Consider the following 55677-nt stretch of genomic DNA (forward strand, 5'->3'; position numbering starts at 1 on the left):
GTAAAATTGGGGTTGCAAGCCCATTTTATCCACATTTTGTCGGCTTGGGCCAATCAATTTCGGTCCAAAGCCATGAAACGCCGATTTGGCGTGGCTTGAACGAACGCATAATCAATGAATTAGGCACGCCTCAGGCGGCGATGCGGACTTATCGCCAGGTGGGGCGCAATCCCCAACGGACGACGCCCTGGGGCTGATTCAATTGGTCCGCTACCCATTCAATATTGTCGGATCGGCGCAGATGCGACGCCCAAAGTGGCTCGGGCCGCCATAACGGATCGAACAACATGTCGGCATCGGCCAACACAATCGCGGTGCCACGACCGATGCGGCAAAACGCCATGCTGTACCTTTGATCTGGCAGGCGGCCTGCCCCGCGGCAGTTGTGCGGCAGCACAGAAAAATGCCCGGAGGAATGCAATTCGATCCGCCTCCCAAGATTTTTCACTACGGCAACACCTGCACTTGTGCTGTCAGGGGCGGGGGCATCCAGGCGCAAACCCCAATGATCCAACAATGGTGTCAACAGGCTGGTGACTGGTGGATTGCGTGCATCCCCAAATGGATGTGGCGGCGGCCAACCGGACAAGGCGTCTGCCAGCATGACGGCCCGGCCCCCGCCGCGGACGAACCGGTCGATCTCGACAAGTGCCTCCGGCGGCAGCGCGGGTGGGTGCGCGAGCAGCAAACGATCGTTTGTGTTCAGCGACCCCGCCACCAAAGTATCGGCGAGAACCAATGGCCGCGAAACCCGTTTGCGCAAGGCGACCACCGCGGCGGAATCGACAAAGGCACCTTCCAACAGTTCACCGCCGGTCCAAGTCCGTAGCGGCAAACCTGAGAGCATGATGGTCTTGCCGGACTGCTTCGCCCATCGATCGGTATAGGCAGCGCCCAAGACAACATGTGCTCCCAGCCACCAGATTGCCGCCAACAGCACCATGATCGCTGCGCGCAGCCCAGCGCGACGGCGCACCAAAGCCCGCCAAAGCAATCTCATCGATGTCAGCCAGATCAGGCTTGCGAGGGCAAGCACCGCCAACTGCGGCCACTGAGTCATGGGCACACCACCCAACACCAGCCAGGCTAGGATAATCAGGGCTGCGGTCGGTAGCAGCACCGCCGCAAAAGCGCCGACTTGACGAAACCTGCTGGACAGGACCAGAGGGGCTGCGGCCAGTGGCAAGGTTGGTAGCAACAGAGCCGCATCGAGCCGCCCGAGCGCCGCGCCGCCGCCCAGCCAAAAGCCGAGCCCAACCGCCAGCAAAGCATAAAGAATGATACCGATCAGCCGCCAAGCCGGTACGGCGGGGGCGGAAACCTTCACCGCTGCGGCGGACGAGCCGGGGTGAGCGCTGGATCCGGGGCAAGATCGGGAACTGTTGTCCCGGCAGCAGGCGGCGGGGCAGCCTTGGGTTCTTCAGGCGCTTCGGTGTCGGGCTGCACGCCCAGCTCGACGAGCGGCTGGTCTGCCTTTACCTCTTCTTTTACTGCCGGATCGGATACGGCCGCTTTCTCGGACGTGCGGTCAGCGGTGCGATTGCCGATGATCTCCGCGAGCCCGACCAGCAGCAGCACCGCTACCACTCCGCCGACCCCCACCTGCAACCGGCGGACGGTGTCGCCCGTCCGGGGCGGTTGGATTTGCGGGGGCGTCGTCATGCCTTGTTCAACCCCTTCGCGGCCAGCCAGTCATTGTTGTACAGTGTCGAGAGGTAGCGAAAGCCGGTATCGCACAAAATGGTCGCAATGCGCTTCCCAGGACCCAAATCGCGCGCAAGCGCCATTGCCCCGGCCACATTGATGCCCGTTGACAGGCCGAGACATAGCCCCTCTTCGGCCAGCAACCGGCGCACGACAGCCAGCGCCTCGGCATCGGAAATGCGGTATTGCGTATCGATGGGAGCGCCATCCAGATTGGCAGTGATCCGGTTCTGGCCGATACCTTCAGCGACACTGCTGCCCTCCGCGCGCAGTTCACCGCAGCGGTAATAGTTATAAAGACCCGCCCCATGCGGGTCAGTTAGCGCAATGACGACGTTGGGATTGCGCGCTTTGAGCCCCATGCCGACGCCCGCCAACGTGCCGCCAGTGCCGACCGCGCATGTGAAACCATCAACCTGCCCGTCCATTTGCTGCCAGATTTCCTCGGCAGTACCAACGACGTGGGCCTTGCGGTTGGCGATATTGTCGAACTGGTTGGCCCAGACGGCATTTTCCGTTTCCTCGGCTATCCGGCGCGAGGTATGAACGAAATGGCCGGGATTGGCGAAGGGTGCAGGCGGCACCAGCACCAGTTCGGCCCCCAGCGCGCGCAGCGTGTCCATCTTTTCACGGCTTTGCGTGTCGGGCATCACGATAATCGTCTTGTACCCCAGCGCATTAGCCACCAGCGCAAGGCCGATACCGGTGTTGCCAGCCGTTCCTTCGACGATGGTGCCACCCGGCTTGAGCGCGCCGCGCTCTTCGGCGTCGCGAACAATATACAGCGCGGCGCGATCCTTGATCGATGCGCCGGGGTTGGCAAATTCGCATTTGGCCCAGATTTCGCAGCCCGTTTCCCGGCTTGGCCCGTTAAGGAGTACGAGCGGCGTGTTGCCGATCAGATCGAGCGCATTGCGACTTATCAACATGCTCCCTGTGTAGGCAGTGGAGGCCCTGCCCGCAAGTCCGCCACTCACCGAAGACCTGTTGCATTAGAGACTGTATATCATTACGGGGCTGCCATTCTCCTCACTCCCAAACAGGATTTTCGAAGATGAAGTCGCTTGCCTCGCTCCCCCTACTCACCCTTGGCCTTATCGCGGCGCCCGCCGCCGCAGCCCAGTCCAGCGCGCGCAGCGACGGCGATGATTTCCATACCGATCCCGAAATCATCATCACCGCGCCATATGTCCGCAGCCTCGACATTTTGGGAAATGTCTCGGTGGTCGAAGGCGACGAGCTGGCGCGCGATTTGCGCGGGCAGATTGGGGATTCGCTGACGCGTCAGGCCGGGGTATCGGCCACCAGTTTCGCTCCGGGGGCGTCGCGCCCGGTGCTGCGCGGATTCCAAGGGGAGCGTGTGCGCGTCTTGACCGATGGCATTGGTGCCATCGACGTATCGAATACCTCGGCCGATCATGCTGTTACCATTGACCCCTTGACCGTCGAGCGCGTCGAAATCTTGCGCGGGCCCGCCGTGTTGCTGTTTGGCAGCCAGGCCATTGGCGGCGCGATCAACGTGTTTGACAGGCGAATCCCGCGCGCTGTGCCCGCCGATCATGTCCATATCGATGCAATCGCCGGTTTTGGTACAGCGGCCGATGATCGTAGTGCCGGCGCGTCGATCGACATTGCCCTGACACCCAAACTCGTCGCACATCTGGATGGCAGCTGGCGCGAAACCGACGACCTGCGGATTGGCGGATTTACCCTGTCACCGCAACTGCGCGCCGATGTGCTGGCGCTGGCCGACGAGGAAGAAGGCGAAGGCGAGCTGGAGGAGGCCGCAGAACTTCGTGAAACGGCCGCCCAGCGTGGACGCGTTGGCAACACAGCTAGCCGCACATGGACGGCCGCAGGCGGCCTTGCGTTTATCGACGAGGGCGGCCAGCTGGGCATTTCGCTGAGCCATTTCGACAGCCGCTATGGGGTGCCAACGCGCCCTGGTGTCGCGCATGCACATGATGGCGGCGAAGAGGAAGAAGGCGAAGAACTGGTCAGCATCGGCCTGGAACAATGGCGCGTTGATGTGCGCGGCGAGGTCGAGCTGGGCGACGGGTTTTTCGAAAAGCTGCGCATCCGCGGCGGTTTTGCCGATTATGAGCATACGGAATTTGAAGGCGACGAAGTTGGTACCCGTTTTACCAATCAGGGAATTGAGGCGCGCGCTGAGCTGGCGCAGGCTGATCGCGGCGGTTGGCGCGGCGCGTCGGGGCTACAATATTTTTCGCGCGATTTCGACGCCATCGGGGCAGAAGCCTTTGTGCCGCCCAATCTGACCGAGCAGTTCGCCATATTCACGCTGCAGGAATGGACTTTGGGTGCATTGGGAATCGAGGCTGCGGCCCGTTATGAGGCGACGTCCGTCGAGGCCAACACGATTGGCATCCGGCGTAGTTTCGGGGCTTTCTCAGGGGCACTGGGAGCGAGCTATGACCTTGGCGAGCGTTCCAAAATTACCCTGTCTGTGTCACGTGCCGAGCGCGCACCGTCAGGGGAGGAACTCTTCTCTGACGGGCCCCATATCGCGACACAGGCCTTTGAAATCGGCGACCCGGACTTTGACAAGGAAGAAAGCTGGGGTGCGGAAGCCTCACTCAAGCTGCGCGGTGACCAGTTCAATTTTTCTCTGACTGGCTATTACAATTGGTTCGACGGCTTCATCTTTGCCGATGCCACCGGCGGTGAAGCAGATGATTTGCCCGTCTTTCAATATCGTCAGCAGGACGCCCGCGTATGGGGGTTCGAGGCAGAAGCCAGCGCCCGCGTTGCGCAGTTTGCGGGCTTCAACCTGAACGCCGATGTCGTCGCCGACATGACGCGCGCAAAAATCCGTGGCGGTGATTTCCTGCCCCGCATTCCCGCGTTGCGGGTGTTGGGCGGTCTTGAACTCCAGGGTGAGCAGCTCGATTTGCGCGGCGAAGTCGAATGGACCGACGACCAGAACCGCGTTGCGGCGTTTGAGAGTGCAACCCAAGGCTTCACGCTGGTCAATGCGTCAATCGCTTGGCGCCCGCTGACGAACCGTGACAATCTCACATTGACGCTTTCGGCGAACAACATCTTTGACGTGAATGCCCGACGGCACGCCAGCTTCACCAAGGATTTTGTGCCGCTGGTGGGCCGCGATATCCGCGTATCGGCGCGGGTCAGTTTCTAGAAACGAAATGGCAGGCGATCAGGGCAATTTTCCGATCGCCTGCCAGTAAATGGCGGTGGCGGCAGCATAGGCTCCAACATGTTCCCATGCCTGCTGCGGCACTTTGTCCAAGTCCACCTTGGCATCCAGAAAGCCGGTGATGATGGCTTCAATCTGGGCCTCGCTGATGTCTTCTTCCAGCGTCGGATTGGTGCGGCCCGGGCCGAAATCGAGCGCCTTGTCGATTACCGTGTTGGCCAGACCCGCCTTGGCCAGCTCAGGGATCAACCAGCCGCGCGAGATTTCAGAGAGGACGATGTCGAAATAGGCCAGATTTTGCGCCTCGTCATAGCCAGCTTCCTTGGCGCAAGCCGCGACCGCGTCGTTGAGCGTGCCTTCCAACCGTTTGCGCGCAGCATCGTCGCCCTGCGTCATCGCAATGGCGAGCTCCGTCCGATACTCCGGCGTGGTCCGGTTCACGGCACAGGACGGGTCGGCAGCGAGCAAGGGCAAGGGCGCGAACGCCGTCACCGCAGCGGCCAACAAACGATGCTTCAACTTCATTCGGGCAATTCCTTTGGGCCGAAAGATCACAGCATGGCCATCCCGCCATTAACATGCAATGTCTGGCCGGTGACGTAACCGGCCTCGCGGCTGGCCAGATAGACCACCGCAGCACCAATATCGCCCCCCTCCCCCATTCGGCCCATCGGGATGCGTGCGTTGAGAGCGTCTTTTTGCGCATCGGGCAAGGCGTCGGTCATCGCCGAGGTGATAAAGCCCGGCGCCACGCAGTTGACCGTAATTCCCCGGCTGGCCAGTTCCTGCGCGATCGCTTTGGACATGCCAACCAGTCCCGCCTTGGACGCCGCATAATTGGCCTGCCCCGGATTGCCCGTTGCGCCGACAACGCTGGTGATCGAGATGATGCGGCCAAAGCGCGCCTTCATCATCGGCTTGGCGGCGGCACGGGCAAGGCGAAATGCGGCTTCCAGATTGACACGGATGACGTCATGCCATTCGTCATCCTTCATCCGCATGAGCAGATTGTCGCGCGTCACCCCGGCATTATTGACAAGAATGTCGAGGTGACCGCCCAACGCATCAACCGCAGCAGGCACCAGCGCATCTACCGCTGCGCCATCGGACAGGTTGCAGGGCAGCGCAACATGTTCACCGCCAAGGCTGTCACGAAAGGCTGCCAGCTTTTCGCCGTTGGAGCCGGATACCGCAAGGCGCGCGCCCTGCGCCGCGAGTGCGTGGGCAATGGCACTGCCAATTCCCCCTGAAGCGCCGGTAACAAGAGCGGTCATGCCAGTGAGGTCAAACATTTACATTCCTTTTTACGCTCTGACGAAAAATGGCGGAAAACGGGGTAACTTCACACTGGATTGCAGGTCAGTGCCGAAGATCCCGCTGCGCTAAAGGTACAATAGATACCGTCAAACGCAGCGAAACTGTATCCTTTGTATCTTTGGTGAATTTGACCGAACGCACGCCTCCCCCATAGTCGTGCCATAGCTGACGTTACGTCACGATTGCCGCTGTAGGAAAGCGGCTTTTCAGGCTGCTTATTGCTGGTTGGCGTCTTGATTGGGGCAGTCACGCCGCTTTTCGCATTCAATCAACACGCCCAGCGCCTCGGCTTCTTCATAGCGACCGTTGCTGATATAATATTCGGCCAAATCGTAGCGCGCCTCTTCGTCGCCATTGGCGACGCGGCGCTGAAGTTCGGCGACATTGGCATCATCATTGGTGAAGTTGCTGCCCGACACCTTGTCATCGGCGCGATAGATGACGTCATTGCATGCCGTCAGGCCGCAAAGGGCGATAGCAAAGAAAATCGGTAACCGACGCCGGTTCATTGTGCCCCTTTTGGTGCGGCTGCGCCTCGCCACGATCACAATGCCTTGAGCAGCGTTTCGATGTCATCCATCGTAACGATGCTCCTGGTTTCAACCTCCCCCACTGCGCTGCGTTTCACCATCGGGCCCAGCACCTTACCCCCGAATTCGATGAACTGTTCGACGCCAGCAGCCTCCATCGCCGCGACACTTTCGCGCCAGCGAACCCGGCCGCACACTTGCTCGACGAGCCGGCGTGTAATGTCCGCGGGTTCGCTGACCGGCGCGGCCGTGACATTGGCAAAAACGGGAACCACTGGCGCGCCGGGCGGATGCTCGGCCAGCGCTGCAGCCATGGCATCGGCGGCGGGCTGCATCAGCGGGCAATGGAAAGGTGCGCTGACCGGCAACGCGATCCCGCGTTTGAAGCCATGTTCCTTGGCTGCCGCAATGGCCCGCTCTATCGCACTGGCGTCGCCAGAGATTACCACTTGCGTGGGATCATTGTCGTTGGCGACGGAGCATACCTCACCGGCGGCCGAAGCATCTGCGAGCGCTTGCGCAGCGTCGAGCCCGCCACCAAGCAGCGCCGCCATCGCGCCAACACCGACGGGAACGGCCGCCTGCATCGCCTGCCCGCGCCGTTTGAGTAACCGTGCGGTGGTGGCCAGATCAAATGCGCCCGCCGCGCACAGCGCGCTATATTCGCCCAGACTATGCCCCGCGACGAAGCTGGCTTTACTGGCCAAGGTCACGCCGCCCTCCACCTCCAACACCCGCAGCGTTGCGATAGCGTTGGCCATGATCGCGGGCTGGGCATTTTCCGTGAGCGTAAGTTGATCGTCAGGTCCCTCGCTCATCAAACGAAAGAGATGCTGCCCAAGGGCATCGTCAACCTCCTGAAACACCGCGCGCGCGGCGGGCGAGGCATCGGCAAGCGACTTGCCCATGCCCACGCTTTGACTGCCCTGTCCCGGAAAAATAAATGCACGCATGCTTGGCGACCCCATAAATTTTGTGCCCGCCCCTTAGCGCGCATCAGCCGCCATGCAAGCCGAAGGGCACAATCTTGTTGTCCGCGTCATGGCCGATGTCGGCGCGGCCCAGCCAGGCAATGCCATTTTTGCTGCACCAATGCTGCGCAATATCCGCAGGCTCCATGCCGAATGGACGGTCATTCTCGGGAACCGCGCTGACGCGGCCCAACCGCAGCCCGGCGAGGCCGCGCGAGGCCAATACGGTCGTGACATGGAACATCGCGCGGTCGAAGGCATAGAGATGTTCGCTGACTTCCTCGACCATCAGGACATGGCCCGCAAGATCGGGTTCAAGCGGCGTGCCGAGCAGCATCGACAGCGTTATCAGGTTGAAGGCGGCAACGCGTTCACCGGGCTGGATGCTGGCATCGACCAGCCCCGGATCGCGGCTTACCAGCCAGTCGAGCGCGCGGGTGACGGCGGCATCGCCCCCTTCGCGGCGGATGTCGGCGAGCAACGGCCCGTGGGCGACATGGTCGAAACCGTCACGATAAAGCGCGGCAAGGATATTGCCCTGATCGCTGAAACCCAAAAATGCTTTGCCGCGCGCCACGGGCTGCATCGCGGCAACGGCATCTTCGGCAATGCGGCAGGCGCCATAGCCGCCGCGCGCAAACCAGATGGCGTCGATGTCAGGCCGGTTCGCCATTGCGACCAGAGCGTCGCGGCGCAGATCATCGGATCCAGCAAAATGCCCATGGGTTGCAAAACATTGGTCGGCGATGACCAGCTCGACGCCCGGATGCGTCAGGCGAGCAAGCGCGGTCACAGCCTCTGCATCGTCGGCCGTTATCGGGGCGGCAGGGGCGACTATTCCAATTCGCACGCCGTTCATCCCCCTTTGCTTGCCAAGCTGCACTGCCCGCCATATCGCCCGCCGCATGAGCGATGACAAATCCTATTTCTTTTGTGGCATCGGCGGATCGGGCATGCTGCCGCTGGCACTGATCGCAAAGGCGCGCGGCGCGCAGGTGGCGGGGTCAGACCGCAGCCGCGATCAGGGCCGGTCGGCCGAGAAATTCGCCTGGATCGAGGCGCAGGGCATCGCCCTGCACCCACAGGACGGCAGCGGCATCGCCGAAGGGCAGCTGTTTGTCGCCTCGGCGGCGGTCGAAGATAGCGTGCCCGATGCCGCTGCCGCCGCCGCATGGGGCCTGACGCGGATGACCCGTGCGCAGCTTAACGCCAGTTTCTTCAACGCCGCAACGCGCGGCATCGGCATTGGCGGGACCAGCGGCAAATCGACCGTGACGGCGATGGTGGCGTGGCTGCTGCACAGCGCGGGACTTGCCCCGACGGTGATGAACGGCGCGGTGATGCGCAATTTTGCCAGCGATGCCGACCCCTTCACCAGCGCGTTGATCGGCGGCGCGGCCAATTATGTCAGCGAGGTCGATGAAAGCGACGGGTCGATTGCGCTCTACCGGCCCGACATTGCCGTAGTGACCAACATCAGCCTGGATCACAAATCCCTCGACGAACTCCACATGCTGTTCGGCGATTTTGCCGCCCGCGCCCGCACGGCGATCGTGAACGCCGATGATCCTGAAAGCGCGCCGCTCATCACTGACAAGAACGTCACTTTCGGCTTTGCCGACACAGCAACGCTGCGCGCCAGCGACTATACCGCGCTGCCAAACGGCTGCCGCTTCACGCTCCACGCCGATGGCAACAGCTGCGACGTCCGGCTGAAGATGCCGGGACGGCACAATGTCGCCAATGCGCTGGCGGCACTGGCGGTGGCGCGCGCGCTGGGTTTGCCGATGGGCGATGCGGTTGCCGCGCTGGCGGACTTCGCCGGGATCGCGCGGCGCTATGAAGTGATCGGCACTGCGAACGGCATCACGATAATCGACGATTTCGCGCACAATCCCGACAAGGTCGCCGCGACGCTGGCCGCCGCCGCCGAGCTGCCGGGCCGCGCGCTGATCTTCTTCCAGCCGCACGGCTATGGCCCGCTCAAACAGATGGGCAAGGAATTGGCAGCCAGTTTCGCCGCCGGGATGCGCGCGGACGACCGGCTGTGGGTTTGCGACCCTGTTTATTTTGGTGGCACGGTGGACCGCAGCGTCGGCAGTGCAGCGTTTGTCGCGGACATTGGGGCGCAGGCGACCTATCTGCCAACACGCGAGGCGTGCGGTGCAGCGATGCTGGCAGAAGCACGGGATGGCGACCGCATTTTCGTGCTGGGTGCGCGCGATGATACGCTGACCGACTTTGCCAAGGAACTGTTAAGCGGTTTGGCGTGATTTGCTCAGCTTTCGCTTGCGTTTCGGCCAAGAATCGCTAATGGCCCCCGCTTCGGGGCGCAGCCTTTGCTGTCGCCCCGTTTGCTTTGCACCAATTTCGCAAGGCTTTGACGACAGCCGGAGGGGGACTGCGATTGGCGCAGAACCAGCGATCGGCCAAATATAAGGAAGCGCGACCATGCCGTTTTACGAGCATGTCTTTATCGCGCGTCAGGATCTGTCGCAGACACAGGTCGACGCGCTGGCGGAAACCGCCACCAAAGTGGTCACCGACGATTTCGGTGGCAAGGTCCACAAGACCGAGACCTGGGGCCTGAAGCAGCTGGCCTATAAGATGGAAAAGAACCGCAAGGGCCATTACGCGATGCTCGCCATCGAAGCCCCCGGTGCTGCCGTCGCCGAACTCGAGCGTCAGGCCGCCATCAGCGAAGACATCATCCGCTGGCTCACCATCCGCGTCGACGAACTGGAAGCCGGTCCGTCGGTGATGATGCGCAAGGGCAGCGATCGTGGTGGGCGCGGCCGTGGCCGTGACCGCGACGGCGAAGAATAAGGATAGCAGCACATGGCACGACCATTTTTCCGCCGCCGCAAGACCTGCCCCTTCAGCGCGAAGGATGCACCGGCAATTGATTATAAAGACGTCCGCCTGCTCCAGGGTTACCTGTCGGAGCGCGGCAAGATCGTCCCGTCGCGGATAACCGCGGTTTCCACCAAGAAGCAGCGCGAGCTGGCCCGTGCGATCAAGCGCGCGCGCCACATCGGCCTGCTGCCCTATGTCGTTCAGTAAGGAGTAGAGTCGATGGAAGTCATTCTGCTCGAACGCGTCGAAAAGCTGGGCGGTATCGGCGATGTCGTCACCGTGAAGAACGGTTTCGCACGCAATTACCTGCTGCCCAACAACAAGGCGCTGCGCGCCAATGAGCGCAACCGCGCGCTGTTCGAAACCAACCGCGCCAAGATCGAGGCCGACAACGCCGAACGCCGCACCGCGGCGCAGGCGCGTGCCGGCGACGTCGAAGGCAAGGAAGTCGTGCTGATCCGTCAGGCGTCGAACACTGGCCAGCTCTATGGCTCGGTTTCGGTGCGCGACATCGTCGATGCGCTGGCCGCCGATGGCGTGACTGGCGTCACCAAGGCGATGGTTGAACTCGACAAACCGATCAAGGCGCTGGGCATGTCGGACGTGCGCGTCCGCCTGCACCCCGAAGTGGTGGTGACGGTGACCGTCAACGTCGCCCGCTCGCCGGAAGAAGCCGACCTGCAGAAGCAGGGCATCGACGTCATCCAGGCGATGTTTGAGGAAGACCAGGCGGAAGCTGCGGCGAACGCGCTGGAACCCGACAGCGAAGATGAGGGTGCGGACGAAGCGGCCGACGCCGCCCCGGCCAAGGACGAAGCCGAAGCCTGATTCAGGCCAGGCTACCGAAGGAAATGGGGCTCCTGATCACGCGATCGGGGGCCCCTTTTCTTTAAATCTGGACGCTTCCCTCGACGACGGTCACACAATCCCCGCCAACGAAAATGTCGCCGCCATCAAACCGGATGTTGATCACGCCGTCCCGGCCAATTTCGCGGCCCTGGCTCGCGCGATAGTCCGCACCGCCCGTCCCTGACCAACGGCGATAGGCGGCGACCGCACCATTCCCGCTGCCGCACACCGGGTCTTCGGCAATGCCATCAGCTGCGGCAAAGCTGCGCACGACAGCATCGCCATTCGCCAGCCGCGCAAAAACGGTTTGCCCGGTGGTGCCATGCGCGCGGTCATAGGCGGCGAGCGCGGTCAGGTCGGGCGTCAGACCGCGCACCGCCGCCTCGTCCGCCAGCTCTATGATCACCCAGCGCGGTCCAACATTGACGATCTGCGGCGGCCCAAGAGGAAGCGTCCCAAGCGCCGCGCCGAGTGCATCGGCGCTCGGTGCGGAGTCAATTTGCGGCGGCGGCAGGCGGAATTCGAGGCCCGCACCGCCCACTCCGATTTCAACCAGCCCTACCGCGCATTGCTGGACGAGTTTGCCTCCGCGCGGTGCCGCCAGCCCCGCCGCGATTACCGCATGCGCGCTGCCCAGCGTCGGATGCCCGGCAAAAGGGAGCTCGCTCTTGGGTGTGAAAATGCGCAGGCGATAGTCCGCCGCCGGGTCTGTCGCCGGAAGCACAAAAGTCGTTTCGGACAGGTTGGTCCAATTGGCGAACTGCTGCATGGCAGCGTCCGACAGCCCCATCCCATCAAGCACCACCGCGACCGGGTTGCCCATTAACGGGACCGCTGTGAAAACATCCACCTGCATGAAGGCGCGGTTCATTCGGCTAGTCTCCGCAATAGAAAAGGGCGACCCCGCAAGGCCGCCCTTTTGTTATGCAAATTATGTCCGTTAGGCGATCAGAATTCAGCCTTAACCCGCACACCATAAAAACGCGGTGGCGACGGATATACAGCAAAGCTCGATCCCTGCTCCGGAATCGGGAACGCGGTGATGTTGTAATAGGTGTTGAAGAGGTTCTCGACATAGGCCTCGATCGAGTAACGCTCGTTAAAGGTCAAACCGACGCGAGCATTGACGATCTCGTGCCCATCATTGGCAACGAACGGCCGGGCGATTGGGGCGTTGAGCGGCACCGAATCACCCTGCATACGAAAGTCGACATGGAGCAGGCCGTCGACCGAGCTGCTCAGCTGCGGAGTCCAGGTCATCGCCCCAGTCACCACATGGCGCGGCGAATTGGTCAGCGGCCGCCCATTGTCGCTGCCGGCTGCTGGGTCGGAAACCTCGGTGTCGAGCAACGTATAGGCGAGCGAGACGATCAACTCACGGACCGGGCGGATCTGCGTTTCAACTTCAACGCCCTGCGAGCGCAAGTTTGCGAAGTTGCGGACGACGAATTGCGTCCCAGCGAATTGCAGGTTCTGATAGCCCTTCACATCCGAGCGGAAGGCCGCCAGGTTGAACTGGATTTCACGGGTGAAATTGGTCTTGATGCCGACTTCATAGGCATCAACCGTTTCATTACCGAACTCCAGATCGGTCAGTTGCGCGCCGTTACCGCCCAATACGCGGGTGTCAAAGCCCGACCGGTCGAGATTGTATCCGCCCGACTTGTAACCGCGGTCATAGCCAGCATAGGCCAGAATGTCCCCGCTCAGCTTGGCTGCCAAGCGTACCGTCCCGGTGAATTCGTTTTCGGTACGGCTGTCGCTATAGCTGCCGTTGAATTCGCTGTTCACGGTGGGATTGCAGGTCGTCAAATGGGCGAGCCCGAGCAGACCGGCGCTATTCAAAGCCGAAACATAAGGCGCGTTGGCGGGGTTGAGGAAGAAGCTACACGCCGGCACCGCGGAATTGAGGTTGGCCGTAATGTCCTTCGTTTCGCGGTTGTAACGCAAACCCAGCGTCAGATCGACCGCATCGGTGATGTTGATGATGTTGTGGGTGAAGATGGCAAATGCGTCCGTCTTGACCCGATAGTTATCAGCAATTTGACCGGCGCCGACAGGCGTCGCAGGCAGCGGGCTGTTAAACAGCGCGAAAAGCGCTGGATTGCCAGCAGCAGCGGCGGCCAGCGCCGGAGTGGTCGCCAGCGCCACCTGGCCAAACAGCGGCACGCCCGGCCCGAGGCGCCCGAACAACTGCAGGCCGGTCGGCAACGCTGCTGACCGTGTCAATCCATTGACGACGCTGTCGACAAAGATGTCAGCCTGAGCACCAAATCGAACCGTGTCAGTCAGCGTCAGAGTTTCGTTGAGGTAAAAGCCCCCGACCAACCAGTCGAGCTTGCCGTCGAAGGCTTCACCCTGAACGCGGAGTTCCTGAGTAAAGTCTTTGACGCCGGTACGATAATTGTCACGATAGGCCCGGTCGAGGCCCGTGAAATCGATGTCCTGATTACGGCGCGCATCCCAATCCCGATAGGCGGTGATCGAGGTCAGCGTGATGTCACCCAGTTCGAAATCAAACTGGCCCGACACACCCCATTCGCTAACCTGTTCCAGATAGTCGCGGCCCTGCGAAACTGCCATGGCGCGGCTGCCGCGAGTATAGGGGAGCGGAAAGCCTACGCGTCCAACGGCACCACCGGTGGCCGGGTTGGCTGACAATGCAAGTACCGCACCCGAAGCGATCCGCCCGATGGCCGTGTCAGTGTTCGTGATCGGCAGGGTCAGGCCCGATCCAGTATTGATCGCGCCGCAGCACACTTCGTCGGTCTCGGCAAAATCCGCGATCAAGCGGAATTTGACATTCTCGCCTTCCCATAGAGCCTGGCCACGCGCCCAATAGCGATCGACGTTGTTGATGTCGTTCCCACTGTTCACATCGGTGATATAACCGTCGCGGCGGCGATAGCCGCCATCCAGCCGCAACGCCAAATCTTCGCTGACCGGTCCGGTAATGCCCGCCGACAGGCTGAACGCATCATAATTGCCGTATTCAGCGCGCACATAGCCGCCAAGATCGGAGGAAGGGCCCTGCGTAATAATCGATAACGCGCCCGCAGAGGTATTGCGCCCGAACAACGTGCCCTGAGGTCCGCGCAGAACTTCGACCCGGTCGATAGGGGGAAGCTCGGCCAGGGCAACACCGGCACGACTCCGGAACACGCCGTCGACGAACACACCAACGGCAGGTTCGAATCCCGGATTATCACCAGCCGTGCCGATACCGCGGATACGGATGACCACGCCGGTCGCCGACGATTGACCAGTTGTGGTCTGCAACGATGGCGTGAGCTGTCGGATACCACGAATGTCGGTGATGCCAGCGTTCTCAAGCGCGGAGCCGCCAACCACGGAAACTGCGATCGGCACATCCTGCGACAGTTCGGCGCGGCGGGTTGCCGTCACGATGATGGCATCACCGTAATCTTCTTCGACCGCCACTTCCTCTACCGGAGCTGCTTCAGCATCCTGCGCCATAACGGCAACCGGAAACAACGTGCTGCCCAAAATGGTAGCACCGCACAAAAACTTTCCAACCTCTCGCATTATTCTCTCCATGTCTTGAACCAGAAGGGATTGTTGTATTTTATTGTTGTTGTCGCCTGCCCCTGCGCGAAGCTACGGCGAAGGTCAACGGACCTGCGCGAGGACCGTTCGGTTGAGGGCGCCAAATAGCAACCGAGCAACATATTTGTCGCGCAGCAAGAATGTCTCTGCCCGCGATTAGTAGCCCATCAAGCTCAGCACCTCCTTTCGGCTGCGCTGGTCGTCGAGGAAGCAACCGAGCAGGCGACTGGTGACCATGCCAACGCCAGGCGTGCGCACGCCCCGCCCCGTCATGCACCCGTGCTGCGCGTCGATCACCACCGCGACCCCATGCGGGTGCAAATTGTCCCAAATGCATTTGGCGACTTCGGCGGTCAGCCGTTCCTGCACCTGCAACCGCCGCGCATAACCATTCAAGACGCGGGCCAGCTTGGAAATTCCAACCACGCGGTCGCGCGGCATATACGCAATCGAGGCTTTTCCGGTAATCGGTGCCATATGATGTTCGCAGTGTGACTGGAACGGAATATCCTTCAGCAGGACCAGCTCATCATAGCCTCCGACCTCTTCAAAGGTGCGTGAAAGATGGATGGCTGGATCCTCGGCATAGCCAGAGCAATACTCGCGCCAGGCCCTGGCCACGCGCTTGGGGGTATCCAGCAGGCCTTCACGATCAGGATTATCGCCCGACCATTCGATTAGTGTTCGGACCGCCGCCGCCACTGCGTCGGGAACAATAATCTTGCCGTCATTGTCATGGCTGTCGCAGCCCATTTCGCTGTCCCTTTATGTGTCAAAATCCCGCCTCTGGTTGTCGCATTGGCGATTTGGAGGCGCGGAGCAAGTCCTTAATCGGTACAGCTGATCACAGCACAATCAAGTTGACGCTGCGGCAAAGCGGGCCCGAGCGGATAGTACCGCGATTTCGTTGCATTGGGTGCAAATGGACTTGACGCATCCGTCAACTGGGCGCAACTTTTGCGTAGATAGAGCCTGCCACGAGCGGGCCGTTGCTGGGAGTGCCGGTGGTCCCCGACGCCGGCGGGATAGGGAACAGGCTGCATTTGCCGGCCATGGCGGTCGTTGCGCGCTGCCACCCCTTCCGCACAGAGCCGTGCAAAGCGGTCTGGTCTTCCAAGCGTCTCTCCCATTGAGTTTTGGGCTTCGCGGCCGCGATTACAGCGGCCCGGATTTGGGAGGACGGACATGAAATTTAAAGCATTGCTGGGCACGTCGATGATGGCGTTGTGCCTGACTTCCCCTGCTTTCGCGCAGGACGCCGAAGAAACCGAGACCGATGCATTCGGCGGCGAAATCGTCGTTACGGCGCAGCGCCAATCGGAACGCCTGCAGGACGTGCCCATCGCCGTGTCGGCCTTCAGCGCGGAATCGCTGGAAGCGCAGCAAATCGAGAACCCGGCGGACCTGCAACTGACGTTGCCCAATATCACTTTCACCAAAACCAATTTCACCTCGTCCAGCTTTACGATCCGCGGCATCGGCGACTTGTGCGTCGGGGTCAGCTGCGACAGCGCCACCGCCATCCACTTGAACGGATCGCCGCTGGTCGGGACGCGCTTGTTTGAAACCGAATTTTTCGACCTTGAACGCATCGAAGTGCTGCGCGGGCCGCAGGGCACGCTGTTCGGCCGCAACGCAACATCGGGCGTGGTCAACGTCATCACCGCCAAGCCCAAACTGGGTGAATTTGCCGGTAGCGCCGAAGGCGAATACGGCAATTTCAACAGCATCAAGGCCAAGGGGATGATCAACATCCCGCTGGGCGATACGCTGGCTGTTCGCGCGGCGGGCTTTTACCTGAAACGCGACGGTTACACCGAAAATCTGTTCGACGGCAGCGACATTGACGGTCGCGATATGTATGCGGTGCGCGGCTCGATCCGCTGGCAGCCAAGCGACAGCACCACGCTGGATATCCTCGGATATTATTTCCGCGAGGATAGTGATCGCATGCGCATCCAGAAACAATATTGCCAGCGCGACCCAACCGGCGTTCTGGGGTGCCTTAACAACCGGCGTGATCCCGGTGTTACCAATGGGAATTCGACGTTTGTCGGCGTGCTGACCAGCGCCGAATTCTTTGCCATCCGCGGATTGCCGACGTCACTGGCGCTCGGCAGCCTGTATGGCCCGGATTCGCTGGCGGGTTTCGTCAGCCCCGCCGATCCGCGTGTGGTCAATACTGACTTCACGCCCGAATATTTCTCTGACGAATTGCAGATCGAGGGACGGCTGGAGCAGAATCTGGGCGCGATCAACGTGTCGCTGGCTGGTATCTATCAGAAAGCCCGCGTCGACAGTCGCCAGGATTACAACCTGTCGGTGCAGAACCGTTCCTTCTTCACGCCTGCGCTGACCAACTTGCAAGCGCTGGCGACAGGCGCTGGCGGGCCAGCGCTGGCCGCCTATTTAAACCCGATCCGGGCGGCGCTGATCCCAGGCGGGCCGACGGGCAACCTTTGCACCTCGGACACCGACCCGACTGGGCTTGGTTCCTATGGCGGCAACAGCATCTGCAGCCCGACGGCACAGGATTTTGACCGGTCGAACCAGAAAAGCACCAGCTGGTCAGGCGAACTGATCGTCAGCACCGATTTTGACGGGCCGCTGAATTTCGTCGTCGGCGGCATCTATGGCGAACTCAGCCTGTCTGAGAACAGCTATTATGTGAACAGCTTCGGCATCGACTATCTAACCGGTATCCTGGGCACCTTTACCGCGCTCGGCAACCCGCCCGCAGCGGGCGGTCCGCTGCCGGCATCCTATCTGGGCACGCCATTCTTCCGCAACAATACCGACCAGCTCGATGTGCGGTCCTATGGCCTGTTCGGCGAGGCATATTGGGAACTGTCCGATGGCATCAAGCTGACGGTGGGCGCGCGTTACACCAACGACAAGAAATCGGTGCGCGCGCGATCAACGCTGGCCAGCTTCCTGGTGCCATTCACCCAGACCGGCAATGTCTTCAATTCACCCTTTGTCGGGTCGTTTGATGCCGATCCTGGCTTGGCAGGCAACCAGCTGTTCCAGGAACGCGAAGTCGGTTTTGACGAAGTTACCGGTCGTGCGGTGCTCGACTGGCAGATCACGCCCGATAATCTGCTCTATTTCTCTTATTCGCGCGGATATAAGTCGGGCGGGATCAACCCGCCGCTGCAACCGATCTTTGCGGTCGATGAAAGCTTTGTCCCCGAACTGGTCGATAGCTTTGAAATCGGCAGCAAGAACCGGTTTGGCGATCTGCAGCTAAACCTGACCGGTTTCTATTACAAATATAAAGACTTGCAGCTTAGCCGCATCGTTGCACGCACCTCGGTCAACGACAACGTCGATGCCGAAATCTATGGTCTGGAAGCCGAAGCGGTAATCACGCCCTCACCCAACTGGGTGATCAACATGGGCGCGTCCTATCTGCACACCAAAGTGTCGAGCGACAAATTCCTTGGCAATCCGCGCGATCCGTCGGGCGGGCGTTCGGACACGGTGATCATCAAGGATATCACCAACGGTGCCAATTGCGCCGTGGTGCCAACCACGGCCGGCAATGCGGCGGGAGCCGCAGGGTTTGTAACCGCTATCAACGCCAGCCTGGGCCTGCGCGCCCCGACCAGCTTTGGCCCGAACAGCGGCATCAACTCGCCAGGCGCTTTCGGCATCTGTTCGGTGTTGCAGGCGCAGGCCGCCGGTGCGGTTGGCACTGCATTCGGCGGCATCACCATCGAAAATGCCGGGGTGCCGGTGAACATCCGCGGCAATGAACTGCCGCAGGCGCCGAATTACAAGTTCAGCGTCGGCGTCCAGTACACCGCCGATATCGGCACCGACATGACCCTCGTCCCGCGCTTTGACCTTGCCTATACCGGCGACAGCTATGGCAATATCTTCAATGGGCGGATCAACGAGATCAACGGCTATGCGCAGGCCAATGCGCAAATCCAGTTGAATGGCGGCGACAACCGCTGGTTTGTGAAGGCGTTCATCCAGAACATCTTTGACAGCCAGTCGGTCACCGGCCTCTACGTCACCGACCAGTCGTCGGGTCTGTTCACCAACGTCTTCACGCTTGACCCGCGCCGCTATGGCATTGGCGCCGGGATCAAATTCTGACGCGGCGAAGAAATTGAAATCAGGGTTGAAAGGCCCCGGTCATTCGCAAGGATGGCCGGGGTTTTTCATTGCAAAGGTGGGGAATAATGGTGCCCGGGGACGGGATCGAACCGCCGACACTGCGATTTTCAGTCGCATGCTCTACCAACTGAGCTACCCGGGCACGGGCCGCTGCCAACCCAGTGGGCGGCGAAACGAAGCGCGGCTATAGGGATGCGGTTTCGTGCTGTCCAGCGCCTTTGTGACGGTCTGGTAACGCATTATTCGCCCCCATCACCGCCCCCGGCAATGCCGTCATCAAGCCCGCCGTCGGGTGGATCATTGACCGGCACGCGATAGTCTTCGCCGAACCATTTGATAAGGTCGCGGTCGCGGCAGCCGCGGCTGCAAAAGGGGCGAAATTCTGGGTCGCGTGGCTTGCCGCACGACGGGCAGCGTGCATTACTATTGGGCATGGCCGCATCCTTTGAGGCTGTTGTCGGTAGCAAGGGCAACGGCGCGGCCCGTGCGCTGTTCCAGCGCGGTCAGCCAGTGCGGACGAGCGGCGAGCAGGTCAATAACAGCGGTGCGCGCGCTGAGCGTCAGCACCCCGGCCCCGACCGCGCGTTCCGCATGGCGCAGCAGCGCGAGCGCGTCACTGAGCGCCGGTTCATACTGCACCCGTTCGAGCAGCGACGGCCGCTCGCGGCGGCGGACGATCTGGACAAAGCCAAAGCCGTTCATGGCGGTTTTTTCCCAGGTGCCGGTGAGGCCGGTTTCCAGCAGCGCATCCATGCGCTGGCGGGCGGCGCGGCTGGCCAGCGTGGGAAAGTCGATTCCAATCGAACCCGTTATCCCCAGCGCGGTGATCGCCGCCAGCGCCGCGTGCGCCCCGGCTTCGGCGAGCGCTTCGGGGGCGAGCTCGCCGTCGATGTCGATCAGTGTCATCGCCGGGGTGAGCGCGATGGCGAGCGCGCCGCCCGGAAACGGCCAGTCACCCGAACGCGCGGTATCCAAGAGTTCGCTCCACCCCGCAGCCTCGAGCGCATCAGGCGTGGACGCTGGGCGACGCTCGCAAATGGGATGGCCGGTGGCGGCGAGGCGCGCGCGCAGGCTGGGCGCGGGGCGCGGGGCGGCGTCGCTGACGATGGCCTGCCCGGGCTTGGCGCGCGCTGCCTCACGCAATGCCGTGCGGGTGACTTCAATGGTCACCTCGGCGCCCTCGGTCAGCGTGGCGGGCGCTCCGGCCAGCCACAATTCGCTGCCGTCCGCAATGCGCACGCGGGCGCGGCGGCGGGGACGGTCGTGCGCGATCAGCCGCGCGGGCAGGACCGCGCCGACGCCGGGCCCCTCATCGTCACGCTCAACTTCGGCGGCGATGATGCCGTCGTGCTCAACCAGCACGGCGCGGCGCTCGCCGATGCCGTCTTCATACAGCCATTCAGCCATGGTGCGCGATGATACCCGCCGCCGCCAGCAACGCGGCGGTTTCGGCAAGCGGCAGCCCGACGACGCCCGAATGGCTGCCTGCCAGCCAGCGCACGAACATCGCGGCGCGGCCCTGGACGGCATAGCCCCCCGCCTTGCCCTCGCCTTCGCCATGCGCGGCATAGGCGGCGATCTCTTGCGCGTGCAGGCGTTTGAAGGTGAGGATGGTTTCGGACAGGCGGGTGCGCAGCCGCCCTTCGCTATCCACCATGGCGATGGCCGAAAACACGCGGTGGCGGCGCCCCGACAACAGGGTTAGGCACTGCGCGACCTCAGCCGCGTCTGCGGCGCGGGGCAGGATGCGGCGGCCGAGCGCGACGACGGTGTCGCCCGCCAGCACCACTTCACCGTCGGCACGGGAGACGGCAGCAGCCTTTTCGGTTGCCATGCGCAGCGCGTAATCGCGGGGGAGTTCGCCCTTGCGCGGAGTCTCGTCAATGTCGGGCGAAGCGATGCGCGCGGGCGTGACGCCAATCTGGGCAAGCAGTTCGCGGCGGCGCGGCGAGGAGGAGGCAAGGACGAGCAGCGGCGCGGCGCGCATGTCCATGGTCACTTGAAGCGATAGGTGATCCGACCCTTGGTCAGGTCATAGGGGGTCAGCTCGACAAGCACTTCGTCGCCAACGAGCACGCGAATGCGGTTTTTGCGCATCTTCCCGGCGGTATGGCCCAGGATTTCATGGTCATTTTCCAGCTTCACGCGAAACATCGCGTTGGGCAGCAGCTCGACCACCTGGCCGCGCATTTCCAGTAATTCTTCTTTCGCCATGCGAGTGTCACAAATCCATAAGTTTGATGCGATGCGCGCCCATAGCGGCATTTGCAACAGATGGGAAGCGGAGGCTACGCGCCCAACCGCCGCACCGCTCGCCACAGCAGCGACCTTGCCCGCGCCTGCCCCGGCCATCGTGGTGGCATAGGTGCGCTTATCCCCCACCGGCGCAGCCATTTGTTCGCCGCATGGGCTTCGGCTTCGCGGTAGCTCCATGTCGAGCGCCAAGTGATGCTGAGTGACAGCGCGGGGGCATCGGCGACTTCCACATAATGCGGGGCCATCACCGGCATGTGCACTGCATCGCCAGGGCCCAGGGGGACGCTCAGTTGCTGGCCCTGGAAAGCTTCGTCCCACGGCAGGTTGCGGTGGCCGCCGCCGTGGTAGCGTTCATGTTCGGCCGCGGGGGCGAAGCGCTCGTCGCCGGCCGGCCAGACGTGCATTACCTTGTTGCCCCAGATGTTGAGCAGGATGTTGTGCTCAGGATCGAAATGGAAGGGCGTGATCGCGCGCGGCGAGGAGATGAAGATAAAGCCCTGCGGGGTGAGCATTGGGCCTGTGCGCGGCTCGACGGTGGCAGCGAGTTCGCCGAGCAGGTCCATCAGGAGCGCGCGGTAAGGGGGCATGGCCTCGATGTTTTTGAGCACCGCCCAGCTTTTGTTCTGTGCGATGGTGCGGATGGTTTCGCCGATGCCAAGGGCGCTGTGCGGAATATCCTCTGGCGCGATACCGATGGGGAGCGCGCCCGGGTTATATTCGACGCTGTCCGGGCCGAGCGCCTCGGCAAGACTTGCAAGCGCATCGAGAGTGAGCAGCGGGTGGATTTCGAGATTGTGACGCAGCGGTCCCGGCGTTTCGGGATAAAGCGCGGCGAAGGCGGCGCGCGCGCTATCGTCGAAAATCGTGCGGGTGATGGGGGTGTGTTTGGTCATGCGGGTTCCTCCGCTGCCGGGCGAAGCCGCCGCCATGCCGCCTCGGCGCGGGTCAGCGCGGCGTATTGCAGGCGCTGCGCCCGCCCACCGATGGCGGCATTGACCCAGACAAGGCTGCGGCGCTCACGCCAGAGACTGTCGATCATCGGGTGCCCGGGGGCGGCGCAGCTGTCGATCCATTGAAGGTCGGCGCATGCCAGCAGATCAAGGTTCGCCTGTTGCAGCAGCACGCCGGGGGAGAAACGCGCAAGTCCCTCGGCATAAGCGGTTTTGAACGAAAAGCCGCCGGGCGGGCAGAGGAAATTGACGAGCATCGCGATGGGCGCGCCGTTTTGGGCGAGCATGCGCATGTCGAGACGCTTTGCGCTTGCCGCACCCGCGACAATGGTGCGCGCCCACGCTGCGGTTGCTGGATCGCTGGCGAGCGCGCTGCCCGCCTGCCCCTTCCAGCCCGCCAGCTCGAGCGCGAAGAAGGCATCGAGCCATGGGCTGGTCGGTTCACCCGCTTGCCAATGGCGAAACTCCAGCGGGCCCATTTCGGCAAGGCGCGCCGATTGGCGACGCAATTCCTTGCGTTTCTTGGGACGGACCGCGGCCTCCCAATAGGCTTGTGGTGCGAGGTCGCTGTCCAGCAGCGCGCGGGTTTCGCGGTGGACGGGCGCAGTACTGGTCTGGCCGCGCAGGGCGATCGCTTCGAGCAAGGCGCAGTGCAGCGGGCCATTCTCGGTAAGGCGCTGGAGCTGCAGCAGCGCGCCGCCGTGCGCGTCAGCATCGCACCAGCCCAGCAGCGCCTGCCAAAAGGGCAGCTCCGCACCAGCGCGAACCAGCGGCGCGCCGTGGAAATGATTGGGGTGCGCCCAAGTGACGCTGTGGCGAAGCGGAAGCGGACCGTAGCGGCTGGCGGTCGCCAGCGGAATTAGGCCGATCAGCTCGCCAGCTGCTTCGACCGCGACCAGCCGAGCGGCGCGCTGCGGGTCGAGCAGTTGCAGCGCGGGGGCGAGGCACCAGCGTTCGGCAAAAGCATTGGGTTCGCTGGCGTTGGTGGCGAGCGCATCCCATTGCGCGGCAAATTCGGCAGTGAGCGCCAACGGATCGACGACACCCGCGCCAAGCGGGCCATGCTCGCTGGGGCGGATGGCGCGGTAGTGAATCATCCGCTGCAGGGTAGCGGTGGGTGGTTAAGATCGGGTGGGTTTGCAGCCGATAAGCCCCTCCCCTGAAGGGGAGAGCGTTTCGCTACAGCCCAAACACCTTCGCCATAGCCTTTTCCAGCATCAGCATTTGCCAGATGGTGCGGCCATGGTCGCGGCGGCCCGACTGGTGTGCGGCGACGAGGCGGCCGACCTCGGCCATATTGAACCAGCCCGACCGGGCGAGCGTGGATGAAGCGGCGAGCGCGCGCGCCGTTTCCGCGAGTGGCCCGCGAAACCAGGCCGAAATCGGCGTGACGAACCCCATCTTTGGCCGATACAGAATTTCGCGCGGCAAATAGGGTTCCATGGCACGCTTGATAATCGCTTTGCCCTGCCCGCCTGACACGCGCATCGACGCCGGCAGGCTGGCCGCAAATTCGACAAGGCGATAGTCGAGCAGCGGTTCACGCACTTCCAGGCTGACCGCCATGCTCATCCGGTCGGTCTTGGTCAGGATATCGCCGGGCAGCCAGATTTTGAGGTCGGCATATTGCGCGCGGTCGAGCGGCTCGCGGGCTGGTGCCTCCGCCATCGCCTGCCAGTAACGCGCCTCGCCGCGATGGTCGCCCAGTGCGGTACGTGCCGCGTCATTGAACAGCCGCGCGCGCTGAATGGGCGCAGTGACGCCGACCGCTTCGGCATAAGCGGTGGCACCGTCGCGCGCCAAGCTGGCGAGCGTGGCGCGGGCGCGCAAGGGGCGCGGGGCCCAGTCCAGTTGCGGCCAAACGCGCGCCAGCGGACCTAGCAGGCTGCGGCGCAGCGCGGCGGGGATGAAACCGCGCAGCCGTTCTTCCTGATGCTGGAAAACATGGCGGCGGTAACCGGCGAAAGCCTCGTCCGCGCCATCGCCGGACAATGCCACCGTCACCTCTTCGCGCGCAAGTTCGCAGACCCGAAATGTCGGGAGTGCGCTGGCGTCGGCAAAGGGTTCGTCGAAATGGTCGGCGATCCGGTCGATCAGCGAAAAATCGTCCGCCGCAACGATGCGGCTGCGGTGGTCGGTGGCAAAACGGTCGGCGATTTGCCGTGCATAGACGGTTTCGTCGAGCGAAGCCTGGTCAAAGCCAATGGTGCAGGTTTTGACCGCCTTGCTGCTCGCCTCGGCCATCAGCGCGACGACGCTGCTGCTGTCGACCCCGCCCGAGAGGAAAGCCCCCAACGGCACATCGGCAACCATGCGGTCGCGCACCGCGGCACGCATCAGGTGGACAAGTTGTTCGGCGCATTCGCCCTCGCTGGCCTTGACCCTGCGCGAGAAATCGGGCCGCCACCAGCAGGTCGGCGGCGACACCGGCTTGCCCCGTTCGATAAGCATATAATGGCCCGCTGCCAGCTTTTCGACGCCCGCAAGGATGCTGGTGTCGTCGGGGACATAGCCAAGCGCCAGGAAATCCTCGACCGCGCTCAGCCGGGCTTCGCGGCGCAGCAGCGGGTGCGCAAGCAGGCCCTTGAGTTCGCTGGCAAAGGCAAGCGCGCCGTCGCTAAGCTGTGCCAGATGCAGCGGTTTGACGCCGAGCCGGTCACGGGCGAGGAACAGGCAGCCGCGCCTGGCATCGTGAATGGCAAAGGCAAACATGCCGTTGAGGCGCGCGAGGCACCCCTCGCCCCATTGCCGCCAAGCCGCGATGATGACTTCGGTGTCGCCGTCGGTGCGGAAGTGATAGCCGCGCCCTTCAAGTTCGCGCCTGAGTTCCTGGAAGTTATAGATCTCACCGTTGAAGCTGATGGTGACCGCTTCATCGTCACTGTGCATCGGCTGCGGGCTGCCGTCGATGTCGATGACCGAGAGGCGGAGGTGGCCCAGGCCAACGCCGGGCGCTGTCCAAACGCCCGACCCGTCGGGGCCGCGATGGCCCATAGGGGCAAGCATCGCGCGGACGCGTGCCGGATCGACCGGTTTAGCCGTTTCGTGATGATAAAGACCTGCAATGCCGCACATGACATGGGCCCTAACCGCTTTCGCGGCCGTGGTCAGCCATTTCGGATGAGCCGTTCGATATTGATGGCAGGATCATTGGCGGGCCGGTCGAACCAACGATGGGCGACCAGCATCACTGCAATCAGCGTGACCGCAAAGAAAACCCATCCATAAATAAGGTGATCGACACCGGTGGCATAGGCATGGCCCCAGTTTTCCGCGATCACGATAGTGCCAAAAGCGCGCAGGGCGTTGGCAAGGATGGTGGTCAGCAGCGCGCTGGCGACAAAGACGATGCGCCGCTTCCAGCTTTTGAAACACAGGTGCGCGGCGAGCATGGCGAAGGCCGCCATCGCGACCAGAAACATGACGCCCGAACAGGCCTCGGCCACCACAAACATGCCACTGGGGGTGGTAATGTAAAGGCCATCGAGCGTCGCCGGGATACCTGAAAGTGCGAGCAGCGGCATCGTCAGCTGCGCCGTGATATGCTGGAACAACGGCACGACTTCGTCACCAAATGGCACCAGCAACCAAGTATAGGCGAGTGGAAAGGCCAGTGCACGAACGAGCACGGGTCCGAGCGCCACTAGCACGGTGGCTTGCAGCAAAAGCACGACGCCGAGATGGCGGAGCAAAGCAATGTCAGTCGCCTGCCCGGCCGCCCAAACACCAAGCGCCCCGAGCAGCGCCAGCCCGCCCGGCAACCAGAGTGTTGGCGTCAATGTCGCGACAAGTCTGGCGCGTTCAGCGACCAGCCAAACGAGTATCGCCGGTATGAGCAAAATATGGTTGTAGGTGGAGCTGGTCCACCAGATGCTGACCATATGCGCAATGTCGCGCGCGAACAGCGCGGCAATGGTCACCCACAACAGTGCAAGCGACACAAGGGGGCGGTGCCAGGGGCGGGCCAGCGTCATGACGGCAATCCCAAGTGCCGCGCGAGCGGGGCAAGCATCGCTTCCCAGCCATAGCGATCAATCATGCGCTGGCGCGCTGCTTCGCCCATGGCAGCAGCAGTCGCAGGGTTTGCGAACAGCTCGAGCACCTCTCGCGCCATATTTGCTTCCATCGCCAAGGGATCGGCAATGCGCAAATGCTCGCCATGAGCAGCGTCGATGCCCTCGGCAGCGGCGGGGGTTGTGACCACCGGCCGCGCCATTGCCATTGCCTCGAGCAGCTTGTTCTGCACGCCGCGCGCCATCAACAGCGGCGCGACCACCACATCGGCGGCGGCCAGCCACGGGCGCACATCGGGCACTTCGCCCGTCACCTCGATGCCGGGCCAGCCTGACATTTCTGTCACCTCGGGCGTCGGGGTGCGGCCCACAACCGCAAAACGGGTGGCCGGGTAGAGCTTGCGGACGATGGGGAAAACATGTTGCCCGAACCAGCGCACAGCATCGATATTGGGCCGATAATCCATCTGGCCGGTAAAGACGATCAGGCGGCCTTTGCCTTTTCTCAGGCGGACAAAGTCAGCGTCAGGCGCAAAGCGGGCGGTGTCGATACCGTTTTCCAGCGCATGGACCCGATCGGCGCCAAGGCCGCTGCGGGCGCGGAACAGCGCCGCTTCAGCCGTGCTGACGAAGAGGTTGGCATCGGCGCGTCGAGCGATCTTGGCTTCATAGGCAGCAAGCACACGCGCCTCACGGGCGTAAACCCAGCGGGTCGCTGGATTGGCCTCGCCCTCAGCGTAATGATGGAACTTTGCCGAATCGACGTCGACGAAATCCATTACGACGCGCCCAGCAAAGTGATCGCGCGGAGGGATAAACTGGCCCATCTGGCCCGAAAAGCCGACGATATGGGTGATATTGCCGTGCCTCAACAGATTGCCAACGTGCCGGGCAAGGCCCGCATGACCGAAGGCGGTAACACTTGCGGGTGCACGGCGGACGAGCGATTGCAACAGCGCGGCGGGGCGGCTGCGCGTCCGCACTGCGAGGTTGAGGCTGACGGTCAACGGGGCGAGTTTGGTGCGCGCGGTGTCGGCGTCGGCCTCGCTGTCGCACAGCGCAGCAACATGCACCGGGGCCAACTTCGTCAGCGCTTCGAACATATGCCAGCTGCGGATCCGGTCGCCGCGGTCGGGTGGCCACGGCGCGCGGTGGGCGAGGAACAGGATTTCGGTCATTGTTCGCGACTCAACCGAAGCCCTGAGCCTGTCGAAGGGCGCGGCGCGTGGATGCACCGACAGTGCTGTCCTGCGCCACGTGCTTCGACAAGCTCAGCACTGCGGTGTTCTGGCGAGCCGGTTCGCATTCTACCCCAGTCCGCGCGAAATATGCGGGCCCACAGCGTTGGCGAGCCATAGCGGCAGGCGTTTCCACAATTCGACGCGGCGCTGATATTGTGCGCTCGCCGGATTGGTGTTCCGCGCAGTCTGACCCGCTGCGAGCCACCGCGCATAGACCAGCGGATGTGGTTCAAAGCCCCAATTCTTTTTGTAGGCAAAGGGTCCCGTGCCGACTTTCGACCGCCCGAAATCGAAGCGGGTGCAGCCGCGAGCGCGGGCATGCCGCATCAGCGCGAAATAGAGGAGTTCGTTGGCGCGGGCCTTGCGCGCTTCGGCCAGCCCTCCACCCCAATAGGGCATCACGGTGCCGCGCCAGTAAAGGCTGAGGACGCTCGCAATTGGGCGGCCATTCGCTCGAACGGTCAGAACGTCAGCCGCCCCTCCGAAACGCGCGAGCACTTCGGCAAACAGCGCGCGCGGGAAGACGGGGGTGCCAAGGTTGCGGACACTGGTGGCATAGACCCGGTAATGGTCGCGCTGTTCCACCTCTCCGCTGCCGGTGCTGACGGTCAGCGCGCTATCGAGCGCCTTGCGCACCTCGGCGCGCTGTTTGCGTGGGATGGCGAGCAGCTCGGCGGCGTCATCGGCGGCAAGGTTGCGGGCGAAGCCGGCGTAGGCACCGTCTTCTCCCAACCACTGCGGCGCTACAGGGATGGGTCCACCGCGCAGCTCGATGGTAGGCACGCCGAGCTGGCTGGCGAGACCGACGGCGGCATGCGCAAGTGCTGCGGCGCTGGCTTCGTCCTTGGCGAGGATTCCGCCGCTAACCCCGAACGCGCTACCGACCAACGCCTGCCCGAACAGCGGCGATTTGACATGATGTAGCGGCAGGATTCCGGTGATTTGCCCTGCCCCATCACGTGCCGCCAACGCATGCGCGCGGTGGCCGGTGGCGGCGCACACGGCTTCGCTCCAAGCCCGACTGTGAAAGGGGGTGGCGGCGGGTGATGCCGCGACGAATGTGTCCCACGCGCACGCATCGGTGAGCGGGGCGACGGTCAATGCGGGCCGTGGATGGTACGGCGCATTCATGCCGCCTCACGCCACGCGGTGGCGCGCTCCGCCAGCTCCGGGACGATGGCATCAACGCGGTCCCATTGGAAATCACCCAGCATCCGTTGCAGTTTGCCAGCCATGGCCGACAAGCCAGTGTAGTGGCGCAGTTTCGACCTTAGCGGAGCGCCCGCGACGCGCGGCTGGCTAGGGTCAATCTCCCAAGGGTGGAAATAGAGGATGGCTGGGTGACCTTCCCCGTTAATCTGCTCGATTGCCCAGCGGGTGACGCCATAGGGCAGGATGCGCATGAAGCCGCCGCCGGCTGCCACGCTGCGCCCGGCAAAGCGCGCGGTGGTGACCGGCCATTCGATCAGATCACTGTCGGCGAGCGGCCGCCACGCATGGCGCGGGCTGGCGGGCCAGCCATAATGATCGTGCACCACCGGCGCGACGCTCGATGAATAGGCAAAGCCCTGTTCGGCCAGGATGGCGTGCGCCCAGGGCGTGCGCGGGTCGATCGAGAAGCTGGGGGCACGATAGCCGGTGACTGCGGTGCCGCCCGCATCCTCTAGGATCGCACGGCTGTGCTTCAAATCGGCGGCGAACTGGTTGGCGGTCAGGGTGAAGACACGGGCATGGTCATAGCCATGGCTGGCGAGCTCATGCCCCGCCGCAACGATGCGCCGGATCAGCGCCGGATACCGCTCGGCCACCCAGCCCAGCGTAAAGAAGGTGCCTTTGACCCCGGCGGCATCGAACAGCGCCAGTACGGCATCACAATTGCGTTCAACACGGCAGTCGAGCTTTGACCAGTCGGCACGGTCAATCGTGGTTTCAAAGGCACCGACCTGAAACCAATCCTCAATATCAACCGACAGCCCATTGATTATCATGAGGCATATCCCGCTCAGGCGGCCCAATTGTTCATTTGTGGCGCGCCTGCAGGATCGCGTTCGACCCATTCGATCAGCAGGTCGAGCACGCGGCGCAGGACTTCGTCATGGTCGCTGATCTGGGATTCCAGCGCGGCGATACGCGCTTCCAGCGCGGCTATATTTGGCCCGGGCGCGCCGGGTGCCACCTCTGGTGCGGGCGGCCAGCTCAGCTTTTCTGCTGACGCCGGTTCGGGCGCGCGCGCAGTCAGCACCAGTTCGGGTTCAGCCTGTGCAACAGGCGCGGGTGCGCGTGCAGCAGCCACGGGCTGATTAAAGCCGCCGTCCGCCGACATTTCGGCGACCACTGCGCGCACATGCGCGCCGGTGATGCGGCTGAGCTTTTCCAGCGCGCCCAACAGCAATACCCGGCTGACCAACACATTCAGGCGGCGCGGCACACCGTCGCTATGTTCATACAGCAAGGAAATGGCATCGGGCGCGAAAGTCGGGTTGCCCGACCAGCCAACTTTGCCAAGCCGGTGCAGGATATAGGGCTCGACCTCTTCAGGCTCCATCGGGTCGAGATGGTGGGTTGCAATCACGCGCTGGCGCAGTTGTTCCAGCGTCGCCGACTGGAACAACGTGGCACGAAACTCGGGCTGGCCGAGCAAAAAGATCTGGAGCAGCGAATGGCCGCCCAGCTGGAAATTGGACAGCATGCGCAGCTCTTCAAGGGCCACGACCGGCAAATTCTGCCCCTCGTCAACAATCAGCAACGTACGGCGCCCGGCGCGCGCCTCTTCGCGCAGGAATTGTTCGATGAAGCTCAAGAGCTCGGCCTTGCCCAGCCCTTCCCAGTCGAGGCCGAATTGTTCGGCGATAAGCTGGAGCAACGCCTCACCGCTGACCGCGGTCGAGACCAGCTTCGCGGCGGTCAATCGATTGGGATCGATGTTGTTCATCAAATGGCCGACCAACGTGGTTTTGCCCGCGCCAATGTCACCGGTAATCACGATGAAACCTTCGCCCTGCGCCAGACCATAGCCCAGATAGGACATGGCTTTGCGATGCGTTGCGCTTTCAAAATAGAAATGCGGATCGGGGGTCAGCTGAAACGGGCGTCCCTTAAGGCCATAATATTGATCGTACATTTGTTTATCCCCGCCTTCCGGTCAGAAATTGTAACGCAGGCCCAGCAGCGCCGAACCGATGAGTTCGCTGTTGAAGCCATCCTGATCAAAGCTGCTGAGCGTGGCAGCCGCCGTGCCCGTGAGCTGGCGCCAGAAACGATGGGTATAGGTGACCCCCGCCCCCATCGCCGTGACATCGCCCGCGCCGGGCGCGCCATTATCGAAGTAGTTGAACGTGACGGTACCGGTCAGGTCGCTATCGCGATCCAGCTGGCGCGCGGCCGAGACGAAGGCATAATAATTTTCGTCGGTTATGCCATTGAAGGGGGCCAGCACCGAACTCGCCGGAACCAGCAATTTGCGCCGGTCATAGCCGCCACCGACACCCAAATTCCATCCCGCCGCAGTGCGCGACAGCAGCGCCTGCACGCCCCGGCTGCGGAATTGTGTTGCCGTGGCGCTGCCGAGCGCAGGGCTTAGACAGCCCGAACCCTGATTGCCGAACACACAGGTACCAATGCCGCCATCCAGCGGATTGCGGACGAATTCGAATTGTGTCGGCAAGTCCGAAAGCCCGTTCGACAGCGAGCGGCCAAAGCTGGAAATGCCGTCATAGACGCCGACCTGCAACAGCATGGCGTGGTTGGGGCGATAGCTGAATGAACCGGTGAAGATGGTGTCACCATAGCGCCGCCCGACTTTTGCCGTCAGCGAAGTGCGGCGGCTCGGCTGCCACATCACGCCGACGTCCCAGATCAGGCCGTCGATGTCATAGGCCAGTTGGCGCGGGCTGGTGGGGTCGGTGACAAGGCGGCCATTGACGGTGCGCACGGGCACTCCGCCCGCGTCGAGCAGCGGCTCGCGCTGGCTTATTTCAATATCCTCATAGCCGACCCCGCCGAGCAGCGCGACGCTGGGTGAAATCGGCACGGTCACATCGGCGCGGACATATTTGCCGTCGAAGCGCTGGTCGAGCTGGCTTGCCTCTTCGCGTTCCCATCCGCCCGACACCTGCCAGCCAAAGGGCAGGTCACCGGGCCGCTGGCCGACACTGGCCCAGGCGGCGTGGTTGGTTGAATCGTCAAACACGTCGGCGGCCAGCGTGCCGGGAGCAAGGATGGCGGCGCTTTCGATATCAACCTTGCTATAGCCAAAGCGATAGCCCGCGCCGACATCCAGATTGGCAATGCGCGTCGCAAAAGTCGGACCCGCATAGACACTGTAGACATTGGCCACATTGCTGCGATTGCCGGTGATGACATTGTTGGCGGCGCCCGCCCCATCGGCGCGCGTCCGGCTGGCGAGTGCGCCGGCCTCCAAATTGAATCCGCGGGCCACTTCCAAGCGTCCGCGAGCGAGGCCCGATATCACGTCCTGATCGGCCAGCCCGTCCGACAGGCCGAAACGGCGTTCATATCGGATGCTGGCGGCGAGTTCGGCGCGGCGCGTGGTGATGCTCGCATCGACCCCGGCAGCGACGGTGGAATAAGTCAACACATCGCCGCCGTTTTTGAGGTCGGCGGTCAGGATCGCCCCAACTTCCAGATAGGGCTGGACTTCGGTGCGCGTTTGGCGCGGACGGCGCGCTTCGGCAGGAGCGGCGGCGGCGGGCTTTGCATCGCTGGCTTCAGGCGCGGGGCCGCCAAAATCCTGCGCCTGCGCCGGGACCGCCGCAATCAGCATGGCGAGAATGAGCCCAGTGCGGATCATGCGCCGCTTCCTTGGCCATAATAGGTGCCGAAGCGGCGGCCACCGGGGGAAAATTTGACACCATTGAGCAGCAGCTGGATGTGCGGGCAGGCGCTGACCAGCCCGACCGCATCGCGCAGCGACGGTTCCAGCGTTTCATCGGCGCGTACCACCATCACCAGCTGGCCCACATGTCCTGCCAGCACGGCGGCGGGCGACGCGGCGAGGATCGGCGGCGAATCGATCAGGATGATGCGGCCCGGCGCACCCGCCTCGAGCCGCGACAACAACGCCTCTGTCCGCGACGAGGCGAGCAACTCGCTGTCACCGTTGGTCGATTGGCCTGAGGGCATGACCTTGAGACGCGGCAGATCGGTCTGGATCAGGCAGTCACCGACCGGCAGGCGCGGATCGGCCAGCGCGTCCATCAAACCAGGGCCATCTTCAAGGCCGAGTGTGCGGACGATGCTCGGCTTCGCCATATCGCCGTCGATCAGCACCACGTCATGATCGGCCTCGGCCGCGAGGCTGAGCGCCAGATTGATAGCGCTGAAGGTCTTGCCTTCGCCGGGGTTGGCCGAGGCAATCAGGATACGGTGCCCGCGCGGCAGCATGGGGCGCCCGGGCGCGCCGGTGATGCCGCGGATCAGCTCGCGTTTGATGATGCGATATTCCTCGGCGATGCCGCTGACCGCACTGCCGGGGACAATCATCCCCATCGTGGCCAACGCGTCAGCATTGATGGTGCCGTTGCGGGCGGGTGTGATGGCTGGCTCGGCGCGCGGGGTTGCGGCCGGCGCAGCCGGGGCCGCAGGCGCAACCTCGGCGAGCGGTGCCTGCACCCGCGCGCGGCGCATGCGTTTGCCGGGTTCCGGCGGCAACCCCGTCAGGTCGATTGCCGGAGCGCTGGCCAGCGGATCGGTGCCAAAGAAATCAGCGGCGCGCTCCAGCGAAGAGGCGGATTTCTTGATGGGACGGTGCTCGGTCATGGCTGCCTCCTCCGCCTCACGCGACCATGCCGCGCTGGACAAACTCAACGACCAGCAAGAGCGCGAAGAGAGCGAGCAGCGCGACGCCGCCGCCGCCTAGCCAGACCAGTTTCTGTTTGCGGTCGGTGCGGCGCGCCGGGGTGACAACTTCGGTAATCGAACCGATCACCGGTAGCCCGCTCGCGCGCGCGAGCTTGCCAACCGTCGCATAGGTGGGGCGAACCTGCGCCAGGCCAAAGGCCGTGCCGATGCCGCCGCCAATGCCCGCGATCAACACCAGTGCCAGGAATAGCGGGCGATTGGGCGCGACGGGTGCACGCGGCTTGCTCGGCGGATCGGTCAGTTCGACACGGAGCGCATAAGATTCGGTGTCCACTTGACCGCGCAGCCGCACCTGCTCGCGCTGGGCCAGCAGCCGGTCATATTGGTCCTTCTGCACCCGGTAATCGCCGTTCAGCCGTTCATATTCGGACGCGATGCCGGGTTCGGCAATCCGCTTGGCGGTGATTTGGGCGATCTCGCCATTCAGCTGTGCCTTGCGCGCGGCGAGCGCGCTGACGGTTGCTTGGCGTTCGGCGCGCACCGCCGCGAGCGACGTATAAGCCGGATTGGGCGCAGTACCGCCTGCGTTCGGTCCTTCGCGCGCCGCCTGCGCCGCAAGGGCGTCAATCTGGGCTTTAAGCGCCAGAACATCGGGATGCGCATCGGTAAGCCCGCGCGCGCGTAGCGACGCCAGTTCGGCGCGCGCACCCGCCAATTGCTGACGCGCGACCCCGCCGCCGGTTGCATTGAGGCCCGGCGCAGCAACGGTAGCGGGAACGCCCGCAAGCTGGCCATTGGCTGCCGCCAGTCCACCCTGTGCTGCTGCCAGTTGCCCTTCGACCTGCGTCAGTTCGCTGCGGAGCTGTTCGAGCCGCATCGCCGGCGAACCGCTGCCGCCCGGAATCATGCCGATATTGGCCGCTTCAAACGCGGCGCGCTTGGCCTCGGCCTGGCGCAACGCCTGTTCGCGGCTCGCCAGCTGGCCATCGAGGAATTTCAGGCTGTCGCGCGCGTTCATCTGGCCGCCGCGCAATTGTTCCTCGCGGAACACGGTGATCAGGCTATCGAGCACGGCGCTGGCCAATTTGGCATTGTCGGCGTCGGACAGGCTGCCCACGCCAACTGTCGAGATTAATTCAAAGATATTATCCTGTTGGGCAATAACCTTGATATTATTTTGCAGCATCGCCACGACATCTTGCTTGTCGCGGTCGCTGGCATTGGCCGCGATCAGGCCGGTCGCCACTGCGACCCGCTCCATGTTGCGCGTGCCGGTGAGCGTTTGGCGAATCTGGTCGATCTGTTGCTGGTTCGACAGGCCGCCGCTGGCCGACGCATCGGGCAGGATGTCGTTGATCTGAACGACAATGCGAGCCCGCGATTCATAGCTGTTGGGGATCATCGCGATCATCAGCCAGCCAAGCAGGCAAATCCCCCACGCGACCGCCAACACCAGCCAGCGGCGCGTCCACACGCTGTGCAGGGCAATCCGGAATTCGTCGTACAGGCCGTTCATTTTGTGCTTTCAGCGCGCGGCAAGCGGGTCAAAACATGCTTTCGGGGATGATGATGACATCGCCTGGCTGGAGCCGGACGTTGGCCTTGATATCGCCGCGTTTGATGAGATCGCCCAGGCGCAGCGCATATTCGCTCTGTTTGCCGGTGCCCGGTTCGTAACGCACCAGCCGCGCCTTGTTGCCCGCCGCATATTCGGACAGGCCGCCAACAGCGATCATCGCGTCGAGCACGGTCATGTTGGCGCGGAACGGAATGGAGGCGGGTTTTTCGGTTGCGCCGACCACGCGCACCTGCTGCGAGAAGGTGCTGTTAAAGCTGGTTACGATCACGCTGACGATGGGATCGTTGATATATTGGCTGAGCTGAAGCTTGATATCCTGCTGCAGCATCGTCGGCGTTTTGCCCACGGCGGGCAGATCGGTGATCAGCGGGGTGGTGATGCGCCCATCGGGCCGTACCTGCACCGTCCCGCCCAGTTCGGGATTGCGCCACACAAAGATCTTAAGCTCGTCGAGCGGGCCGATGACATATTCATCGCCGGGCCCTTCCTGCCCGTCCACAAAATTGGCAGCGGGCAGTTGCGCGCTACCACCCGGGCCGCCGGCGCAAGCCGTGAGCATGATGGCGGCCAGACCGCTTGCCAGCATCGTGCGCGCCAGTGCCAAAAATCCCGTCATATCGCTTCACCCTTCCACCACGCGGCCCCGTTCGAGCGGGCCGCGCAGAGTCACTGCTTCAGCATCCAGCCATGGCGAAGATTGGTGAACAGAGGGTTAGGATTGCTGGTCCGCTGGCAATAAAATTGGCTGAAATGTGCGGAAATTAACGCTTGTCAGACCAGCCGTTCCAAAGCGGGACCGTGCCCCAGAAAAGATGAAGGACTGGCGCTCGCGCCATAAGCCCCGGCCATGAAAATCGCCACCAGGTCTCCGATTTCGGCGTGTGGCAGATGCAGCTGATCACCGAGCCGGTCGAGCGGCGTGCACAGACAGCCGACCACCGTCGCGACCTCGCTGGGGGCGCGGTCAAACCGGTTGGCGATGGCGAGCGGATAATTGCGGCGCACCACTGTGCCGAAATTTCCGCTGGCCGCGAGTTGATGATGAAGGCCGCCATCGGTGACCAGAAATGTTTCGCCATGGCTGATCTTGCGGTCGATGATCCGGCACAGATAAACTCCGGCTTCGGCCACCAGCCAACGCCCTAACTCGATGGCAAAGCGGGTGGAACCAAGGCTGTCTGGCCGTTGGCCGAGCGTGTCGGCAAGCGCCGCGCCAATGGCCGCCACATCAAGTGCGGTGTCGCCGGGAAAATATGGCACGCCAAAACCCCCGCCCAGATTGACGAGCGGCGGCACGGCGCCCACGGCATCGGCCAGCGCGGCCGCCAGCGCCACGGTTTGCGCCTGCGCAGTGATGATGGCTTCCGCATCAAGTGCCTGTGAACCGGCGAAAATATGGAAACCTTGCCAATCGACACCCTGATTAATGAGCTGCTTTACCAGCGCCGGCACCGCATCGGCATCGATCCCGAAGGCTTTGGCGCCGCCGCCCATTTTCATGCCTGACCCTTTGAGGTCAAAGCTGGGGTTAACGCGCACAGCGAGGCGTGGACGGACCCCGAGCTGGTGTCCGATGTAGAGCGCACGCGCCGCCTCACTCGCCGATTCAAGGTTGATCGTCACGCCCGCCATAATCGCCGCGCGCAATTCGCGGTCGCGCTTGCCGGGGCCAGCAAAGCTGATGTGCTGGGGCACCATCCCGGCGGCAATAGCCATATGCATTTCGCCGCCCGAAGCAATGTCGATACCATCGACCAGCTCGGCCAAATGCGCCAGCAGCGGTGCAAAGGGGTTGGCCTTCATCGCATAATGGATGCTGAGCCCCGGCGGCATCGCGGCGCGCAGAGCCGCAACCCGCGCGCTCAGCATTGCCCGGTCATAAACGAACAATGGCGTGTCGCCCTCCACCGCGACCAGCCGGTCGGCACGCTGACCACCGATCAGCAACATGCCGTCGGCATCGGCGCGAAAGCCCGCAGGAATAGCCCCCATCTGCTTCATACGGCCGCTTCCTGTTGCCAGTTCGCAGCGATGGCGACCCGGTCCAGCTTGCCGTTGGCGTTGCGCGGCAGGTCGCACCGCCAGACGATAGCGCGCGGCTGCATGAAATTGGGTAGGGCCGTGCGGAGTGCAGCGGCGAGCGCGCCATCCTGCGTGCCATCGCCGCGTGCCACCAGGATGATCGCTGCACCAAGTCGGTCGTCGGCAATGCCGAACGCGACGGCTTCATTGGCGAAACCCGAAGCGATGACGGCATCTTCGATCTCGCTGGGGCTGACGCGGTTGCCCGCCGTCTTGATCATCGCATCGTCGCGGCCGATAAAATAGAGCAGGCCCTTGGTATCGCGGTGCACGGTGTCGCCCGACCATACCGCAGTGCCGCCATAGCGCGACGCGGGCGGTGCGGGCTTGAAGCGCATCGCGGTTCGCTCGCTGTCCTGCCAATAGCCCTGCGCCACCAGTGGGCCGCAATGGACGAGTTCGCCCGGCTCACCTGCATCACACAGACTGCCGTCGGGGCGGCACACCAGAATTTCGGCATGCGGAATGGCGCGGCCCATCGACGTGGGGTGGGCCGCAACCAGTTCGGGCGGCAGAAATGTCGAACGAAAGGCCTCGGTCAGTCCGTACATCGGCCAAATCGCCGCCGCTGGAAAAGTCTGGCGCAGCTGGTCGATGAGTGCGGGTGTAAGCGCGCCGCCGCTGTTGGTCAGTCGTTTGAGGTGCCGCGCGCTGTCCGGTGGCCAATCGCCCTCCACCAGTTGCACCCAAAGGGGCGGGACCCCGGCAAGCGTGGTGGCGCGAAAACGCACCACGGCGCGGACGACGTCGCGCACGGTCAGGTAATCGAGCGGTACGACGCTTGCCCCGGCATGCCATGCGGAAAGCAGCTGGTTCTGGCCATAGTCGAAGGCGAATGGCAGCAGCGCCAGCACGCGGTCGGCGGGCGTCAGGTGCAAGTAACTTGCAACGCTTTCCGCGCCCAACCACAAATTGGCATGGCTGAGCATCACGCCTTTGGGCCGCCCGGTCGAGCCGCTGGTATAGAGGATCGCGGCCAGGTCGTCAGGCGCGGCATCCGAGGGGGGCAGTATTTCGCCAAAGTCATCAATAGCATTTTCGGCGGTTGCCAGATCGATGACGGCGCAGCTCGGCCGCAGGGTCAATGTCGCCGCGCGCGCCGCGTTGGTCAGCAGCAGCGCCGCACCGCTGTCGTCCAAAATATGGTCGGCCTGCGCGCCTTTGAGCAACGGGTTAATCGGTACATGCACCAGGCCGGCGCGCGCAGCGGCGAGCGGAAGCAGGCACGCCAAACGGCTTTTTGCGGTCCAACTGGCGACGCGAGCGCCCCTTGCGGGCACCTGACCGGCCAGCCATGCCGCGAGACGTCCGACCCCGGCCTCCAGCGCCGTAAAGTCCATCACCATGTCACCCATCAGCAGCGCGGGTGCATTGGGCACGCCGCACAGCGCCAGATGGTCAAGCGGGTGGGACGGTGGCGGCGCGGTCATCGGCTGTTAGGAACCTGCATGATAAGCCTGCGCTTATGGGCTGGAACGGTGAAGATCACACTAACGCGCAGGTCGCAGCGGCGCCAAACACGGTGCCGCTGGGGGTCGCCGGCCCGTTCGACCGTGCCGACTGGTTCGACCGCCTCGCGGCCATGCATTTCAAGGGCTTGCCTCGCGTGGATGCCTATGGACGGTCCGAAAATGCGGCGGCGTGGTTGCCGCTGATTGAGACGCGCCCCGGTGCGCGGGCGAGCCTGGCCAACTGGTATAGCTTCGTACATCGTCCGCAATTCAGCGGTGCACGCGACGCCACCGCCCAGACGCTGGCTCTTACCGACCTGTGCGCCGGACTGCGGCGTAGCGCCGCGCGCCTCACGCTCTATCCTGTCCCCGAAGTCGATGGCTCGCTCGCCATGTTACGCGCCGCACTGACAGGCGCTGGCTGGTGGGTGAGCGCGCGCCCGGCAGGCGACAACCACTGGCTTGATCTGGACGGACAGAGCCATGACGACTGGTGGGCGGCACGTCCCGGCGAGCTGCGTAGCACCGTCACGCGTAAGGCCAAAAAGGGATTGGTCGATATCACCATCACCGACCGCTTCGACGCTGCGGTTTGGGCCGATTATCAGCGCATCTATGCCGCCAGCTGGAAGCCCGAGGAAGGCAATGCCGCCTTGCTGCGCGCCTTTGCCGAGGCGGAGGGCGCGGCAGGACGGCTGCGGCTTGGCCTCGCCCGGATTGGCGGCGCGCCGGTGGCGGCCCAGCTGTGGACGGTCGAAAATTTCGGTGCCTATATCCACAAGCTGGCGCATGTCACCGACAGCGCTCAAGCGTCGCCTGGCACATTGTTGACCGCCGCATTGTTTCGCCGCGTGATTGAGGAAGATCAGGTCCGCCGCGTGGATTTCGGCACTGGCAACGATCGCTACAAGCGCGACTGGATGAATCGCCACAGCAAATTGTGGCGGATCAAGGCTTTCAATCCCTCGCGCCCCGCCGCATGGGGACCGGCGATTAAGACCACCCTTGCCGATTGGCGGCTGCACCGGAATGATGACTGATATGGACCAGACCGAAACCACCCTGCGTGCTATCATGGCCGATGTATTGGGGCTCGGCACCGCGCGTGCCGCCGCGCTCACCGAGAACAGCGAATTGTTCGGGGCGCTGCCCGAGTTCGATTCGATGGCCGTTGCCATCGTGCTCACCGAGCTGGAAGACCGGCTGGACATCATCATCGATGATGACGAGGTCGATGGCGAATTGTTCGCAACCTTTGGCAGCCTGCTGACATTCTGCCGCGCCAAACAGGCTGCCTGAGCTGCGTGATGGCGATGGTACTGCGCCATGGTCCGCAAGGCGACGGTCCCCGCGTGCTGATCGTGCCGCCGCTGTTCGAAGAGGCCAACCGCATGCGCCGCACAGTGGTGCTAGCGATGCGCGCGTTGGCCGGCTTGGGCATCGCGTCGCTGCTGCCAGACTTGCCCGGGCAAAATGAGAGCCTGATCGCGACCGAGGCCACCGACCTGAACCTGTGGCGCAGCGCCTTGACAGACATTGCCGCGGCCGAATCTGGCCCGGTCATGATGGCAAGCATCCGCGGCGGCGCGCTGATCGATGACGCCGCTGCAGCATCGGGATGGTGGCGGCTGGCGCCGGTGTCCGGTGCCACCCTGCTGCGAACCATGCTGCGCGCAAGGATTGCCAGCGACCGCGAGCGCGGGATAACCAGCAACGCCGATGCGCTGATGTCGGCGGCGCAGCGATCGCCCCTGCTACTTGCCGGGAATCTGCTTTCGCCAAACATGATCGCCCAGCTGCAAGCCGCCGAGCCGGCTGAACCCGAAGCATTATGCACGGTCATGCTGGGCGACGGACCCCAGAATGTCGCCGGAACCGCACTGTGGCTGCGCGCCGAACCCGGCGAGGACCCGGCCATGGCGGCCGCGATGGCAGAAAGCATCTTTGGCTGGATGAGCGCGTGCGGAATGCACTGAGCTTCCCATGCGGTGACGCGGCGCTTGCCGCGACGCTCGACGCTGCCCCCGGGGCGAGCGGGCTGCTCATCGTGTCAGGCGGCAATGAAATCCGCTGCGGCGCGCATCGCGGCATGGCGATGCTGGCTGCGCGGATCGCTGCGGCAGGCCACCCGGTGTTGCGGTTCGACCGGCGCGGGATTGGCGACAGCGAGGGCGAGAATGGCGGCTTCGAAAGCAGCCGTGCCGACATCATCGCAGCGCTGGCCGCCTTTCGCCGCGCCTGTCCCGAAATGAAACAGGTTGTCGCGTTCGGCAATTGCGACGCGGCAAGTGCGTTGCTGCTGCACCAGCCGCTTGATGTCGATGCACTCGTGCTGGCCAACCCCTGGACAATCGAGGACGCGGGCCAGAGCTCCGCTGCCCTGCCCCCGACCAGCGCGATCCGCGCACGCTATTGGCAGCGACTGAAAGATCCGGCGAGTTTGGGGCGGCTGCTGCGCGGCGAGCTTGATTTGGCTAAACTGGGGCGGGGTATCGCGGCGCTCGCGCCGCACGCTGCCCCCTCCGCCAGCAAGCTCGGCCAGCGCGTTGTTGCGGCGATTGCTGCTGCGCCGGTGCCCATCACCATCCTGCTTGCTACGGGGGATCGCACTGCCCAAACCTTTGCAGAGCTGTGGCGCAACGAACCACCACCGGCAGGAGTCCGCGTTGCCAAGCTTGACAGCACAAGTCACAGCTTTGCAGGTGACGACGGTGATTGGCTGGCTGCTCAATTGCTGGGCGTGTTGGGCAAACAAACCTAGCCGCGCGGCGCAAGCCCCTCGATCAACCGCCGGAACCCTTGCGTCAAGGTATCGACATCGACCCCCGGTTCGCCGCGGGCGAGTGCGAACCCAGCATTGTTCATGGCCCCCATCACCAACACGGCCAGCGGCATCGTCGGAAAATCGATAATCCGGCCCTTGTCCTTTAGCATGGAAAGGCCGCCCGCGACGGTCTGTAGCCCCATGCGCGAATCTATCTCGCGCCACTGTTCGGCCCCCAGCACCACTGGCCCGTCAACCGTGACGATGCGGTGGAAGTCGGGCTTTTTCGCAAAGCCGAGGGCCACGCCAAACGAGGCGACCATGGCATCGAGCGGATCGCTGCTTTTGGCGTTGCGGAAACTGGCCATGGCGGCATCGTTTAATTCACCGACCAGCTGTTCAAACACGGCAAGGAAAAGACCCGCCTTTGATCCGAAGTGATGGAACAGCGCGCCAACGGTGACCCCGGCGTCGGCCGCGATGTCGCGCGCCGCGGCCCTACCATAGCCATCGGCCGCGAATCTGCGCCGCGCCGCATCCAAAATCCGGGTGCGGGTTGCCGCAGCATCCGCCGCGCTTCGCCGCGCCATCAGCACCTCCTCGAGCACCCGGTTGGCCCGGGTCGAAACAGCTTAGTATCAGTTGCTTGACGCAGTGCCAACGATTGATACATAACGTTGGTATGTAAAACCCGCGACTCGGACGGCAGTCAGGTCTTGCCCGACTGGGGCGCGCGGTTTTGCTGGCCTGGCGAGCAATGCGACCCGGTCGTCAGGCCATCGGCCCCTGTCACACCGTAAGGCGTGGCGGGGGCTTTTTTTCTGCTTCAGTCCGGCCGAAACGAGCGGCACCGGCCCACGTCGACGTTAGTGGAACACATTAACCCGCGTGAAATTCCGCCTCGGCGAGGAAGCGTTCGGCGTCGAGCGCGGCCATACAGCCCATGCCTGCCGCCGTTACGGCCTGGCGATAGATATGATCGGCAACATCGCCCGCCGCGAACACGCCGGGAATATTGGTGCGCGCACTGCCCGGCTCGACCAGCAGATAGCCGCCGTCATCGAGCGGGAGTTTGCCCGCGAACAGCTCGGTCGATGGCTTGTGGCCGATTGCTACAAAGGCACCGTCGGTGGCAATATGGCTCGCCGCACCCGTTACCGTGTCAGTGAGGTCAACGCCGATCAGCCCTGCCGCGCCGTCGCCACCGACAAATCGGTCGACCTTCTTGTTCCACAACACCGAAATTTTGGGGTTGGCAAAGAGGCGGTCAGCGAGGATTTTCTCCGAGCGCAGACTATCGCGCCGGTGGATCAGCGTCACATCGTCGCTGTGGTTGGTCAGGTAAAGCGCCTCTTCAACCGCGGTATTGCCGCCGCCGATGACCACTACCTTCTTGCCGCGAAAGAAAAAGCCGTCGCACGTCGCACAGGCCGACACGCCCTTGCCGCCCAGTTCAGCCTCGCCCGGCACGCCCAGCCATTTGGCCTGCGCGCCAGTCGCGATGATCAGCGTGTCGCCGACATAGACATCGCCGCTGTCGCCAGTGGCGCGAAACGGCCGCTGGGTCAGGTCGACATCGACCACCGTGTCCCAGATGGTGCGCGTGCCGACATGTTCGGCCTGCGCCTGCATTTCCTCCATCAGCCAGGGACCCTGGATAACGCTGCGAAAGCCGGGATAATTTTCGACGTCGGTGGTGATGGTCAGCTGGCCGCCGGGCTGGATGCCTTGCACCACAATTGGCTGCATCCCCGCGCGCGCGGCATAAATGGCGGCGGTATAGCCCGCCGGACCCGAACCGATGATCAGGCAGCGGGTGGTGTGGGTGGTCGGCATGGTGGTCCTTTGTCCGGAATTTGCAGCTGTGCAGCGCCGCACAGATGGATATTGCCAAGCGCGCTAGCAAGGCGCAGCATCGCCGCCAAGGGGAGATAAGTTGCCCATGACCAGCTGGTGGGACCGTCATATCGTGCCGCGCCTCATCAAATGCGCCTGTTCGCAGGGGCAGATTATGAAGGTGCGCAGCAAGGTCGTTCCGCTGGCGGCGGGCGAGGTGCTGGAGCTTGGCTGCGGCGGCGGGATCAACATGGAATTTTATGATCCCGCGCGGGTGACGCGGCTGGCGGGGATCGACCCGTCGCCCAAGCTGCTGGAGATGACTCGCGCGGCGGCGGCGGAGCGCGGGATTGCTGCCGACATTCAGGGCGGCGTCGGCGAAGCCATGCCCTTTGCCGACGCCAGTTTCGATACCGTGGTGACGACCTTCACCCTCTGCTCGGTCGCCGATCAGGCAGCAGTTTTGTCGGAAATCCGCCGCGTGCTGCGGCCTGGTGGCACCGCGCTGTTTCTGGAACATGGCGCGGCACCCGACGCCGGGGTCGCCAAATGGCAGCGGCGCATCGAGCCGATCTGGAAACGCATCGGCGGCAATTGCCACCTGACGCGCCCGATTACGCGCAGTTATGAAACGGCGGGGTTTGCCGTCGACAAATTGGGCGAAGGGTTCATGCCCAAATCACCGCGCCCGATGGCGTGGGTCGAATATGGGACTGCGCGGCGCACCGCTTGAACGCGTGCACCCGTGGCCTTTGACGCGATTGACTTCATCGCCGTTCCATGATGTCCTGACGCATAATCAGGTGTTTAGGGGAGATACGCGATGGTGAGTCGGTGGCTTCTGACGGGCGCGATCGCTGCGCTGACAATCGCAAATGCGCAGGCGGACGAGACCATTGTGGTCACGGCCATCCCGCTGTCCGAAACCGAAGCCAAACTGGCGGCGTGTCTGGCGCAGGGTTGCGCGCCCGACGCCGATATCGCCGCGAGCCTCGCGCACGCCGAAAACCAGTTCATCGCGGGCAAATATGGCGCCGCGCGCTCAACGCTGGTCGCCGCGTTGGGCCGCAACCGCAAACACAAGGCCGAATATCCGGTGCCCGTTTCGGACCTGCTGCGCGCCAACGCGCGCGTTGCCGAACATATGGGCGAGGCACGCGCGTTTCGGACGTCCACGCTCGATATGCGCGATGTGCTGCGCAGTGCCTTTGGCGCTGATGCCCCGCGCGCGCTGGCGGCGCAGATCGAGGTGGGCGACAGCCGTGCCAAACTCGGCTATCCCGACGAAGCGCACCGCATTTACAGCGAGGTAGAGGAACGCGCGCGTGCGGCCGACCAGCCCCGCATCGCGGCCTTCGCGCAGCTGCGTCAGGGCGCGCTCGCGGTGACGCTGGCCAATGCCAGCAAATTGCCCGAGGATCGCCTTGCTGCCAGCAAAAGGCTGCGCCCGCTTGCCGAAAACACTGACCCGGCGCTCCGCGATTTCCGACTGGCAGCCAATGTCCTCAGCGCCCGCATGGCCAGCCGCACCGGCGACCAGCGCGCCGTGGCTGCGCTGGTGGCGGAGTTCGCCGCCGAGGGCGGGGCCGAGCGGCCGGTGCTGCTGTACGAAGCGCCGCTGGTTACGAAGTATAATTTCGGGCAGGGGGCCGACGCGATATTGGACAACGGACTGGGCGCGCTCGTCTTTCCGAATGCGACACCGGTTGGCCAAACCACGCGCCGCACCAACACGCTGCTGCGGCCCGATGAATGGGCCGATGTGGGCTTCTGGGTCAATGCCGACGGGCGGGTGAGCGAGGCCGAAGTGCTGCGCGCCAGCGGTCCAGAGGATTGGACCCAGGCCGTGCTCGCCAATCTGGCGCAGCGCGTTTACGCCCCGCTCAAGCGCGCGGATGGCGACGTATCGCCGGGCCATTATCTGATTGAGCGCTACACATTGACGGCAACATGGGTTGACGATCCGCGCGGGACCACCGGCACACGCCTGCGCAAACGCGATGCGATCGCGCGCATCGAGCGCATTGACATCACCCCCGATGCGCCAGTGCGGGTTGCGGCGCGCTAAGCCAGCGAGTCACCGTAGCCCTGAGCCTGTCGAAGGGCGTGGCGCAGGAGTAAACAGCGGCTTCGTCCGGCGCCTCGTGCTTCGACAAGCTCAGCACTACGGTGATTTTTCTCCCACCTCGACCAACCCGTGCCCCACGCTGACGCGCTCGTCAAAAACGAAACAGCTGCCATTCCAGCGGCTTTCGCTTTCCGGGATATGTTCGAGGTAGTTGAGGATACCGCCCTTCAAGTGGACGACATCCGCCACGCCTTCGGCGCGCAGGAAGGCGGTGGATTTTTCGCAGCGGATGCCGCCGGTGCAGAACATGGCGATGCGTTTGCCCGCAAAGCTCTGGGCATTGGCGCGCCACCAGTCGGGAAATTCGCCAAAGCTGCGCGTGCCGGGGTCAATGGCCCCCGCAAAGCTGCCATAGCCGACCTCAAAACTGTTGCGCGTGTCGATCACCACGGTGTCCGGATCGTCGATGACGGCGTTCCATTCAGTGGGAGCCACATAGACCCCCACATCGCGCGCAGGGTCGACGCCAGGCACTTTCAGCGTCACGATTTCGCGCTTGAGCCGGACCTTCATGCGTCGGAACGGCTGGGCGGCGGCGGTTGAATATTTGACGTCGAGGTCGACGCAGCCCGGCAGCGCGCGGATATGGGCGACCAACGCCGCAATACCGTCCGCACTGCCAGCGATGGTTCCATTTATGCCCTCACCCGCGAGCAAAATGGTTCCGCAAATGTCCTGCAACCGGCAGAGGTCGAGCAGCGGCTGACGTAGCGCCGCCGGATCATCAAAGGGGGCAAACTGGTAAAGGGCGGCGACGGTGTACATTAAAGCACGATGACATCATATTGCATCGCCGTGATTGCGGCTGGCAGCTTTCCGGCAAGGCGCGGTGCGCAGGACGGGCTGGTGGCCCGTTCCAGCGCCGCAACGCAGTCCGGGGGGCTTCCAGCCGCAACCCCAAAGGGCGGGCCGATTTTGGCCGAGCGCAGCGTCGCTCGTCGTTCACTATGCGTCGGCATGGCTCACTCCTCGCTCCTCGCGCTCGGCCAAAATCGGCTCCGTCACGACGGTGCAATATGATGCCATCGCGCTTCTCCCGCGCCCTACTATGCGGTCATGCCCCCATCAACCACCAGCTCGGACCCGGTAATGAACGCCGCCTTGTCGGATGCCAGAAACACCACCGCGTCGGCAACATTGGACGGCGCACCGAAATGGCCGAGCGGGTGCATCAGCGACAATTGGTCGCGCATGGCATTGCCGCCGGTGCCGCTGGCGGCGGCAAAGCGTTCAACCAGATCGTCACCCATGTCGGTGTCGATGATGCCGGGGTGTACCGAATTGACGCGGATTTTCATCGGGGCAAGCTCGATCGCGGCCCCCTTGGTGAACAGGCGTACCGCGCCCTTCGATGCGTTGTAACAGCTGACCCCGGCCCCGCCCTGCAGGCCTGCGACCGAAGACAGATTCACGATCGACGCGCCGCCCACCCACTGCCCCGCGCGCTCGGCAAGCAGCGGGATGGCATGCTTGGTGCCCAAAAACACGCCCTCGACATTGACGCTGTTGATGCGCCGCCAGTCGGCCAGGCTGGTTTCGGTGATCGGGGCCATCAGGAACAGCCCGGCGTTATTGACCAGAATGTCGAGCCCGCCTGCTTGGTCGCGGGCGAAGGCGATGGCGGCCGCCCAGTGCGCCTCGTCGGTGACGTCGTGCGCCAGCGCATGGCCGCCGATCTCTTCGGCGAGCGCCTCGGGGGCGTTCAAGTCCGTGGCGATAACAGTCGCACCCGACGCCGCCAGTGCGCGCGCCGACGCCGCCCCCAGCCCCTTGGCGGCCCCAGTGACCAGCGCAATTCGTCCCGCCAGATCGCTCATGTTCGCCCCCCCCTGCCGATGCATGATCGACGCGTCGCTCAATTCTTTGCCCGCGCACCCACTATAGCGCTTTCGCCTTGGCACGCCATGCATGCAGCAGCGGTTCGGTATAGCCCGACGGCTGTTCGACCCCTTTGAAAATCAGGTCGCGTGCGGCCTGAAACGCCGCGCTGTCGGGCGTCAGCTGGCGATAAAGCGGATCGGCGGCATTCTGTGCATCGACCTTCGCCGCCATGCGCACGAGCGCCGCATCGACTTGCTCGGCGGTGCACACACCGTGCAGCAGCCAGTTGGCGAGTGCTTGGCTGGCGATACGCAACGTCGCGCGGTCCTCCATCAGGCCGATATCGTTGATATCGGGCACTTTGGAACAGCCGACGCCCTGATCGACCCAGCGTACAACATAGCCCAAAATTCCCTGGCAATTGTTATCCAGCTCGCGCGCGACTTCGGCGGCATCCCAGTTGCGCCCAATGGCGACGGGGATAGTGAGGAGGTCAGCGAGCGGCGGCACCGCTTCGTCCCTGATTTCGCGCTGGCGGGCAAACACATCGACGGCGTGATAATGCATCGCGTGCAGCGTCGCGGCGGTCGGGGACGGCACCCACGCCGTGTTTGCGCCGCTCATCGGATGCGCCACTTTCTGCTCCAGCATCGCGGCCATCAGGTCGGGCATCGCCCACATGCCTTTGCCGATCTGCGCCTTGCCGGAAAGCCCGCAGGCAAGGCCAATGCGGACATTGCGGTCCTCATAGCTGGCGATCCAGCGGCTTGCCTTCATCTCGCCCTTGGGGATCATCGGGCCGGCCTGCATTGACGTGTGAATTTCGTCGCCGGTACGATCCAGGAAACCGGTGTTGATAAACACGATCCGGTCCTTCACCGCATGGATGCAGGCGGCCAGATTGGCGCTAGTGCGGCGTTCCTCGTCCATCACCCCGACCTTGATGGTGTGGCGGGCAAGGCCGAGCATGTCCTCGACCGCGTCAAACAGCCGGTCGGTGAAGGCGCATTCCTCCGGCCCATGTTGCTTGGGCTTGACGATATAGATGCTGCCGGTGCGGCTGTTCTGCAGCGTGCCCAGCCGCTTCAGATCGTGCAGCGCACACAGGCTGGTGATCACGGCGTCGCAAATACCTTCGGGCGCATCGCTGCCATCGGGCAAGCGCACCATCGGCGTGTTCATCAGATGGCCGACGTTGCGCACGAACATCACGGCGCGGCCGGGCAAAGTGAAGGGCGTGCCGCCAGGCGCGGTCCAGTCCCGGTCGGGCTCCATCGCGCGGGTTAAGGTTTTCCCACCCTTGGCAAAGCTCTCGGTCAGATCGCCGCGCATCAGGCCAAGCCAGTTGGAATAGCCCAGCACCTTATCCTCGCCGTCGACCGCGGCAACGCTGTCTTCCAGGTCGATGATGGTGGTGAGGGCCGATTCGAGAATCACGTCGGCAATGCCCGCCGGGTCGGTTTTTCCAATTGCGCTTTCGGGATTGATGACCAGTTCGATGTGCAACCCGTTGCGTTTGAGCAGGATGCCGCCGGGCTTGCTGCCGGCCCATTGCGCCGGATCGGTCAGCACCAGTTGTCCGCCCGTCCAATCCGACCATTTGCCCGCAGCCAACGGCACGGCTTCATCCAGAAACGCCTTTGCCCGCGCGATCACCGCCGCGCCGCGCGCCGCATCATAACCGCCCGGCCGCGCCGCGGGCGCATCGAGCGCGTCGGTGCCATAGAGCGCGTCATACAGGCTGCCCCAGCGCGCATTGGCGGCGTTGAGCGCAAAACGCGCGTTGAGTGCGGGCACGACGAGCTGTGGCCCCGCCATCGTGGCAATCTCGGGATCGACATTGGCGGTGCCGACCTGGAACGGTGCCGGTTCCGGAACGAGATAGCCGATATCGGTCAGGAACGCCTGATAGGCTGCGGGGTCATGCGGCGTCCCGGCCCGTGCCTGATGCCAATCGTCGATTTGCTGCTGCAGGGCGTCGCGCTTGGCCAGCAGTGCGCGGTTTTCCGGGGTGAAGCCGTTCAGGATAGCGGCGAAACCCGCCCACAGGTCCGCTGCATCGATCCCCGTCCCCGGCAACGCCGCGCCTTCGACAAAATCGGCCAGCCGCGCATCGACAGACAGGCCGGCGCGGTCAACATAAGCAGTCATGAAAAACCCTTTGGCTGGACAGTGGTAACTGTTTCCGGGGGAGGAAGGGTGCGCTTGCTATGACGCCAAAGCCAGCCAATGGCAACTCGCTGCGCACTGTCCGCCAATACAAAAAGCCTCCCGCCGGTTTGCGGCGGGAGGCTTTCGCGGCTGGTCCAATTTCAGCGCGGGCTGGTCAGCGCACCTTTTGCACAGCAGGCAAAAGCAGTCCGATCAGGATGGCGATGATGCCCTGCTGCTGGGTGATGGTTCCAGTGGGCTGGAGCGGCTGGGCCATGGCGGGCGTTGCCGATACCGCGATGCTGAGCGCGATCAGGGGGGCAAGAAGTTTCGTCTTGGTCATCGTCCATTCCTCTCTGTTGGCATGCTGTGTCTTCCAATGCCCCCTTTTTGCCATGCGGCTGCACCGTCCGCTGTGCGCGCGATCACCGGTCCAAAAAATTTTTGAAAAATTGTCCGGGGGTGCCAAAGCCCCATTCCACTGGCTATAGACGCCGCATGACCCTGAGCACCGCCGACCAGTCCGTCCTTGAAACCGCAGCTGCTGCACCGATGCTGGCGCAGGTTGAACGCTGGGCCGCGGTCAACAGCGGTACGACAAACTTGGCGGGGCTCAAAAATGTCGCCGGGATGCTTGCCGACGGCTTCGCTGCCTTGCCTGGGGACGTGCGGCTCGTGCCGTCCGATCCGGTCGAGGCGGTGCGCGCTGACGGAACGGTCGATACCATCGAGCGCGGCGCACATCTGCATTTGTCCGTGCGGCCGGAAGCGCCTGTGCAATTGCTGCTGACGGGGCACATGGACACGGTGTTCGCCGCCGACCATCCATTCCAGTCGCTGCAATGGCTGGAAAGCGGCGTGCTCAACGGCCCTGGCACCGCCGACATGAAGGCCGGTATATCGGTTATCCTCGCCGCACTGACGGCGCTCGAAGCGTCACCTTTGGCGGACCGCGTCGGTTATGACGTGCTGATCAATTCGGACGAGGAAACCGGCAGTCAGGCCTCGGCCCGGCTGATTGCGCAGCTGGCGCAGGGCAAGGCGGCCGCGCTGACCTATGAACCCGCGCTACCCGATGGCACGCTGGCGGGCGCACGGCCGGGCAGCGGAAATTTTTCGATTATGATTCATGGCCTTAGTGCGCACGCCGGGCGCAATCCAGAGGATGGCCGCAACGCGCTGATCGCCGCCGCTGATCTGGCGCTGCGACTTAACGCATTGAAATCCGACGGTCTTAAGGTCAACCCTGCCAAGATCGACGGCGGCGGCCCCAACAATGTCGTCCCCGACCAGGCGATCCTGCGCGTCAACCTGCGCCCCGCCACGCCTCAGGCCATGCGCGACGCCGAAGCCACGCTGCGCGCCACCATCGCCACCATCGAACGCGAGCACGGCGTGCATGCCCATCTGCACGGCGGCTTCAACCGCCCCCCCAAACCGCTCGATGCCAAAGCAGAGCGGCTTTTTTCGCTCGTCAGGGATTGCGGCGCGGCTTTGGGTCTGGCAATCGGCTGGCGGGCGACCGGGGGCGTGTGCGATGGCAACAACATAGCCGCCTGCGGAGTGCCTGTCGTTGACACCATGGGGCCGCGCGGCGGCGCCATTCATTCGTCCGACGAATTTCTGATCGTGGACAGCTTGCCCGAACGGGCCCAGCTGTCCGCGCTGACGCTGTTACGGCTGGCGGAACGGGGGACGGTGTGACTTTTTTGATAAGGTCGGCGGGGGAAGCCGATCTGCAGTCATTGTATGAAATGGCAAAACGGACCGGCGGCGGCTTTACCAACCTGCCACCCGATAAACCGTCGCTCGCCGCAAAGCTGGCAACGTCAGCTGAAGCCTTTGCCCGCGATGACGATACGCTGGCGCCCGACCTGTTCGTGTTTGTGCTCGAAAATCGCGCGACCGGCGAAGTGCGCGGTACCTGCCAGATTTTCAGCCAAGTGGGGCAGAAATGGCCCTTCTACTCTTACCGCATGGGCGTGCTGACGCAGCACAGCGTCGAGCTCGACCGCACTTTCCGCGCTGAAATGCTCAACCTGTCGACCGATCTTGAAGGCGCGAGCGAGGTCGGCGGGTTGTTCCTCCACCCCGGCGAGCGCGCAGGCGGGCTGGGGCTGCTGATCGCGCGCAGCCGCTACCTGTTCATCGGCGCGCACCGCGCGCGTTTTGGCGAGCGCTGCATCGCCGAGCTGCGCGGGGTGATTGACGAGGCGGGCGGCTCCCCCTTCTGGGACGGCGTCGCAGGCAAATTTTTCGGCATGAGCTTTCAGGACGCCGACGAATTCAATGCCAAGCACGGAAATCAATTTATCGCCGACCTGATGCCCAAGCATCCGGTCTATATCGCGATGCTGTCCGATGCCGCGCGAAGCGTGATCGGCGTTCCCCACCCCAGCGGGCGCGCCGCGATGCGGATGCTGGAAAATGAAGGTTTCGCCTGGGAAAAATATGTCGATATCTTCGACGGCGGCCCGACAATGACAGTGCGTACCGACCAGATTGCGAGCATCCGGGGCGCGGTCACCACAATTGTCAGCGCCGTTGATGACAGACTGGCGGGCGATCATGCCGAAGCCAGGCTGATTTCCACCGGGCGGCTGGCGCATTTCCGTGCCGCTTATGGCCGCATCGCACCGCACGGCGATGGTGTCGCCATCGACCGTGCTGCCGCCGACTTGCTGGGTGTCGAACCCGATATGATCATCACCCATGTAGCGCGATAACGAGCAGAAACTCATGCTGACCGAAATCAATTTCGACGGGATCATTGGCCCCACCCACAATTATGCGGGGCTTTCCCCCGGGAATATCGCATCGGCCCACAATGCCGGAGATGTGTCGCAGCCCCGCGCAGCGGCACTGCAGGGACTTGAAAAGATGCGCGCCAACATCGCGCTGGGCTTGCCGCAGGGCTGGTTCATGCCACTCGCGCGTCCCGACGCCGACTGGCTGGATAGCCTTGCAACCGATGAAGCGAATGCAGATCGATATTTGCGCGCGCAGGCGTGGTCGGCGTCTTCAATGTGGGCAGCCAATGCCGCAACCGTGTCCCCCGCGCCCGACACTGCCGACGGTAAATGCCACCTGACCGTCGCCAATCTGGTGACCATGCCGCACCGCAGCCACGAATGGCCGGGCACGCTGGCGCAGTTAAGGCTGGCCTTCGCGCATGATGCTTTCGCGGTCCATGCGCCTGTCCCGGCTCCATTCGGCGACGAAGGCGCGGCGAACCATATGCGGCTGACCCCGGCGCATGGCGAAGCCGCCGTTGAAATTTTTGTTTATGGCATCAGCGGTGGTCGCTTTCCAGCGCGCCAACATATCGAGGCGTCCAAGGCCATAGCGCGGCGGCACGGGTTGGACCCGGCGCGCACGCTGTTCATCGAACAGGCCAAGTCGGCGATTGCCAGCGGCGCGTTCCACAATGATGTGGTTGCGGTCGCAAATGAACAGGTGCTGTTCACCCACGAGGGAGCCTTTGAGGACCGCGAGGCCGCATATGCTGCCATCCGCACCGCTGCCCCCTGGTGCGAGATCGTCGAAGTTCCGTTTGCCTCCGTCAGCATGGCCGACGCAATCAAATCCTATCTGTTCAACGCGCAGCTGGTGACGCTGCCCGATGGCGCGGGCATGGGGCTGGTGCTGCCGACCGAGGCGCAGGACACGCCTGCCGTGTGGAACTGGCTAGAGGCGATGATTGCGGGCAATGGCCCGATACGGCGCCTGATCCCCGTCAATGTGCGCCAGTCGATGGCCAATGGCGGCGGCCCGGCGTGCCTGCGGCTGCGCGTGGTAGCCGACCCTGCGACGGTCGATCCGCGCTTTATGGCCAGCGAGGCGCGCATCGATATGGTCGCCGAAATTGTCGCGGCGCACTGGCCCGAAGCGATTGCGCCGGCCGATCTGGCATCGGCTTCGCTGGCCGCGGATGTACGCCGCGCGCGCGCCGCGCTGCTCAATTGTCTGGAACTTGGTAAATTGCTTTGACGACCCCGCGCCTGTCGGCTTAACTTCCATTTAACCATTAGGCAAAGTCAGGGAATCGCAGAATTTCCGGCTCGGCATGGCTTTTGCGAGTTGGTCTGCATGCTCAAGAAAATCGGTCGCCTGTTCGTCATCAAAACCAGGTTCGAGGCGTGCCTGATCATCTACGCGCTTGCCGTTGGCGCAATGGCACGCGGGATGCTGTATCTCGACAAATTCCCGGGCACGGGCGGCGTGCTGTTGTTGCTGGCTTGCACCGGATCGGTGTTTCTGGCCGGCGCCAAGATTTTCGACTGCATCCGGCTGGAACAGATGCTGGCGCTGGCCAATGCCAGCGGCGCGCTCGATCCGCAGCGCGAGCGCAGCTAATCACCCTCAATCTGAAACGGACGGCCGATGCGCGGGCCGACATTAGCGCGGGCGGGTTCGATTTGCGCGCGTCCATGTGGCTTGACGAAGGCGGCAACGACGCCCCGCCCCTGTTGTTCCTCAACGGCATTGCCGCCGACAACCGGCTCGCCGGAGCGCTGCTGAGCCGCATCGGTGGTCGCACCCGCATCACCCTCGACATGCCGGGCATTGGCGGCGCGCCTGACCGGCTTTATCCCTATAGCATTGCCGATGTCGCCATTGCCGTCGCTAATGCCATGGAGCAGCTGGGGCACGACCGGTTCGACGTTGCGGGTTTCAGCTGGGGCGGTGCCGTGGCGCAGCAACTTGCGCTGGCCGACAACACGCCGCTCCGGCGCATGGTGCTGATGGCGACATCGCCGCTGCTGCCCGCGCCGGGCCTGGGCGTCGGCACATTGTTCGACGCCGATGTACTGACCAGCGGCGTGCGGCTGACCGGAACCAGCCTGATTGGGATCGGCGCGCAATTGATTGCAGCAAACGGCTGGTCGGTGGTCAGCATGCTGCCACGGCTGACGGACGTGCCAACACTTATACTGGGCGCGCGCGGTGACATGGTCGTGCCCATTGCCTATGCCCAATGGTTGGCGCGCCTGATTCCCGGGGCCCAGCTGGAAATCGTCGATGGCGCGCACTTGTTCGCCTTTCGCCAATCAGAGAGAATTGGCGGGATGATTGCCGCCTTTCTGGACGCCGACTAAATCCCGAGGTCGAGTTGCTGCGCGGCGGCGCGCCTGCCCGCCGCAATACGGTCGCGGGTGCGTTTGCGGCTGCCGTGGCGGGCGTAAACGGATTGCGCCTCGGCCCGCGCGCCAGGTGCATGGCGCAAGGCATAGATGGCGTCCTTGGCCGCCTTTGCAGCGGCCGCATGGTCGACGATGCGATCGGGATAGTCCGGGCAAATCGCCGCGCGCCTCTCCGCTTCCATCCGCCACGGTTCGTGGATGAAGGCGGTCGGCACCCCGGCAAGTTCGGGTACCCAGCGGCGGATGAAATCGCCGCCCGCATCCTGATCGCGACCTTGCTTCACCGGCGAATAGACGCGAATGGTATTGATGCCGGTTTCGCCTGCCTGCATCTGGCACTGGGGCCAATGGATGCCGGGTTCATAATCGATGAACTTGCGCGCCAGCGATGCACCGCTGTCCTGCCACGGCAGCCAAAGGTCATAGCTTGCAAAACTCATCAGCATCGCCCGCATGCGGAAATTGATCCAGCCGGTAGCGTTCAGCGAGCGCATCGCAGCGTCGATAAAGGGATAGCCGGTCCGCCCTTCGCTCCACGCCACCAGCCGCGCGGGATCGCCGGGGCGCGGACGCATGCCTTCATAAATGCGGGCGAAGGGGCGCCATTCGGCCTCGGGCTCGCTTCCCAGTTTTTGAATGAAATGGCAGTGCCAGTGCAGCCGCGCGATGAAGCTGCGCATGGCCTGCCGCCACGCCGTTTCGTGCAATGGCAGCGCGGCGAGCCGCGCTGCGGCAGCCTGGTAAGCCTCGCGCATAGACAAGCTGCCATAGGCTAGATGCCAAGACAGGCGCGAGCAGGCCGCCGCGCCAGCGACCGGCGACGACATGGCGCGGGTGTATGTCTCGCCGCGTTCGTGCAAAAAGCTGGTTAGCGCCATCAGTGCTGCCGCGCGCCCGGCGGCGGGCAGCTCCAACAGGCCATCATCGCCAAGGCCGAGCGCGGCTGGCTCTGGCAACACATCGCCGGCCGAAACAGCCCATTGGACGCGGGGTTCAGGGAGCTGCGGCGCACCCATCATCCGGTCCCATGCTGCTGCCCAGCGGTCGCGGTTGATGCTGCCGCCGCGCCAAACACCGAATTGACGCACCTCGGTAAAGGCGATGCCATGCTGGCGCGCCCAGCGCCGTACCGCCTGGTCGCGAACAAAGGTCCAGTAATTGCCCGTTTCTTGATGCGCCCACAGTGCCAAAGGTCCATGCACTTGCCGCAGTGCCTCCAGCACCGACGCCGCCTCACCCACACGCACGACCAGCCCGCCGCCCTGACCCGCGATGGCCTTGCCCAGATCAGTGATGGCCGCGCTCCAAAAGCGCCATTGCCGCGCCGACACATCGTCCTGC

54 protein-coding genes and 1 tRNA gene (1 of these 55 running past the window's edge) are annotated in these 55677 nt (G+C 63.6%); 17 read left to right on the forward strand and 38 right to left on the reverse strand.

All coding sequences use genetic code 11. From position 1 onward, the window contains the following. Positions 1 to 148: 148 nt before the first annotated feature. The 3 genes from AC2TC0_RS11740 to AC2TC0_RS11750 are packed head-to-tail and all read right to left on the reverse strand — an operon-like array spanning position 149 to position 2633. Positions 149 to 1267, reverse strand: a complete 1119-nt coding sequence (locus AC2TC0_RS11740) for a Gldg family protein (RefSeq protein WP_484717710.1) — start codon at positions 1265 to 1267, stop codon at positions 149 to 151. A gap of 56 nt (positions 1268 to 1323) precedes the next feature. Continuing rightward, a complete protein-coding gene (locus AC2TC0_RS11745) occupies positions 1324 to 1662 on the reverse strand; it encodes a hypothetical protein (RefSeq protein ID WP_484717711.1) in 339 nt (112 codons plus the stop codon). Next, the gene (locus tag AC2TC0_RS11750; RefSeq protein ID WP_484717712.1) at positions 1659 to 2633 is read right to left on the reverse strand and encodes a cysteine synthase A; all 975 of its coding nucleotides are present in this window, start codon (positions 2631 to 2633) and stop codon (positions 1659 to 1661) included. The genes AC2TC0_RS11745 and AC2TC0_RS11750 overlap by 4 nt, the downstream gene beginning before the upstream one ends. Positions 2634 to 2758: 125 nt before the next feature. On the opposite strand from AC2TC0_RS11750, the gene AC2TC0_RS11755 reads away from it, so the two are divergent. Continuing rightward, complete coding sequence (locus AC2TC0_RS11755) at positions 2759 to 4864, forward strand: TonB-dependent receptor (protein ID WP_484717713.1); 2106 nt, start codon at positions 2759 to 2761, stop codon at positions 4862 to 4864. Positions 4865 to 4882: 18 nt separating this feature from the next. On the opposite strand, the gene AC2TC0_RS11760 is transcribed toward AC2TC0_RS11755, so the two are convergent. The 5 genes from AC2TC0_RS11760 to AC2TC0_RS11780 form a co-directional block, all read right to left on the reverse strand. Beyond that, the gene (locus AC2TC0_RS11760; protein WP_484717714.1) at positions 4883 to 5407 is read right to left on the reverse strand and encodes a hypothetical protein; all 525 of its coding nucleotides are present in this window, start codon (positions 5405 to 5407) and stop codon (positions 4883 to 4885) included. A 26-nt stretch (positions 5408 to 5433) separates the two neighbouring features. Beyond that, positions 5434 to 6174 carry a 3-oxoacyl-[acyl-carrier-protein] reductase gene (gene fabG, locus AC2TC0_RS11765; RefSeq protein WP_484717715.1) on the reverse strand — a complete coding sequence of 247 codons (741 nt, stop codon included), beginning with the start codon at positions 6172 to 6174 and terminating at the stop codon, positions 5434 to 5436. A 240-nt stretch (positions 6175 to 6414) separates the two neighbouring features. After that, positions 6415 to 6708, reverse strand: coding sequence for a hypothetical protein (locus AC2TC0_RS11770; protein ID WP_484717716.1), 294 nt, complete (start codon positions 6706 to 6708; stop codon positions 6415 to 6417). 35 nt (positions 6709 to 6743) lie between these two features. Next, positions 6744 to 7682 (reverse strand): ACP S-malonyltransferase, encoded by a 939-nt coding sequence (fabD, locus tag AC2TC0_RS11775; protein ID WP_484717717.1) that lies wholly within the window; start codon positions 7680 to 7682, stop codon positions 6744 to 6746. A 43-nt stretch (positions 7683 to 7725) separates the two neighbouring features. Further along, complete coding sequence (locus tag AC2TC0_RS11780; protein WP_484718121.1) at positions 7726 to 8559, reverse strand: LD-carboxypeptidase; 834 nt, start codon at positions 8557 to 8559, stop codon at positions 7726 to 7728. Between the two features lie 46 nt (positions 8560 to 8605). Between AC2TC0_RS11780 and AC2TC0_RS11785 the strand changes: the two genes are divergently transcribed. From AC2TC0_RS11785 to rplI, 4 genes are all read left to right on the forward strand, one after another. Continuing rightward, entirely contained in the window at positions 8606 to 9973 is a 1368-nt protein-coding gene (locus AC2TC0_RS11785; RefSeq protein WP_484717718.1) for a Mur ligase family protein, read from the forward strand. A 178-nt stretch (positions 9974 to 10151) separates the two neighbouring features. Continuing rightward, a complete protein-coding gene (gene rpsF / locus AC2TC0_RS11790; RefSeq protein WP_484717719.1) occupies positions 10152 to 10526 on the forward strand; it encodes a 30S ribosomal protein S6 in 375 nt (124 codons plus the stop codon). 12 nt (positions 10527 to 10538) lie between these two features. Next, positions 10539 to 10763 carry a 30S ribosomal protein S18 gene (gene rpsR / locus AC2TC0_RS11795; protein ID WP_484717720.1) on the forward strand — a complete coding sequence of 75 codons (225 nt, stop codon included), beginning with the start codon at positions 10539 to 10541 and terminating at the stop codon, positions 10761 to 10763. 12 nt (positions 10764 to 10775) lie between these two features. Next, entirely contained in the window at positions 10776 to 11384 is a 609-nt protein-coding gene (gene rplI / locus AC2TC0_RS11800) for a 50S ribosomal protein L9 (protein WP_484717721.1), read from the forward strand. 61 nt (positions 11385 to 11445) lie between these two features. Here rplI and AC2TC0_RS11805 read toward each other — a convergent pair whose 3' ends face one another. From AC2TC0_RS11805 to folE, 3 genes are all read right to left on the reverse strand, one after another. Continuing rightward, on the reverse strand, positions 11446 to 12276 hold the full coding sequence (locus AC2TC0_RS11805; RefSeq protein WP_484717722.1) for a PhzF family phenazine biosynthesis protein: 831 nt from the start codon (positions 12274 to 12276) through the stop codon (positions 11446 to 11448). A gap of 77 nt (positions 12277 to 12353) precedes the next feature. After that, the gene (locus tag AC2TC0_RS11810; RefSeq protein ID WP_484717723.1) at positions 12354 to 14951 is read right to left on the reverse strand and encodes a TonB-dependent receptor; all 2598 of its coding nucleotides are present in this window, start codon (positions 14949 to 14951) and stop codon (positions 12354 to 12356) included. A gap of 177 nt (positions 14952 to 15128) precedes the next feature. Beyond that, entirely contained in the window at positions 15129 to 15725 is a 597-nt protein-coding gene (gene folE, locus AC2TC0_RS11815; protein ID WP_484717724.1) for a GTP cyclohydrolase I FolE, read from the reverse strand. Positions 15726 to 16157: 432 nt separating this feature from the next. On the opposite strand from folE, the gene AC2TC0_RS11820 reads away from it, so the two are divergent. Beyond that, positions 16158 to 19079: a TonB-dependent receptor gene (locus AC2TC0_RS11820; protein ID WP_484717725.1), complete on the forward strand. Its 2922-nt coding sequence runs from the start codon at positions 16158 to 16160 to the stop codon at positions 19077 to 19079. A gap of 87 nt (positions 19080 to 19166) precedes the next feature. On the opposite strand, the gene AC2TC0_RS11825 is transcribed toward AC2TC0_RS11820, so the two are convergent. From AC2TC0_RS11825 to AC2TC0_RS11915, 19 genes are all read right to left on the reverse strand, one after another. Further along, positions 19167 to 19242, reverse strand: a tRNA-Phe gene (locus AC2TC0_RS11825). A 97-nt stretch (positions 19243 to 19339) separates the two neighbouring features. Then, positions 19340 to 19534: a DNA gyrase inhibitor YacG gene (locus AC2TC0_RS11830; protein WP_484717726.1), complete on the reverse strand. Its 195-nt coding sequence runs from the start codon at positions 19532 to 19534 to the stop codon at positions 19340 to 19342. Then, positions 19524 to 20507 carry a ribonuclease gene (locus AC2TC0_RS11835; RefSeq protein ID WP_484717727.1) on the reverse strand — a complete coding sequence of 328 codons (984 nt, stop codon included), beginning with the start codon at positions 20505 to 20507 and terminating at the stop codon, positions 19524 to 19526. The genes AC2TC0_RS11830 and AC2TC0_RS11835 overlap by 11 nt, the downstream gene beginning before the upstream one ends. Then, positions 20500 to 21093 (reverse strand): Maf family protein, encoded by a 594-nt coding sequence (locus tag AC2TC0_RS11840; protein WP_484718122.1) that lies wholly within the window; start codon positions 21091 to 21093, stop codon positions 20500 to 20502. Before AC2TC0_RS11840 ends, AC2TC0_RS11835 begins: the two co-directional genes overlap by 8 nt. Before the next feature lie 2 nt (positions 21094 to 21095). Continuing rightward, on the reverse strand, positions 21096 to 21314 hold the full coding sequence (gene infA, locus AC2TC0_RS11845) for a translation initiation factor IF-1 (RefSeq protein ID WP_010162480.1): 219 nt from the start codon (positions 21312 to 21314) through the stop codon (positions 21096 to 21098). A 74-nt stretch (positions 21315 to 21388) separates the two neighbouring features. Then, a complete protein-coding gene (locus AC2TC0_RS11850; RefSeq protein ID WP_484717728.1) occupies positions 21389 to 22249 on the reverse strand; it encodes a transcriptional regulator in 861 nt (286 codons plus the stop codon). Further along, positions 22246 to 23403 carry a GNAT family N-acetyltransferase gene (locus tag AC2TC0_RS11855; protein ID WP_484717729.1) on the reverse strand — a complete coding sequence of 386 codons (1158 nt, stop codon included), beginning with the start codon at positions 23401 to 23403 and terminating at the stop codon, positions 22246 to 22248. Before AC2TC0_RS11855 ends, AC2TC0_RS11850 begins: the two co-directional genes overlap by 4 nt. Positions 23404 to 23485: 82 nt before the next feature. Then, complete coding sequence (locus AC2TC0_RS11860) at positions 23486 to 25381, reverse strand: XrtA/PEP-CTERM system amidotransferase (RefSeq protein WP_484717730.1); 1896 nt, start codon at positions 25379 to 25381, stop codon at positions 23486 to 23488. A 32-nt stretch (positions 25382 to 25413) separates the two neighbouring features. Further along, positions 25414 to 26280 (reverse strand): exosortase A, encoded by an 867-nt coding sequence (gene xrtA / locus AC2TC0_RS11865; protein ID WP_484717731.1) that lies wholly within the window; start codon positions 26278 to 26280, stop codon positions 25414 to 25416. Continuing rightward, positions 26277 to 27497 carry a TIGR03087 family PEP-CTERM/XrtA system glycosyltransferase gene (locus tag AC2TC0_RS11870; RefSeq protein ID WP_484717732.1) on the reverse strand — a complete coding sequence of 407 codons (1221 nt, stop codon included), beginning with the start codon at positions 27495 to 27497 and terminating at the stop codon, positions 26277 to 26279. Before AC2TC0_RS11870 ends, xrtA begins: the two co-directional genes overlap by 4 nt. Positions 27498 to 27626: 129 nt before the next feature. Next, complete coding sequence (locus AC2TC0_RS11875; protein WP_484717733.1) at positions 27627 to 28691, reverse strand: FemAB family XrtA/PEP-CTERM system-associated protein; 1065 nt, start codon at positions 28689 to 28691, stop codon at positions 27627 to 27629. Beyond that, positions 28688 to 29548: an XrtA system polysaccharide deacetylase gene (locus AC2TC0_RS11880; protein WP_484717734.1), complete on the reverse strand. Its 861-nt coding sequence runs from the start codon at positions 29546 to 29548 to the stop codon at positions 28688 to 28690. Before AC2TC0_RS11880 ends, AC2TC0_RS11875 begins: the two co-directional genes overlap by 4 nt. A gap of 14 nt (positions 29549 to 29562) precedes the next feature. After that, on the reverse strand, positions 29563 to 30681 hold the full coding sequence (locus AC2TC0_RS11885) for an XrtA/PEP-CTERM system-associated ATPase (protein WP_484717735.1): 1119 nt from the start codon (positions 30679 to 30681) through the stop codon (positions 29563 to 29565). A gap of 21 nt (positions 30682 to 30702) precedes the next feature. Beyond that, positions 30703 to 32370: a hypothetical protein gene (locus AC2TC0_RS11890; RefSeq protein ID WP_484717736.1), complete on the reverse strand. Its 1668-nt coding sequence runs from the start codon at positions 32368 to 32370 to the stop codon at positions 30703 to 30705. Next, complete coding sequence (locus tag AC2TC0_RS11895; protein ID WP_484717737.1) at positions 32367 to 33338, reverse strand: P-loop NTPase family protein; 972 nt, start codon at positions 33336 to 33338, stop codon at positions 32367 to 32369. Before AC2TC0_RS11895 ends, AC2TC0_RS11890 begins: the two co-directional genes overlap by 4 nt. Before the next feature lie 16 nt (positions 33339 to 33354). Then, positions 33355 to 34896: an XrtA system polysaccharide chain length determinant gene (locus tag AC2TC0_RS11900; RefSeq protein WP_484717738.1), complete on the reverse strand. Its 1542-nt coding sequence runs from the start codon at positions 34894 to 34896 to the stop codon at positions 33355 to 33357. 28 nt (positions 34897 to 34924) lie between these two features. Then, positions 34925 to 35575 (reverse strand): XrtA/PEP-CTERM system exopolysaccharide export protein, encoded by a 651-nt coding sequence (locus AC2TC0_RS11905; RefSeq protein ID WP_484717739.1) that lies wholly within the window; start codon positions 35573 to 35575, stop codon positions 34925 to 34927. Positions 35576 to 35730: 155 nt separating this feature from the next. Next, positions 35731 to 36960, reverse strand: coding sequence for a pyridoxal-dependent decarboxylase, exosortase A system-associated (locus AC2TC0_RS11910; protein ID WP_484717740.1), 1230 nt, complete (start codon positions 36958 to 36960; stop codon positions 35731 to 35733). After that, positions 36957 to 38471, reverse strand: coding sequence for an acyl-CoA ligase (AMP-forming), exosortase A system-associated (locus AC2TC0_RS11915; RefSeq protein ID WP_484717741.1), 1515 nt, complete (start codon positions 38469 to 38471; stop codon positions 36957 to 36959). The genes AC2TC0_RS11910 and AC2TC0_RS11915 overlap by 4 nt, the downstream gene beginning before the upstream one ends. Before the next feature lie 35 nt (positions 38472 to 38506). On the opposite strand from AC2TC0_RS11915, the gene AC2TC0_RS11920 reads away from it, so the two are divergent. From AC2TC0_RS11920 to AC2TC0_RS11935, 4 genes are read left to right on the forward strand one after another with little or no spacing between them, the layout of a single operon-like run. Next, a complete protein-coding gene (locus tag AC2TC0_RS11920; protein ID WP_484717742.1) occupies positions 38507 to 39532 on the forward strand; it encodes a GNAT family N-acetyltransferase in 1026 nt (341 codons plus the stop codon). 1 nt (position 39533) lies between these two features. Next, on the forward strand, positions 39534 to 39791 hold the full coding sequence (locus tag AC2TC0_RS11925) for a phosphopantetheine-binding protein (RefSeq protein WP_484717743.1): 258 nt from the start codon (positions 39534 to 39536) through the stop codon (positions 39789 to 39791). 8 nt (positions 39792 to 39799) lie between these two features. Further along, positions 39800 to 40468: a hypothetical protein gene (locus tag AC2TC0_RS11930; protein ID WP_484717744.1), complete on the forward strand. Its 669-nt coding sequence runs from the start codon at positions 39800 to 39802 to the stop codon at positions 40466 to 40468. After that, the gene (locus AC2TC0_RS11935; protein WP_484717745.1) at positions 40453 to 41253 is read left to right on the forward strand and encodes a hydrolase 1, exosortase A system-associated; all 801 of its coding nucleotides are present in this window, start codon (positions 40453 to 40455) and stop codon (positions 41251 to 41253) included. The genes AC2TC0_RS11930 and AC2TC0_RS11935 overlap by 16 nt, the downstream gene beginning before the upstream one ends. On the opposite strand, the gene AC2TC0_RS11940 is transcribed toward AC2TC0_RS11935, so the two are convergent. After that, positions 41250 to 41846, reverse strand: a complete 597-nt coding sequence (locus tag AC2TC0_RS11940; protein ID WP_484717746.1) for a TetR/AcrR family transcriptional regulator — start codon at positions 41844 to 41846, stop codon at positions 41250 to 41252. The two genes, AC2TC0_RS11935 and AC2TC0_RS11940, sit on opposite strands and share 4 nt — an antisense overlap. Before the next feature lie 289 nt (positions 41847 to 42135). After that, complete coding sequence (gene trxB, locus AC2TC0_RS11945; protein WP_484717747.1) at positions 42136 to 43092, reverse strand: thioredoxin-disulfide reductase; 957 nt, start codon at positions 43090 to 43092, stop codon at positions 42136 to 42138. A gap of 106 nt (positions 43093 to 43198) precedes the next feature. Between trxB and AC2TC0_RS11950 the strand changes: the two genes are divergently transcribed. Together AC2TC0_RS11950 and AC2TC0_RS11955 are read left to right on the forward strand one after the other, a co-directional pair. After that, a complete protein-coding gene (locus tag AC2TC0_RS11950; RefSeq protein ID WP_484717748.1) occupies positions 43199 to 43825 on the forward strand; it encodes a class I SAM-dependent methyltransferase in 627 nt (208 codons plus the stop codon). A gap of 90 nt (positions 43826 to 43915) precedes the next feature. Further along, the gene (locus AC2TC0_RS11955) at positions 43916 to 45160 is read left to right on the forward strand and encodes an energy transducer TonB (RefSeq protein ID WP_484717749.1); all 1245 of its coding nucleotides are present in this window, start codon (positions 43916 to 43918) and stop codon (positions 45158 to 45160) included. Between the two features lie 96 nt (positions 45161 to 45256). Here AC2TC0_RS11955 and trhO read toward each other — a convergent pair whose 3' ends face one another. From trhO to AC2TC0_RS11980, 5 genes are all read right to left on the reverse strand, one after another. Beyond that, entirely contained in the window at positions 45257 to 45985 is a 729-nt protein-coding gene (gene trhO, locus AC2TC0_RS11960; protein ID WP_484717750.1) for an oxygen-dependent tRNA uridine(34) hydroxylase TrhO, read from the reverse strand. Next, positions 45985 to 46179, reverse strand: coding sequence for a hypothetical protein (locus AC2TC0_RS11965; RefSeq protein ID WP_484717751.1), 195 nt, complete (start codon positions 46177 to 46179; stop codon positions 45985 to 45987). The genes trhO and AC2TC0_RS11965 overlap by 1 nt, the downstream gene beginning before the upstream one ends. An 87-nt stretch (positions 46180 to 46266) precedes the next feature. Continuing rightward, positions 46267 to 47037, reverse strand: coding sequence for an SDR family NAD(P)-dependent oxidoreductase (locus AC2TC0_RS11970; protein ID WP_484717752.1), 771 nt, complete (start codon positions 47035 to 47037; stop codon positions 46267 to 46269). Between the two features lie 61 nt (positions 47038 to 47098). Continuing rightward, positions 47099 to 49192 (reverse strand): malate synthase G, encoded by a 2094-nt coding sequence (locus AC2TC0_RS11975; RefSeq protein ID WP_484717753.1) that lies wholly within the window; start codon positions 49190 to 49192, stop codon positions 47099 to 47101. A 175-nt stretch (positions 49193 to 49367) separates the two neighbouring features. Continuing rightward, positions 49368 to 49535, reverse strand: a complete 168-nt coding sequence (locus AC2TC0_RS11980; protein ID WP_484717754.1) for a hypothetical protein — start codon at positions 49533 to 49535, stop codon at positions 49368 to 49370. Positions 49536 to 49690: 155 nt separating this feature from the next. Here AC2TC0_RS11980 and AC2TC0_RS11985 point away from each other — a divergent pair, with 155 nt between their 5' ends. From AC2TC0_RS11985 to AC2TC0_RS12005, 5 genes are all read left to right on the forward strand, one after another. Continuing rightward, on the forward strand, positions 49691 to 50896 hold the full coding sequence (locus AC2TC0_RS11985) for a hydrolase (protein ID WP_484717755.1): 1206 nt from the start codon (positions 49691 to 49693) through the stop codon (positions 50894 to 50896). Further along, positions 50893 to 51918, forward strand: coding sequence for an arginine N-succinyltransferase (locus tag AC2TC0_RS11990; RefSeq protein WP_484717756.1), 1026 nt, complete (start codon positions 50893 to 50895; stop codon positions 51916 to 51918). The genes AC2TC0_RS11985 and AC2TC0_RS11990 overlap by 4 nt, the downstream gene beginning before the upstream one ends. Before the next feature lie 13 nt (positions 51919 to 51931). Next, complete coding sequence (locus AC2TC0_RS11995; protein WP_484717757.1) at positions 51932 to 53182, forward strand: N-succinylarginine dihydrolase; 1251 nt, start codon at positions 51932 to 51934, stop codon at positions 53180 to 53182. A 99-nt stretch (positions 53183 to 53281) separates the two neighbouring features. After that, a complete protein-coding gene (locus AC2TC0_RS12000; protein ID WP_484717758.1) occupies positions 53282 to 53548 on the forward strand; it encodes a hypothetical protein in 267 nt (88 codons plus the stop codon). A 74-nt stretch (positions 53549 to 53622) separates the two neighbouring features. Next, positions 53623 to 54291: an alpha/beta fold hydrolase gene (locus AC2TC0_RS12005; protein WP_484717759.1), complete on the forward strand. Its 669-nt coding sequence runs from the start codon at positions 53623 to 53625 to the stop codon at positions 54289 to 54291. Here AC2TC0_RS12005 and AC2TC0_RS12010 read toward each other — a convergent pair. Continuing rightward, positions 54288 to 55677, reverse strand: the 3' portion of a protein-coding gene (locus AC2TC0_RS12010) for a cryptochrome/deoxyribodipyrimidine photo-lyase family protein (RefSeq protein ID WP_484717760.1). 119 nt of this gene lie beyond the right edge of the window; only the last 1390 of its 1509 coding nucleotides appear in the window; its start codon lies off the right edge, out of view; the stop codon is at positions 54288 to 54290. The two genes, AC2TC0_RS12005 and AC2TC0_RS12010, sit on opposite strands and share 4 nt — an antisense overlap.

The organism is Sphingopyxis sp. sgz302558 (assembly GCF_057220455.1).

Excerpts from the sequence above, each read along its gene's own strand:
- AC2TC0_RS11745 (WP_484717711.1), bottom strand. The coding sequence starts at position 1,662 with ATGACGACGCCCCCGCAAATCCAACCGCCCCGGACGGGCGACACCGTC.
- AC2TC0_RS11750 (WP_484717712.1), bottom strand. The coding sequence starts at position 2,633 with ATGTTGATAAGTCGCAATGCGCTCGATCTGATCGGCAACACGCCGCTC.
- AC2TC0_RS11755 (WP_484717713.1), top strand. The coding sequence starts at position 2,759 with ATGAAGTCGCTTGCCTCGCTCCCCCTACTCACCCTTGGCCTTATCGCG.
- AC2TC0_RS11760 (WP_484717714.1), bottom strand. The coding sequence starts at position 5,407 with ATGAAGTTGAAGCATCGTTTGTTGGCCGCTGCGGTGACGGCGTTCGCG.
- fabG (WP_484717715.1), bottom strand. The coding sequence starts at position 6,174 with ATGTTTGACCTCACTGGCATGACCGCTCTTGTTACCGGCGCTTCAGGG.
- AC2TC0_RS11770 (WP_484717716.1), bottom strand. The coding sequence starts at position 6,708 with ATGAACCGGCGTCGGTTACCGATTTTCTTTGCTATCGCCCTTTGCGGC.
- fabD (WP_484717717.1), bottom strand. The coding sequence starts at position 7,682 with ATGCGTGCATTTATTTTTCCGGGACAGGGCAGTCAAAGCGTGGGCATG.
- AC2TC0_RS11780 (WP_484718121.1), bottom strand. The coding sequence starts at position 8,559 with ATGAACGGCGTGCGAATTGGAATAGTCGCCCCTGCCGCCCCGATAACG.
- AC2TC0_RS11785 (WP_484717718.1), top strand. The coding sequence starts at position 8,606 with ATGAGCGATGACAAATCCTATTTCTTTTGTGGCATCGGCGGATCGGGC.
- rpsF (WP_484717719.1), top strand. The coding sequence starts at position 10,152 with ATGCCGTTTTACGAGCATGTCTTTATCGCGCGTCAGGATCTGTCGCAG.
- rpsR (WP_484717720.1), top strand. The coding sequence starts at position 10,539 with ATGGCACGACCATTTTTCCGCCGCCGCAAGACCTGCCCCTTCAGCGCG.
- rplI (WP_484717721.1), top strand. The coding sequence starts at position 10,776 with ATGGAAGTCATTCTGCTCGAACGCGTCGAAAAGCTGGGCGGTATCGGC.
- AC2TC0_RS11805 (WP_484717722.1), bottom strand. The coding sequence starts at position 12,276 with ATGAACCGCGCCTTCATGCAGGTGGATGTTTTCACAGCGGTCCCGTTA.
- AC2TC0_RS11810 (WP_484717723.1), bottom strand. The coding sequence starts at position 14,951 with ATGCGAGAGGTTGGAAAGTTTTTGTGCGGTGCTACCATTTTGGGCAGC.
- folE (WP_484717724.1), bottom strand. The coding sequence starts at position 15,725 with ATGGGCTGCGACAGCCATGACAATGACGGCAAGATTATTGTTCCCGAC.
- AC2TC0_RS11820 (WP_484717725.1), top strand. The coding sequence starts at position 16,158 with ATGAAATTTAAAGCATTGCTGGGCACGTCGATGATGGCGTTGTGCCTG.
- AC2TC0_RS11830 (WP_484717726.1), bottom strand. The coding sequence starts at position 19,534 with ATGCCCAATAGTAATGCACGCTGCCCGTCGTGCGGCAAGCCACGCGAC.
- AC2TC0_RS11835 (WP_484717727.1), bottom strand. The coding sequence starts at position 20,507 with ATGGCTGAATGGCTGTATGAAGACGGCATCGGCGAGCGCCGCGCCGTG.
- AC2TC0_RS11840 (WP_484718122.1), bottom strand. The coding sequence starts at position 21,093 with ATGGACATGCGCGCCGCGCCGCTGCTCGTCCTTGCCTCCTCCTCGCCG.
- infA (WP_010162480.1), bottom strand. The coding sequence starts at position 21,314 with ATGGCGAAAGAAGAATTACTGGAAATGCGCGGCCAGGTGGTCGAGCTG.
- AC2TC0_RS11850 (WP_484717728.1), bottom strand. The coding sequence starts at position 22,249 with ATGACCAAACACACCCCCATCACCCGCACGATTTTCGACGATAGCGCG.
- AC2TC0_RS11855 (WP_484717729.1), bottom strand. The coding sequence starts at position 23,403 with ATGATTCACTACCGCGCCATCCGCCCCAGCGAGCATGGCCCGCTTGGC.
- AC2TC0_RS11860 (WP_484717730.1), bottom strand. The coding sequence starts at position 25,381 with ATGTGCGGCATTGCAGGTCTTTATCATCACGAAACGGCTAAACCGGTC.
- xrtA (WP_484717731.1), bottom strand. The coding sequence starts at position 26,280 with ATGACGCTGGCCCGCCCCTGGCACCGCCCCCTTGTGTCGCTTGCACTG.
- AC2TC0_RS11870 (WP_484717732.1), bottom strand. The coding sequence starts at position 27,497 with ATGACCGAAATCCTGTTCCTCGCCCACCGCGCGCCGTGGCCACCCGAC.
- AC2TC0_RS11875 (WP_484717733.1), bottom strand. The coding sequence starts at position 28,691 with ATGAATGCGCCGTACCATCCACGGCCCGCATTGACCGTCGCCCCGCTC.
- AC2TC0_RS11880 (WP_484717734.1), bottom strand. The coding sequence starts at position 29,548 with ATGATAATCAATGGGCTGTCGGTTGATATTGAGGATTGGTTTCAGGTC.
- AC2TC0_RS11885 (WP_484717735.1), bottom strand. The coding sequence starts at position 30,681 with ATGTACGATCAATATTATGGCCTTAAGGGACGCCCGTTTCAGCTGACC.
- AC2TC0_RS11890 (WP_484717736.1), bottom strand. The coding sequence starts at position 32,370 with ATGATCCGCACTGGGCTCATTCTCGCCATGCTGATTGCGGCGGTCCCG.
- AC2TC0_RS11895 (WP_484717737.1), bottom strand. The coding sequence starts at position 33,338 with ATGACCGAGCACCGTCCCATCAAGAAATCCGCCTCTTCGCTGGAGCGC.
- AC2TC0_RS11900 (WP_484717738.1), bottom strand. The coding sequence starts at position 34,896 with ATGAACGGCCTGTACGACGAATTCCGGATTGCCCTGCACAGCGTGTGG.
- AC2TC0_RS11905 (WP_484717739.1), bottom strand. The coding sequence starts at position 35,575 with ATGACGGGATTTTTGGCACTGGCGCGCACGATGCTGGCAAGCGGTCTG.
- AC2TC0_RS11910 (WP_484717740.1), bottom strand. The coding sequence starts at position 36,960 with ATGAAGCAGATGGGGGCTATTCCTGCGGGCTTTCGCGCCGATGCCGAC.
- AC2TC0_RS11915 (WP_484717741.1), bottom strand. The coding sequence starts at position 38,471 with ATGACCGCGCCGCCACCGTCCCACCCGCTTGACCATCTGGCGCTGTGC.
- AC2TC0_RS11920 (WP_484717742.1), top strand. The coding sequence starts at position 38,507 with ATGGGCTGGAACGGTGAAGATCACACTAACGCGCAGGTCGCAGCGGCG.
- AC2TC0_RS11925 (WP_484717743.1), top strand. The coding sequence starts at position 39,534 with ATGGACCAGACCGAAACCACCCTGCGTGCTATCATGGCCGATGTATTG.
- AC2TC0_RS11930 (WP_484717744.1), top strand. The coding sequence starts at position 39,800 with ATGGCGATGGTACTGCGCCATGGTCCGCAAGGCGACGGTCCCCGCGTG.
- AC2TC0_RS11940 (WP_484717746.1), bottom strand. The coding sequence starts at position 41,846 with ATGGCGCGGCGAAGCGCGGCGGATGCTGCGGCAACCCGCACCCGGATT.
- trxB (WP_484717747.1), bottom strand. The coding sequence starts at position 43,092 with ATGCCGACCACCCACACCACCCGCTGCCTGATCATCGGTTCGGGTCCG.
- AC2TC0_RS11950 (WP_484717748.1), top strand. The coding sequence starts at position 43,199 with ATGACCAGCTGGTGGGACCGTCATATCGTGCCGCGCCTCATCAAATGC.
- AC2TC0_RS11955 (WP_484717749.1), top strand. The coding sequence starts at position 43,916 with ATGGTGAGTCGGTGGCTTCTGACGGGCGCGATCGCTGCGCTGACAATC.
- trhO (WP_484717750.1), bottom strand. The coding sequence starts at position 45,985 with ATGTACACCGTCGCCGCCCTTTACCAGTTTGCCCCCTTTGATGATCCG.
- AC2TC0_RS11965 (WP_484717751.1), bottom strand. The coding sequence starts at position 46,179 with ATGCCGACGCATAGTGAACGACGAGCGACGCTGCGCTCGGCCAAAATC.
- AC2TC0_RS11970 (WP_484717752.1), bottom strand. The coding sequence starts at position 47,037 with ATGAGCGATCTGGCGGGACGAATTGCGCTGGTCACTGGGGCCGCCAAG.
- AC2TC0_RS11975 (WP_484717753.1), bottom strand. The coding sequence starts at position 49,192 with ATGACTGCTTATGTTGACCGCGCCGGCCTGTCTGTCGATGCGCGGCTG.
- AC2TC0_RS11980 (WP_484717754.1), bottom strand. The coding sequence starts at position 49,535 with ATGACCAAGACGAAACTTCTTGCCCCCCTGATCGCGCTCAGCATCGCG.
- AC2TC0_RS11985 (WP_484717755.1), top strand. The coding sequence starts at position 49,691 with ATGACCCTGAGCACCGCCGACCAGTCCGTCCTTGAAACCGCAGCTGCT.
- AC2TC0_RS11995 (WP_484717757.1), top strand. The coding sequence starts at position 51,932 with ATGCTGACCGAAATCAATTTCGACGGGATCATTGGCCCCACCCACAAT.
- AC2TC0_RS12000 (WP_484717758.1), top strand. The coding sequence starts at position 53,282 with ATGCTCAAGAAAATCGGTCGCCTGTTCGTCATCAAAACCAGGTTCGAG.
- AC2TC0_RS12005 (WP_484717759.1), top strand. The coding sequence starts at position 53,623 with ATGTGGCTTGACGAAGGCGGCAACGACGCCCCGCCCCTGTTGTTCCTC.